General features: G+C 59.0%; 52 protein-coding genes and 4 pseudogenes (1 of these 56 running past the window's edge). 15 read left to right on the forward strand and 41 right to left on the reverse strand.

The genetic code is table 11. The annotated features are described in order from the left end of the window. Nucleotides 1–294: 294 nt before the first annotated feature. Nucleotides 295–705, reverse strand: coding sequence for a helix-turn-helix domain-containing protein (locus QCE79_RS35260; protein WP_309852664.1), 411 nt, complete (start codon nt 703–705; stop codon nt 295–297). A gap of 63 nt (nt 706–768) precedes the next feature. Here QCE79_RS35260 and QCE79_RS35265 point away from each other — a divergent pair, with 63 nt between their 5' ends. After that, nucleotides 769–1404: a cation transporter gene (locus tag QCE79_RS35265; RefSeq protein WP_309852667.1), complete on the forward strand. Its 636-nt coding sequence runs from the start codon at nt 769–771 to the stop codon at nt 1402–1404. 36 nt (nt 1405–1440) lie between these two features. On the opposite strand, the gene gmtX is transcribed toward QCE79_RS35265, so the two are convergent. The 7 genes and pseudogenes from gmtX to arsB all read right to left on the reverse strand — a co-directional run bounded on the left by gmtX (nt 1441) and on the right by arsB (nt 8557). Next, nucleotides 1441–2100, reverse strand: coding sequence for a gamma-mobile-trio protein GmtX (gene gmtX / locus QCE79_RS35270; protein ID WP_309852669.1), 660 nt, complete (start codon nt 2098–2100; stop codon nt 1441–1443). Then, nucleotides 2097–3443 carry a hypothetical protein gene (locus tag QCE79_RS35275; RefSeq protein ID WP_309852672.1) on the reverse strand — a complete coding sequence of 449 codons (1347 nt, stop codon included), beginning with the start codon at nt 3441–3443 and terminating at the stop codon, nt 2097–2099. Before QCE79_RS35275 ends, gmtX begins: the two co-directional genes overlap by 4 nt. Further along, complete coding sequence (locus tag QCE79_RS35280; protein ID WP_309852676.1) at nt 3404–4693, reverse strand: integrase family protein; 1290 nt, start codon at nt 4691–4693, stop codon at nt 3404–3406. The genes QCE79_RS35275 and QCE79_RS35280 overlap by 40 nt, the downstream gene beginning before the upstream one ends. Before the next feature lie 21 nt (nt 4694–4714). After that, complete coding sequence (gmtY, locus tag QCE79_RS35285) at nt 4715–6097, reverse strand: gamma-mobile-trio recombinase GmtY (protein ID WP_309852679.1); 1383 nt, start codon at nt 6095–6097, stop codon at nt 4715–4717. Nucleotides 6098–6267: 170 nt separating this feature from the next. Further along, the gene (locus tag QCE79_RS35290; protein WP_309852682.1) at nt 6268–6645 is read right to left on the reverse strand and encodes a hypothetical protein; all 378 of its coding nucleotides are present in this window, start codon (nt 6643–6645) and stop codon (nt 6268–6270) included. 13 nt (nt 6646–6658) lie between these two features. Then, the gene (gene arsN2 / locus QCE79_RS35295; protein ID WP_309852685.1) at nt 6659–7486 is read right to left on the reverse strand and encodes an arsenic resistance N-acetyltransferase ArsN2; all 828 of its coding nucleotides are present in this window, start codon (nt 7484–7486) and stop codon (nt 6659–6661) included. A gap of 9 nt (nt 7487–7495) precedes the next feature. Then, nucleotides 7496–8557, reverse strand: a pseudogene (arsB, locus tag QCE79_RS35300) (ACR3 family arsenite efflux transporter). A 288-nt stretch (nt 8558–8845) separates the two neighbouring features. Here arsB and imuA point away from each other — a divergent pair. The 7 genes and pseudogenes from imuA (at nt 8846) to QCE79_RS35340 (ending at nt 18781) form a co-directional block, all read left to right on the forward strand. Beyond that, a pseudogene (gene imuA, locus QCE79_RS35310) lies at nt 8846–9544 on the forward strand (translesion DNA synthesis-associated protein ImuA). Further along, the gene (locus tag QCE79_RS35315; protein ID WP_309852688.1) at nt 9468–10922 is read left to right on the forward strand and encodes a DNA polymerase Y family protein; all 1455 of its coding nucleotides are present in this window, start codon (nt 9468–9470) and stop codon (nt 10920–10922) included. The pseudogene imuA and the gene QCE79_RS35315 overlap by 77 nt, the downstream one beginning before the upstream one ends. Before the next feature lie 6 nt (nt 10923–10928). Further along, nucleotides 10929–14069, forward strand: a pseudogene (locus QCE79_RS35320) (error-prone DNA polymerase). A gap of 772 nt (nt 14070–14841) precedes the next feature. Further along, on the forward strand, nt 14842–16419 hold the full coding sequence (gene istA, locus QCE79_RS35325; protein WP_309852691.1) for an IS21 family transposase: 1578 nt from the start codon (nt 14842–14844) through the stop codon (nt 16417–16419). A gap of 2 nt (nt 16420–16421) precedes the next feature. Beyond that, nucleotides 16422–17188, forward strand: a pseudogene (gene istB / locus QCE79_RS35330) (IS21-like element helper ATPase IstB). Between the two features lie 150 nt (nt 17189–17338). Continuing rightward, nucleotides 17339–18178: a CAP domain-containing protein gene (locus QCE79_RS35335; RefSeq protein WP_309852694.1), complete on the forward strand. Its 840-nt coding sequence runs from the start codon at nt 17339–17341 to the stop codon at nt 18176–18178. Between the two features lie 81 nt (nt 18179–18259). Continuing rightward, nucleotides 18260–18781 (forward strand): DUF2726 domain-containing protein, encoded by a 522-nt coding sequence (locus tag QCE79_RS35340; RefSeq protein ID WP_309852696.1) that lies wholly within the window; start codon nt 18260–18262, stop codon nt 18779–18781. Between the two features lie 199 nt (nt 18782–18980). Here QCE79_RS35340 and QCE79_RS35345 read toward each other — a convergent pair whose 3' ends face one another. Continuing rightward, on the reverse strand, nt 18981–19643 hold the full coding sequence (locus QCE79_RS35345; protein ID WP_309852699.1) for an SOS response-associated peptidase family protein: 663 nt from the start codon (nt 19641–19643) through the stop codon (nt 18981–18983). Between the two features lie 110 nt (nt 19644–19753). Between QCE79_RS35345 and QCE79_RS35350 the strand changes: the two genes are divergently transcribed. Both QCE79_RS35350 and QCE79_RS35355 read left to right on the forward strand, forming a co-directional pair. Further along, nucleotides 19754–20701 carry a Ku protein gene (locus QCE79_RS35350; protein WP_309852702.1) on the forward strand — a complete coding sequence of 316 codons (948 nt, stop codon included), beginning with the start codon at nt 19754–19756 and terminating at the stop codon, nt 20699–20701. A gap of 1 nt (nt 20702) precedes the next feature. Further along, nucleotides 20703–21527 (forward strand): tetratricopeptide repeat protein, encoded by an 825-nt coding sequence (locus QCE79_RS35355; RefSeq protein ID WP_309852704.1) that lies wholly within the window; start codon nt 20703–20705, stop codon nt 21525–21527. A 100-nt stretch (nt 21528–21627) separates the two neighbouring features. Here QCE79_RS35355 and QCE79_RS35360 read toward each other — a convergent pair whose 3' ends face one another. The 6 genes from QCE79_RS35360 to QCE79_RS35385 form a co-directional block, all read right to left on the reverse strand. Then, nucleotides 21628–22254, reverse strand: a complete 627-nt coding sequence (locus QCE79_RS35360) for a hypothetical protein (RefSeq protein ID WP_309852706.1) — start codon at nt 22252–22254, stop codon at nt 21628–21630. A gap of 526 nt (nt 22255–22780) precedes the next feature. After that, the gene (locus tag QCE79_RS35365) at nt 22781–23131 is read right to left on the reverse strand and encodes a hypothetical protein (protein ID WP_309852709.1); all 351 of its coding nucleotides are present in this window, start codon (nt 23129–23131) and stop codon (nt 22781–22783) included. Between the two features lie 648 nt (nt 23132–23779). Further along, a complete protein-coding gene (locus QCE79_RS35370; protein ID WP_244832111.1) occupies nt 23780–24145 on the reverse strand; it encodes a type II toxin-antitoxin system VapC family toxin in 366 nt (121 codons plus the stop codon). Beyond that, nucleotides 24139–24357, reverse strand: coding sequence for a ribbon-helix-helix protein, CopG family (locus QCE79_RS35375; protein ID WP_214884913.1), 219 nt, complete (start codon nt 24355–24357; stop codon nt 24139–24141). The genes QCE79_RS35370 and QCE79_RS35375 overlap by 7 nt, the downstream gene beginning before the upstream one ends. A gap of 279 nt (nt 24358–24636) precedes the next feature. After that, nucleotides 24637–26583 (reverse strand): DNA ligase D, encoded by a 1947-nt coding sequence (ligD, locus tag QCE79_RS35380; RefSeq protein WP_309852715.1) that lies wholly within the window; start codon nt 26581–26583, stop codon nt 24637–24639. A gap of 365 nt (nt 26584–26948) precedes the next feature. Next, nucleotides 26949–27164 (reverse strand): hypothetical protein, encoded by a 216-nt coding sequence (locus QCE79_RS35385; RefSeq protein ID WP_309852718.1) that lies wholly within the window; start codon nt 27162–27164, stop codon nt 26949–26951. A 19-nt stretch (nt 27165–27183) separates the two neighbouring features. On the opposite strand from QCE79_RS35385, the gene QCE79_RS35390 reads away from it, so the two are divergent. Further along, nucleotides 27184–27438, forward strand: a complete 255-nt coding sequence (locus QCE79_RS35390) for a hypothetical protein (protein WP_309852721.1) — start codon at nt 27184–27186, stop codon at nt 27436–27438. 33 nt (nt 27439–27471) lie between these two features. On the opposite strand, the gene QCE79_RS35395 is transcribed toward QCE79_RS35390, so the two are convergent. The 9 genes from QCE79_RS35395 to QCE79_RS35435 all read right to left on the reverse strand — a co-directional run bounded on the left by QCE79_RS35395 (nt 27472) and on the right by QCE79_RS35435 (nt 35975). Next, nucleotides 27472–28011 carry a hypothetical protein gene (locus tag QCE79_RS35395; RefSeq protein ID WP_309852724.1) on the reverse strand — a complete coding sequence of 180 codons (540 nt, stop codon included), beginning with the start codon at nt 28009–28011 and terminating at the stop codon, nt 27472–27474. Next, the gene (locus QCE79_RS35400; RefSeq protein ID WP_309852727.1) at nt 28008–28193 is read right to left on the reverse strand and encodes a hypothetical protein; all 186 of its coding nucleotides are present in this window, start codon (nt 28191–28193) and stop codon (nt 28008–28010) included. Before QCE79_RS35400 ends, QCE79_RS35395 begins: the two co-directional genes overlap by 4 nt. Before the next feature lie 92 nt (nt 28194–28285). Continuing rightward, entirely contained in the window at nt 28286–28792 is a 507-nt protein-coding gene (locus tag QCE79_RS35405; protein ID WP_309852730.1) for a hypothetical protein, read from the reverse strand. 189 nt (nt 28793–28981) lie between these two features. Next, the gene (locus QCE79_RS35410) at nt 28982–31303 is read right to left on the reverse strand and encodes an SMC family ATPase (RefSeq protein ID WP_309852733.1); all 2322 of its coding nucleotides are present in this window, start codon (nt 31301–31303) and stop codon (nt 28982–28984) included. Further along, complete coding sequence (locus tag QCE79_RS35415; protein WP_309852736.1) at nt 31291–31830, reverse strand: hypothetical protein; 540 nt, start codon at nt 31828–31830, stop codon at nt 31291–31293. Before QCE79_RS35415 ends, QCE79_RS35410 begins: the two co-directional genes overlap by 13 nt. Before the next feature lie 229 nt (nt 31831–32059). Then, nucleotides 32060–33454: a metallophosphatase family protein gene (locus QCE79_RS35420; RefSeq protein WP_309852739.1), complete on the reverse strand. Its 1395-nt coding sequence runs from the start codon at nt 33452–33454 to the stop codon at nt 32060–32062. 283 nt (nt 33455–33737) lie between these two features. Next, nucleotides 33738–34232 carry an NADAR family protein gene (locus QCE79_RS35425; RefSeq protein ID WP_309852742.1) on the reverse strand — a complete coding sequence of 165 codons (495 nt, stop codon included), beginning with the start codon at nt 34230–34232 and terminating at the stop codon, nt 33738–33740. A 181-nt stretch (nt 34233–34413) separates the two neighbouring features. Then, nucleotides 34414–35709, reverse strand: coding sequence for a hypothetical protein (locus QCE79_RS35430; protein WP_309852744.1), 1296 nt, complete (start codon nt 35707–35709; stop codon nt 34414–34416). Further along, nucleotides 35706–35975 carry a hypothetical protein gene (locus tag QCE79_RS35435; RefSeq protein WP_309852747.1) on the reverse strand — a complete coding sequence of 90 codons (270 nt, stop codon included), beginning with the start codon at nt 35973–35975 and terminating at the stop codon, nt 35706–35708. Before QCE79_RS35435 ends, QCE79_RS35430 begins: the two co-directional genes overlap by 4 nt. A 673-nt stretch (nt 35976–36648) precedes the next feature. Here QCE79_RS35435 and QCE79_RS35440 point away from each other — a divergent pair. The 4 genes from QCE79_RS35440 to QCE79_RS35455 all read left to right on the forward strand — a co-directional run bounded on the left by QCE79_RS35440 (nt 36649) and on the right by QCE79_RS35455 (nt 39058). Next, nucleotides 36649–37248 carry a DUF1845 domain-containing protein gene (locus tag QCE79_RS35440; protein ID WP_309852749.1) on the forward strand — a complete coding sequence of 200 codons (600 nt, stop codon included), beginning with the start codon at nt 36649–36651 and terminating at the stop codon, nt 37246–37248. Between the two features lie 87 nt (nt 37249–37335). After that, nucleotides 37336–38199: a hypothetical protein gene (locus tag QCE79_RS35445; RefSeq protein ID WP_309852752.1), complete on the forward strand. Its 864-nt coding sequence runs from the start codon at nt 37336–37338 to the stop codon at nt 38197–38199. An 11-nt stretch (nt 38200–38210) separates the two neighbouring features. Continuing rightward, nucleotides 38211–38660 carry a polymer-forming cytoskeletal protein gene (locus QCE79_RS35450; RefSeq protein ID WP_309852755.1) on the forward strand — a complete coding sequence of 150 codons (450 nt, stop codon included), beginning with the start codon at nt 38211–38213 and terminating at the stop codon, nt 38658–38660. 17 nt (nt 38661–38677) lie between these two features. Beyond that, nucleotides 38678–39058, forward strand: a complete 381-nt coding sequence (locus QCE79_RS35455) for a hypothetical protein (RefSeq protein ID WP_309852758.1) — start codon at nt 38678–38680, stop codon at nt 39056–39058. Nucleotides 39059–39442: 384 nt separating this feature from the next. Here QCE79_RS35455 and QCE79_RS35460 read toward each other — a convergent pair whose 3' ends face one another. The 17 genes from QCE79_RS35460 to QCE79_RS35540 all read right to left on the reverse strand — a co-directional run. Beyond that, entirely contained in the window at nt 39443–40045 is a 603-nt protein-coding gene (locus QCE79_RS35460) for a hypothetical protein (RefSeq protein WP_309852761.1), read from the reverse strand. Nucleotides 40046–40208: 163 nt separating this feature from the next. Continuing rightward, the gene (locus QCE79_RS35465) at nt 40209–41933 is read right to left on the reverse strand and encodes an ATP-dependent helicase (protein WP_309852764.1); all 1725 of its coding nucleotides are present in this window, start codon (nt 41931–41933) and stop codon (nt 40209–40211) included. Between the two features lie 9 nt (nt 41934–41942). Beyond that, the gene (locus QCE79_RS35470) at nt 41943–42779 is read right to left on the reverse strand and encodes an ATPase (RefSeq protein ID WP_309852837.1); all 837 of its coding nucleotides are present in this window, start codon (nt 42777–42779) and stop codon (nt 41943–41945) included. 412 nt (nt 42780–43191) lie between these two features. Then, complete coding sequence (locus QCE79_RS35475) at nt 43192–43806, reverse strand: DUF4400 domain-containing protein (protein ID WP_309852767.1); 615 nt, start codon at nt 43804–43806, stop codon at nt 43192–43194. Continuing rightward, complete coding sequence (locus QCE79_RS35480) at nt 43799–44056, reverse strand: hypothetical protein (protein WP_309852771.1); 258 nt, start codon at nt 44054–44056, stop codon at nt 43799–43801. Before QCE79_RS35480 ends, QCE79_RS35475 begins: the two co-directional genes overlap by 8 nt. Continuing rightward, complete coding sequence (locus tag QCE79_RS35485; RefSeq protein ID WP_309852774.1) at nt 44010–44528, reverse strand: hypothetical protein; 519 nt, start codon at nt 44526–44528, stop codon at nt 44010–44012. Before QCE79_RS35485 ends, QCE79_RS35480 begins: the two co-directional genes overlap by 47 nt. Nucleotides 44529–44537: 9 nt before the next feature. Next, nucleotides 44538–46409 (reverse strand): conjugative transfer system coupling protein TraD, encoded by a 1872-nt coding sequence (gene traD / locus QCE79_RS35490; RefSeq protein ID WP_309852777.1) that lies wholly within the window; start codon nt 46407–46409, stop codon nt 44538–44540. Continuing rightward, nucleotides 46406–47755 carry a TraI domain-containing protein gene (locus QCE79_RS35495; RefSeq protein ID WP_309852781.1) on the reverse strand — a complete coding sequence of 450 codons (1350 nt, stop codon included), beginning with the start codon at nt 47753–47755 and terminating at the stop codon, nt 46406–46408. Before QCE79_RS35495 ends, traD begins: the two co-directional genes overlap by 4 nt. Continuing rightward, a complete protein-coding gene (locus QCE79_RS35500) occupies nt 47755–48807 on the reverse strand; it encodes a type IV secretion system protein (protein WP_309852784.1) in 1053 nt (350 codons plus the stop codon). The genes QCE79_RS35495 and QCE79_RS35500 overlap by 1 nt, the downstream gene beginning before the upstream one ends. Beyond that, entirely contained in the window at nt 48807–49574 is a 768-nt protein-coding gene (locus QCE79_RS35505; protein WP_309852786.1) for a type VI secretion protein, read from the reverse strand. Before QCE79_RS35505 ends, QCE79_RS35500 begins: the two co-directional genes overlap by 1 nt. A 23-nt stretch (nt 49575–49597) precedes the next feature. Continuing rightward, nucleotides 49598–52060: a type IV secretion system protein VirB4 gene (locus QCE79_RS35510; RefSeq protein WP_309852789.1), complete on the reverse strand. Its 2463-nt coding sequence runs from the start codon at nt 52058–52060 to the stop codon at nt 49598–49600. Between the two features lie 11 nt (nt 52061–52071). Further along, a complete protein-coding gene (locus QCE79_RS35515) occupies nt 52072–52335 on the reverse strand; it encodes a conjugal transfer protein (protein WP_404989488.1) in 264 nt (87 codons plus the stop codon). Between the two features lie 46 nt (nt 52336–52381). Then, complete coding sequence (locus QCE79_RS35520) at nt 52382–52735, reverse strand: hypothetical protein (RefSeq protein ID WP_035967777.1); 354 nt, start codon at nt 52733–52735, stop codon at nt 52382–52384. 12 nt (nt 52736–52747) lie between these two features. Beyond that, the gene (locus tag QCE79_RS35525; RefSeq protein WP_309852795.1) at nt 52748–53797 is read right to left on the reverse strand and encodes an ATPase, T2SS/T4P/T4SS family; all 1050 of its coding nucleotides are present in this window, start codon (nt 53795–53797) and stop codon (nt 52748–52750) included. Nucleotides 53798–54132: 335 nt separating this feature from the next. Then, complete coding sequence (locus tag QCE79_RS35530; protein WP_309852798.1) at nt 54133–55425, reverse strand: DUF2201 family putative metallopeptidase; 1293 nt, start codon at nt 55423–55425, stop codon at nt 54133–54135. A gap of 9 nt (nt 55426–55434) precedes the next feature. Further along, complete coding sequence (locus tag QCE79_RS35535) at nt 55435–56349, reverse strand: hypothetical protein (RefSeq protein ID WP_309852801.1); 915 nt, start codon at nt 56347–56349, stop codon at nt 55435–55437. Nucleotides 56350–56465: 116 nt separating this feature from the next. Then, nucleotides 56466–56846: the 3' portion of an AAA family ATPase gene (locus QCE79_RS35540; protein WP_309852803.1), read on the reverse strand. The gene runs 645 nt beyond the window's last position; 381 of the gene's 1026 nt are visible here — the last part of the coding sequence; its start codon lies off the right edge, out of view; it ends in the stop codon at nt 56466–56468.

Raw genomic sequence — 56846 nt, forward strand, 5'->3', positions numbered from 1 at the left:
GAGATGAAGCTGCGTCATCGTGATGCCTCCAAGTCGCTTGTTTACTAATAGTATTCCTTATTGTAACCACAAGAAGGAGTTCTGCAGAGTCTCCTTAACGAACCTCTTTTGCCATGGCCGCTCTGACCAAGTACGTTGAAGCGATCCATCCCGCGATCTGAACCTATACCCGCGCAGTACATAGTTTGGTCCGAGGCCGTAAAACGTTTTGCGGGTTGGTCTGTGGATAACTCCATTTCGATGTATGCGTACATCGAAATACATCGTAAGCAGTCGTTCAAGGGCTCTCGCCGATCACGAGTTCGTGTCCGCTGCGCCAAGAGTTTTGAGAAGTCGGCAATGCTCCGCCTTCTGACCGTGGCAGTCAGCGACCTGTCGAAGCGCGCGCCGCATTCGCTGTAGATCCCGGATTTTGGCTTCTATAGCCTCAAGGTGACTGCGAGTCATACGGTCCGCATCCGCGCAAGGTTGATTGGGGTGATTCGCGAGCGCGAGGAGTTCGCACATCTCATCGATCGTGAAGCCGAGTTCGCGCCCGCGCCGGACGAACGCAAGTTGCTCAACAGAGGCATCGTCGTACTGTCGATATCCGTTGCTCGTACGATTTGCGGCAGGCAACAGTCCGACTTTTTCGTAGTAGCGGATGGTTTCAATATTGACACCGGAGAGCTGGCTCAGCGTACCTATGGAGTAGGTGTCGGACATAGCTTGACCCTGTAGTAGCTACAGGGTTCAGGATACCTCCTTCAGCATCTACTGGAGAGCGCTATGCCCGGACACTGTTGTGACCACTGCGAGGATGACCGGATTCGGCCAAGCGAAGGCTATCGCAAGCTGCTCTGGATCGCGTTGGCCGTTAATTTCCTAATGTTCGCGGTCGAGGTGTTGTCAGGCTTTCGCGGGAAATCTGTTTCACTGTTGGCGGATTCGCTCGACTTTCTCGGCGACGCAGCCAACTACGGAATCAGTCTGATCGTGCTAGGCATGAGCATGGCCGTTCGCGCACAGGCTTCGCGGCTGAAGGCGGCTTCCATGTTCGCGTTCGGCATTTGGGTGCTGGGCATAGCGTGCTGGCATTTCCACACTGGTGGTTTGCCGAGTGTGACTACGATGAGCGTCGTCGGAGTTTGCGCACTCTTGGCGAACGCTGCGGTAGCGGCGCTTCTCTTTCGGTACCGGGAAGGAGACAGCAACATGCGCAGCATCTGGCTGTGTACCCGTAACGACGTGCTCGGAAACGTCGCAGTCCTGCTTGCGGCCTTCGGCGTATTTGGAACCGGATCTGCGTGGCCCGATCTGATCGTTGCTGCAATCATGTCAACTTTGGCGCTGACCTCGGCAGTGCACATCCTGCGTCAGTCGAGGGCCGAATTGCGCGATGGCACAAACAGACACCCCGCTTAAGGCGTACTAAAAGACATCCTTTCGTTTCTTGTCGCGTCAGGTCCCCAGGATTTTGCGTATCGCGCGTGCGAAGCCGACGTCAAAGACGGTTCGACCATGTTCGTTCAAGATCTCTCCGTGGGTGCCCTCGCGCAATCCTTGGCGTTTCAAGTAGTCGGCCGAGACGACTTTCTCCAGCGCCTCGCGTTCGGACGGCGTGAGCTGTGTGTTGAGGCCACCTCGCGTCGGAAGCACGATGACTGGACCAGGATTGCCGGCACCGACTGGGCGTCGATCCACAACAACCTGCATGTTGGCCTTCAACAGGTTGACCTCGGCCTTCAGCTTGTCTCTCTCCGCGATGACGGCCTGCATGACCGAGCGGATGGCAGGATCATGAATCCGCGTCAGATATTCGTGGCTTGCCAGGAGCTTCGACGACTGCAATATGGCCGGCCCGACATACGCGGCCCAAGCGGATATCAGCTCTCGGTAGTCCACCGACTGCGTCTTGTAGAGGGCACGCCCCTTCAAAATACCTTCAGCCTCAAGCAAGCGACCGATCGTAGGAAACGAAAAATCGCGTGAGCCCGACGCTTGATGCCGACGGCAAATCTCATGCGTCGCTTTGAGTCTGGTTCGCCGATGCGCGCGGCCGCCCTTGGCAAGCAGCGCGTCGAGCACAACGCTCGGATGTTCTAGCGTCGTGTCACTCATCCGCCTGCCTCTTTGATGGATCGAGGTCTGCGCACCGGTGTTCCACTGGCATCCCATTTGGGCAGCAGCGCGGCGAGATCAATGCCGAACCGCTTGCTCAAGCTCTCACCCGCGTCCATCACGTTAATGACCTGCCGCGATCCGAGAACCGGGTTGCTGGGATTCATCTGCTGCGCGAGGCGACGCATAAACGCGTTCCCCGCGCAGAGTTGTTCTCCTTCACTAAGTAGCATGAACATGGGCGCCACGTTGTCGCGGTACAGCACCGCATCGAGCAACTGACTGCGCCGAAATACAGCCTTTCCGGCATCAAGATCCGGATAGAGCTCAACGTTCTCGCAAACACCAGCGAGTTGCAACAGTTCCGATTCGGTTTCTTCGAACGCGATGTGTACATCACTCGCGGTGCCGACGGCCAACAACTGTGTCGCGGTACCGCCGTCCGTTTCGAGCGCAGCTTTGCAGCGCTCAATGAGCCGCCAACAAGCCGCCAGATCCTCAGCGAAGTCGTTAAATCGCTTCAGTGAGCCTTCCCATACCCGTTCCGCTTGTCGATACGCGTCGAGAGAGAGAAATACCTGATCAGAGTCTTCGGCTTCAGCCTTTTCCTTCTTCAGATCGAGTAGCACCGTCTCGCTTACGAGGCATGCGTTGCGTGCTTCGTCGAAGTGGTAAGCGATAGTGTTGAAGTGCGCCGCGAGCGCCGGCAAATAGTGCGGCTCCGTCACGAACCAGCGGCACCGCACGCAGTTACGATTTCCTCCCGGGACGGGGGCGTGCTTCGCGTTGCCGAAATTCGTACCTGGAAAGATCTCCGGTCCTCCGTTGTGGCATCCACCTACGGCTCGATTCTCCGTCGTGTCGCTCGTGTTGCCGCCAACAATACAGACGCCGTGATGCATTGGCATCCAGCCAAGCGGATTTCGTGCCGCCGGATGTTCCGGAATCGCGCTCGCAACGCTGGCCACACTGTTACAGATTGCTGATTCCAGGAGCGCATCATGCGTAGTGTCGAGCAGAAAGTTCTGGATACTCGCGTCTTTGTTCGCCTCCAGGCGTGCCGCCGCATCGAGAAGCACATTGTGAATATGGGTCGGGCCGGGCTTGGTGTAGTACAACGTCATGACCAGACGACTATGGCCGGCAAGCTTCTGCAACACTGGAAACGGCACTTGGCCTTCGAGCGCGAGCGCTGTAATCAACGAGACTCGCAAGCTATGCAGCGGAAATAGCGTTCTCTTCGTTGATTCGGGTGGGAGCAGGCGAATGGCCATGCCATTGTGGTGTGTCTCAGCACGCGCGGCTAGACGCGATTCAAAGGCTTTTGCAGATGAAACCAGCATGTGTTGAGTGCTTGATCCTGAAGCGGGAAGTTGCGCATCCGCGCGGTAGGATACTCTGGCAACCGGAACAGAAAACACGCATCGGGGCAGTCGGCTAACTGAATCTCCGTCTTGACCATGATGTGTCGTCGATCCAGTTCTGCCCACGAGGTGCGACGCAAGATAGGGTTGTACTTCTCTTGCCAGTTACGGAGCTTCTCGAGCCAGTAAAACACGTTCTGATGAACGGCTCCGCCGTGAACCCACGGCAGCAGATACCCTTTACCTGCTCTAGTCTTCGAGATATCAGCCGTCTTGTTTGTGTTGATGTAAAGGACCGTCGACTCGTCGCCCGTGCGATCAACGGTGCGCCGGAACACGCCCTGTTGCAAAGGCCGAGATTCGCTACCTTCAGAAATCTCGCCTCTGTTGAGGCCCCAATGACCTGCCGTGTAGCGCCAAGTATCAGCTTCGCCCGAGTCAAGCACGCGAACCTGGCTGGTCCGCAGCGGCAGGATGAGCTTCACGAGCAATGCGACCCATCGGACGGGGCTCCACATTTGCAGCGCCTGGCCATTACGATAGCCGCGACTGTATTTGCGTACTCGCCAAACGCAATCCGGGTCTTCGTGGTCGATCCGGTCCTCAGAAATATCGAACCAGTCCGGCGCGCCCGCGCCGAAATGCCCGATCTTCGATCCGAGCGCGCTCTGAGCCCACTGCCAATCACAAAAATGAGGCCCGGCTGCCAGCATCTGTCGTAGTTGATCGATATAGCCATACGGAAGCGGGGAATGGACGCTCTCATCGCGCTTTGGCATTCCCTTCTTCGACAAGTGCAAGATCGGGTTGTGGTAGCCCGCAGTAACGACGGGCATGTTGCCTTCACCTATCTCACTGAAATTCCGCATCAACACAAATTGCAGGAAGCCGCGGACAACGTTGTTTGCGCTGATACCCCACGGAGAGTTCGGAACCGCAGAGCGAAAGTCCGGAAGACACGTAGTCCGTAGAAGAAAAACGGTTGGATCCAACGGCAAGCTCTGGCCGACGAGATAACGCTCGAAGAAGTAGGACAGCGCCTGCAGCCGTTGGGGGAGACCGCTCGGCTCGCCCCGCAGCCACTCTACCGCCAACATTTGCCATTCCGCAAGTTGTGGGTAGAGTTCTGTCACCCAGGTCAGGGTTGCGTCCGAGTCACGGCGCAAACTGCACTCGAGCCGTGCTGCCTTCCGGCGGCGCTTGCGTATGAGTGGAGAGGTCGCTTCCATAGGACTCGCTCGAATGCCTGTTCAAGTAAACGGGCCAAACTTCGATAGCGGCACAGCTTGATCGCCTTGAAGTCGCTTTACCGCTGCGTCGAGTGCGTCTCGGATCTCACGCAAGCCCGCTCGTGTGTAGATCTCTTGGCTCTCGATGCACGAGTGATGCATGAAACGGCGGATCAGTGACTTCTCAACGCCTGCGCGCTTCAGACGCTGCCCATAAGCATGCCGGTGCCCGTGGGGTGTTGTGCCGAGCGTCTTTCCAACTTCGAGCCCGATGCGCTTGCACGCGGCCGCGTGAGCCTTGTTGTATTGAGTGAGCGTGTACATTGCGCCGTACGGCTCGCGCTTGAGGTTGATGAAGGCGAATGGATGGTCGCGGTCAAATCGCGCGACCTGCTTCAGATAGCAGTGCCATAGCTCGAGAAACCACTCGCCGTAATGCGGCACGAACCAGTACGCCTGTTTGTAGAAAGGGGCGTCGTGCATGCCGCCCTTCCAGCCGGCGTGACGTCGATCGAGCAAATCCGTGCGCGGCACGAGACCGAAGCGTTGACCGAGGTAATCCGCCCGATTCGACTTGCGCGTGCGTCCCAGCTCGTCGCACCAGTCCGCAGGTGCGGCGCCGTATCGAGGATGGTGAATGAGCACCTTGGCTTGGCGAGGATTCTGTGAATCAGAAAATACGTCCTGTACGTAAACATGAAACGGCTCCGACTCTCGAAAGCCCGCTCCGTGCAGCAGCAACGTGATCAAGATGCCGCGATAGTCGTATTGGCCACCGTGGCGAAAGCCTTTAAATAGCAGCGCTTCGAAGTGGTGTTCGGGAAAGGCAGGTGGCTCGCTTTGAGCGATCTTCGGCAGGCTTCGATATCGAAGCCGATACCCTGAGTATCGTGGGGTCGGGTTCGACGCCCAGATATGTCCGAGGAACGCTTTGCTTCTACGATACTGGTAAGCTTCCTCATCAGTCTGTTGATCGAAGGCGCTACTTGCGTACCGCGGATTGACCATCAATGCTTCAGGACGAATCTCCCCAAGCCAACTGAAGAAGTCGCTCAGGAGGTGGATGATGATGCGCGCCGCGTCGTTCGGCGAGCGAGGTAGCCAGCAGAGTCCGGTCGCGTCCAACCCCGTCTCCCGATCAAACGTACCTGTATAAAGACGCTGCGCGAAATTCTGAAACAAGCGGTGAGCGTCGCGTTCAGACGGATTGACCTGGATGTACTCCAGAAAAAGTCTGATCGAACGTGTGACCTTGCGCATCCATTCGAGACTTCGATCATGGCTGCGGTGAAGAAAGTAGTCGACCAGCGGCTCGAGGACGCCGCTTGCAGTGAGCAAGGCGGGGATCTCGGTGTAGACGTTGGTCTCGTCTGTCAAAACCTTCGCTTTGATGTTGACGAACATCGCGCGGAAATAGCTATACGCTACGCACGATTCAAGTCAGTTCGTTGACCGTGGCGACGTCATCGTCAGGCGTCGACTGTTGCATATGGCTGCTATTCTGACGAAAGCGTCACGGCGACAAGAGAAGCAGCGCGCTTATACGCCCCGGCCGTCGCGAGCGGTCTGAGACTTCATTCGACTTCACTGCCGTCAGTGTCGGCATTCTGTGTGCGGTGTTCATGACTCATCGCAGCGCTTGCGAGCGCCGCAATAGATGCTGGAGTCTTCTCCTTACGTTCGCTATAACGGTCGTTAAGGTACTCCGAGCGGTCGCGCACGAGCAGCGTGAATTTGTAAAGCTCTTCCATCACGTCGACGACTCGATCGTAGTAGCCCGATGGCTTCATGCGACCGTCTTCGGCGAACAAACGGCTATAAGAAGTCGGGCGCAGTGAGCCGTACAGCAACAAGACGCGAGGCGGATGCTGTGATATCGCTCGGGGTTCCAGCTTGCGAAGATCGGGCGTATCAAGATGCGGAAGACTGACGTTCGGGAGTTCAGTGGACATCGTTGGGAATAGGCTACAGGGTAATGGAGCGCGAAAGCAAAGCGGCAGTCGATGGGCACAGCTCAGTTGCCTGGCGCGTTGCGAGAATCGAGGCAGGTACAAGCTCTCGGTTGACGTGCTTAAAGCCGGTCTTCGTGAAGAACGCTTCGGCGTCCGTTGTGAGCAACCATGCGGCACACGCGCTTGAGTCGAATGCCTTGCGCAGCAGCAAAGAAATCAGATTGCGGCCGATGCCTTTGCCACGATAGGGAGGCTCGACCGTCACCGAGCGGACGAGCACATCGCGCCCATATTGCTCGAAGCCGCCATAGCCGCCGCGCGAGCCATCAAGCGTGTCGAATGCGAAGAAACGACGGTTCGGTTCACTCAGGTCGTCGACCGGCAGGTGGGCGCGCACCAGAGCGTCGACAAGATTTGCATCGTCTCCCGCGATCTCTAGTGCGAGGATAAACGGGACGCCTTCCTCCTTGAGGATATTCTTGCCGGGCGATCGCTCAATGAGGTCGAGCACCACATCTGAGGGCCGGCACAACCGTGTACCGCGAGGCGTGACGACGAACGGTCTGTTGATCAGGATCGGATGAGCAAGCATCGCGTCAATCAACTGCGCGGCTGTGAGGGACGAGTCGTCAAGCTTCAAGTCGTGGTACGGCGTTCCCTTGATTCGCAACGCGTCGCGAAGGCCCATGCCGCTATGGGCGATGAGTCGTTCAAGCGTCGCCCGGTCGGGCGGCGTCTTCAAATACTCGATGACCTGCGGATTCAAACCAGCTTCGCGCAGCAGCGCGAGCACGTTGCGCGACGTACCGCATTCAGGGTTGTGATAGATGATTGTGCTCAAGGTCTTCTCTCAGGCGGCCTCGTACCATTGTTGCGAGCGGTTCTCGACGCCAACCACAAGCAGCATGACCGGCACCTCTATCAGCACGCCAACGACCGTTGCGAGCGCTGCACCCGACTGAAACCCGAACAAGCTGATCGCGGTCGCGACCGCCAGTTCGAAGAAATTGCTGGCGCCAATCAGACTCGACGGGCCTGCTACGCAGTGCGCGACACCGAGTTTGCGGTTCAGCAGATAAGCAAGTCCGGAGTTCAGAAATACCTGAATGAGGATCGGAACAGCGAGCATTGCAATGACCAAGGGCTCACTCACGATAGCCTGTCCCTGGAACGCGAAGAGCAACACCAGCGTGGCGAGCAGTGCGCAAATTGAATAAGGACCGAGACGCGACACCGTGCGATTGAAGTGCAATTCGCCCTTCGCGAGCATTACGCGACGAAGCACCTGCGCGACAACGACCGGAATGATGATGTAGAGCCCAACGGACGCGATGAGCGCATCCCACGGAACGGTGATGGCCGACAGTCCAAGCAGCAGCGCCACGATCGGCGCGAACGCGACGATCATGATCGCGTCGTTCATGGCCACTTGAGACAGCGTGAAATACGGGTCGCCCTTGCAAACCTGCGACCAAACAAAGACCATCGCTGTGCAGGGAGCCGCTGCGAGCAAAATGAGCCCGGCAATGTAGCTGTCCAGTTGCGCGGCCGGTAGCCATGCCGCAAAGATGTGGCGCACGAAGATCCAGCCGAGCAGCGCCATTGAAAACGGCTTGACGAGCTAGTTCACGAACAGCGTGACGCCGATCCCGCGCCAGTGGCCCCTGACCTGCGACATGGCGCTGAAGTCGATCTTGATGAGCATGGGAATGATCATCACCCAGATGAGCACGCCGACCGGCAAGTTGACCTGCGCCACTTCCATGCGGCCGACGGCCTGAAACAAGGACGGCAGCCATTGGCCCAACGCGATACCTGCGACGATGCACAGCGCGACCCACACCGTCAGGTATCGCTCGAAGAAGCCGATGGCGGGGCCACTTGCTCGGGAAACAGAACCAGTGCTACTCATTGCAATCCTTGGCGGTGCGTTTTACGTGCTGCTCTGCTTACGATCTGCGGGCGCACAGAAAGCGATTGGGGAAACACGGATCTCACGCGAACGGTCACGCGGCTCTCCGTAGACGGGCGCATGCTCAAGCGTTCGGAACGTCTCCCACGCGATACCCTGAGGGTCCACAGTCCAGGTCTTATCTGACTTTGCGTAGCAGCAGGTCGTCGCCGTTTGATCCGTGACGGGCAGTTCGGCATTCGCAAAACGAGTTCGCATCTCAGCGAGTTCATCATCCGACTCGCAAGTATGTATTCGGACTCGGGGGGAATAACGCTGTGGCTAAGCTCACAGCTCGCGTCCGCACGCACGAACGTCGTACCGTGCGGATTCGATATTCTCGCATCCGAGCTGCTCGGTGGCGGATGGCCGAAAGGTGCGCTTACTGACTTGCTGGTGCAGCAGCCGGGTGTCGGCGAGCTGCGTTTGCTGCTTCCCGCACTACGCGCCATCGCATCGCGACGAATAGCGTTTCTCCAGGCGCCCCATCGTTTCCAACCAGAAGCAGCCGCGTACTGGGGCCTGCCCGAGACATCGCTTCACGTAGTGCGCGCCTCGAAGACGGCCGACGCACTGTGAGCTGCCGAGCAAATTCTTCGATCCGGTACCTACGGTGCGTTGCTGTTTTGGCAGACCCATGTCCGACCCGAGGCCCTACGGCGGTTGCATCTTGCCGCGCAGACAAGCGAGACCATATTTTTCATGATTCGCCCGCTCGCCAGTGCGAGCGATACCTCGGCTGCTCCTTTGCGCATTGCAGTGCGTCCTCACCGCGATGCGGTCGCGCTTCAATTCATCAAGCGCCGTGGACCCGCGCGCGATGAGCAACTCATTGTTGAACTTTCCCACTCGCCCATCCTGTTGAACCGCCATGCAAGTCTGGATTGGCATGTACCTGCCGCACCTCAGCCGCGATGTATTCCAGCCGAACTGGTCACCGATCTCTGACGGAGGCCTGGTCGTGCTCGATCATGATCGCGTTGTCGATTGCGACATAGCCGCGCACGACGCGGGCATGCGCAAAGGCGGCGTACTGACGCTCGCGCCCGACGTCCTCATCTACGATAAAGACGAAGTCCGAGAGCAGCAGGCTGCGGTCGACGTGGCCACCGCCATGATGCAGTTCAGCCCGTTGGTCACGATTGCCCCCGAGCAAACCATTCTGATGGACATGTCCGCCAGTCTGCGACTCTTTCATGGTGCGCGCGCACTACGGCGAGCGCTGCGAGGCTCTCTGCACGCGTTCGGCTTCACGGTGCAGGTGAGCGTTGCGCCGACTGGCCAAGGTGCGTGGCTGCTGGCGCGTTATCGTGGAGGACGACGATTATCCATCCGGTCGTTCCTGCGGCAGCTCCCTTCACTTCCCGCGATGCTGCTGCCAGAAGCCCGTCGATTTGCCGACTGGTTTCAGGGGCTTGGCTGCGCCAGTGTCGCGGATCTCCGGCGCTTACCGCGCGCGGGGCTGAAGAAGCGCTGCGGCGTAGCGTTGCTCGATACCCTTGATCGGGCGGTTGGAGAGGCACCCGAACTGTACGAATGGGCTGAATCACCGCCTACGTTCAACGCTCGAATCGAGCTTCCGGACCGCGTCGAGCATGCCGAAGCCGTCCTTTTCGTGGCCCGCCGGCTGATCGTTCAGTTGACAGGTTGGCTGGCAAGCAAGCAATACGCACTCACGCGGTTTTCGATCAGTCTTGAACATGAGCGCGGCCGCTCCGCGTTGCCCCCCACGACAATTGAAATTGCGCTCGCCGAACCGACCTGGCATGAGGAGCATCTGACGCGTCTTCTCAAGGAAAGATTGGGTCGCATCGAGTTGGCGGCCGCCGTGATCGCGGTGCGGCTGGAAGTCAATAATGTAGAGGCCGCCGCGCGGCCATCGGACTCCTTGTTTCCAGAGCCAGGAGGCACAGCGGCCGACCATAACCGCTTGATGGAATTGCTCGTTGCGCGTCTGGGTGCGGAGAACGTATTACGCGCAGCTCCCATCGCGGATCATCGTCCTGAAGTGATCTCCAACTGGGTGCCGGTTACGAGCGATGCGAAAGGCTGTCCGCTTCCCGGGGATCAACCGCGCCCATCCTGGCTGCTCGAAACACCGGTGCAACTGATGACGCGCCAGCATCGGCCTTTCTACGGCAGCCCGTTGCGGACCGTATCGCCCGGTGAACGTGTCGAGGCAGGATGGTGGAACGGCGCACTGGTCACACGCGATTACTATGTTGCCGAGGCCGACGACCACACGTGTTACTGGATCTACCGTGAGCGCGTCAGCAGTCGTAGCGACGAGGATCCACGATGGTTCCTGCATGGGCTTTTCGGGTGAAGCATCATGGAGCCGTTTCCGTCAACGCTGCCCGGCTACGCCGAGTTGCAGTGCTTCTCCAACTTCACGTTTCTTCGTGGCGCTTCGCACTCGGAGGAGCTCATTCAGCGCGCTGGCCAGCTTGGCTATCTCGCGATCGCCATCACTGACGAATGCTCGCTCGCCGGCATCGTGCGCGCACACGTCGCCGCCAAGGAAGCGGATGTACGGCTTATCGTCGGCGCGCATTTCCAACTGACCAACGCTGACGGAACTGCCGCCCTTGCCTTCACGGCACTCGCCACGAATCGTAACGGCTACGGCAATCTCTCCGAACTCATTACGCTCGCTCGCACCCGCACCGTCAAGGGCACGTACCTTCTTTCGCCTCAAGATCTTGCGCGTCCAGAAGCGCCGTATGCGCATCTTAAAGGGCTGCCTGACTGCCTCATTATCTTGTCACCGGAATATCCGGCCAGAGAACAACGGCTCAGTGCCCAAATGGATTGGCTTGCACAGACGTTCGAGGGACGATGCTGGGCCGCGTTGACCCTTCATGCGCGGGCGATGGATGATATCCACCGCGGCGTCGTCGAACACGTCGCCAACCTTCATGACGTGCCGGTTGTGGCGACCGGTGCCGTCACCATGCACGTGCGCTCGCGAAAGCCCTTGCACGATACGCTGACCGCTGTGCGTCTGAATCGCTCCATCGCCGAGTGCGGGTTCGAGTTGGCTCAGAACGCGGAGCAGCACTTACGCCCACGCCTGCGTCTATCCAATTTGTATCCCGAGCGTGCGCTTGCCGAGACGCTGACAATCGCTAATCGCTGCGCATTCTCGTTGGACGAGCTGCGATACAAATATCCCGACGAACTTGTCCCACCCGGCACCACGCCCACCGCATACCTCCGGCAGGAAACCTATATTGGCGCGCATCGGCGCTTCCCTGCAGGCATTCCACATGGCGTCCAGACGCAGATCGAACATGAACTCGCGCTCGTCGCGGATCTCCGTTACGAGCCTTATTTCCTGACGGTCTACGATCTTGTACGCTTCGCTCGCAACGAAGGAATCTTGTGTCAAGGACGCGGGTCCGCAGCGAACTCAGCGGTCTGCTACTGCCTGGGCGTGACCGAGGTCGATCCCGCGCGAAGCTCGATGCTTTTCGAACGCTTCATCTCGAAGGAGCGTGGTGAGCCGCCTGACATCGACGTGGACTTCGAGCACCAGCGGCGCGAGGAAGTCATCCAGTACATTTATCGCAAATACACGCGCACACGCGCGGCGCTGGCGGCTGCCGTTACGACGTATCGCCCAAAGAGCGCCTTGCGGGACTCGGGCAAAGCGCTAGGCGTGGATCCCGTGATCGTCGACAAGGTGGCCAAGTCGCATCAGTGGTTCGACTCCAGCGCGGACCTCCTGAATCGATTTGTCGAATCAGGGCTGGACGCATCGACGCCGATCATCAAGCAATGGGCCAACCTTGCGGCACAACTGCTCAATTTCCCGCGTCATCTCTCTCAACATAGCGGTGGCTTTGTCATCGCGCGTGGCAAGCTTTCGCGGCTCGTGCCAATCGAAAACGCCGCGATGGTTGATCGCAGTGTCATTCAATGGGACAAGGACGATCTCGAAGCGCTGGGGCTGCTGAAAATGGACGTGCTCGCGCTCGGCATGCTGTCCGCCATACGGCGCACGCTCGATCTGATCGCGAAACAACGGGGAGAGCCCTTCGAGTTGCAAGACATCCCGGCCGAGGATCCTGTGACCTACGAGATGATCTGCCGCGCGGATACGGTGGGCGTCTTTCAAATCGAGTCACGCGCGCAGATGAGCATGTTGCCGCGCCTGCAGCCGCGCGAATTCTATGACCTCGTCATTGAGGTGGCGATCGTGCGACCGGGTCCCGTGCAAGGCGGCATGGTCCACCCTTATCTCAGACGCCGACAAGGCATCGAACCCGTGTCGTTTCCCAGTCCCGAGATTGAGACCGCACTTGCTCGCACGCTAGGTGTACCAATCTTTCAGGAGCAGGTCATGCAAGTCGCGATGCTCGCCGCCGGCTTCACGCCGGGCGAGGCCGATCAATTACGACGTGCGATGGCCGCATGGCGTCGCAAAGGCGGCCTGCAGCAGTACTACGATCGCATCGTCAGCGGCATGCTCGAGCGCGGCTACGATCGTGACTTCGCAGAATCGATTTTCTCGCAGATACAGGGGTTCGGCGAGTACGGGTTTCCTGAAAGCCACGCGGCAAGCTTCGCCCTGCTCGTCTACGCAAGTTGCTGGCTCAAGTGCCATGAACGGGCAGCGTTTCTTTGCGCAATGCTCAACAGTCAACCGATGGGTTTCTATTCTCCCTCGCAATTGGTGCAGGACGCCAAGCGTCACAACGTGCGCGTGCTGCCAATCGACGTCACGATCAGCAACTGGGACTCGGCGCTCAAAGGTGAAGGCTCGATGGCGCCGGTTCGCCTTGGCATGTCGCTAATTCGCGGCATGCGGGACGAGGCGGCTGCGCGCATCGAGGCTGCTCGATCGGTCAAGCCATTTGAGACGGTCAACCTGGCCAACCGCGCCCGGCTCGATCGGCGCGACCTGCAATTGCTGGCTGACTCGAACGCGCTCGCTTCACTCTCTGGAAATCGGCGAGAGGCACTTTGGCAGGCGGTTGCGGCTGTTCCGGACAAAGATCTGTTGCGGGCGACCGCATGAGAGGAAGAAGTGCCCGTATTAGGTGCGCCGACCGAAGCGCAGGACATCGTAGGCGACTACCACGCAACCGGGCTAACGTTAAATCGACATCCGCTTGCGCTGCTGCGCGAAAGGCTCGACGGGAAAAAAATTTTTGCCGCATCAAAACTCGCGACCTACCCAAATGGTCGGCGTGCCAAAGCGTGCGGAATCGTGACCGTACGCCAGCGCCCGGGAACCGCGAAAGGTGTGCTTTTTATCACGCTAGAGGACGAGACTGGCCAGATCAATGTGATCGTCTGGCCTTCGCTGGTCGAGAAATTCAGAAGAGAAGCCCTTGGTGCTTCGCTCCTCGGAGTTTATGGGGTGTGGCAAAAGGAAGGGGAAGTAAAGCATCTCGTCGCGAATAGGCTCATCGACATGACGGCACTATTAGGGCATTTGGCCACGTCGAGCCGGAACTTTCACTGAAGCAAAACTTCGCGGCGAATGAAACCCGCAACAAGGAACCGTTGCCGACCGCAACCTTACGCAAAAATCAACAAGCCACTCTTAGCTGCTGTTCAACCGAAAGCCGTGCGAGCGACCGTTGGGTCTGCTTATGGGCATCTAGGAGCCATATGCCGTTGCGGACATTCGAGCCGCTCGATTCAACGAGCGCACGAGGCCAAGCCTCTTGAGATGCGGAGTCACTAGGCTCCGGACAAAAGAGATGCAAAAAGCTGCATCTTTCGCGTCCACGTTCATCCGAATTCTCTTCACCATTCCATGCTATGCCCCGGTTGCCTAACGTGCGTCTGCGAATCGGGCGCATACGGGCGACAACCACGCCTTGACTCGGCGATGTTCCGGTAACACTGAACGCTCACCCGTCCACCCGCGTGAATGAGGCGTCGTGAGGACAAGAACAATCAGAGCACTTGTCAGGCGTCCATTAACACCAACGAGGTTTGCAGAAAAATGTCGGTTGCAATTCCATCCTTTCGCCTGACGGCGTTGACAGCGCTAGCGGCGGCCGCCACGCTCACCGCATGTGGCGGGAGTTCCGGCTCCTCAGATGCGTCGAGCACGACGGGTCAACCTCAAATCGCCGCCTCCCCTCAAAAGGCCCCGATGGGCGGGCAAATTCCCCCACTTGTGGGCACTTAAAATCCCCCACCTAGAGACACGCGAAGCATGTTGCTAGCGCGGTCTGGCAGGACGTTACCTTGCACCCCTCGAATGAATAAGAGGGGTTGTTGGAGTGAATGTCTTGAAGCCGCATCTGCAAACAACCATCGCCACGCTCGTCGCCGCGGGCAAACGTCAGCGGGAGATTGCCCGGGTTACGGGCGTTGACCGCAAGACGATCCGTAAGTATCAGGAGCAATTCGCGGCGGCGCAGGCAAATTCCCCCACGGTGCCCACCGGCCCCGAGCTGCAAATTCCTCCACCCTGCCCACCGACAAAGGGCAGCCAGCTATCGGCCTGCGAGCGACACCGCGAGTTCATAGAAGCCCATTTGCGGTTGCGGCGCAACGCCATGGCCATCTACCAGGATCTGGTGGACCGGTTTGGGTTCGCCGCCGGATATGACAGCGTCAAGCGGTTCGTGCGGACATTGCGTCATCATGAGCCCGCCCAGTTTGACCGGCTGGACTTCCTGCCCGGCGAGGAAGCGCAGGTTGACTATGGCGAAGGAGCCCCGACCCGGGTGCCGGGCACAACCCGCTACCGCAAGCCGCGGCTATTCGTGATGACGCTTCGTTACTCGCGGCGCTGCTTCCGCCGCGTCGTATGGAAGTCCAGCAAGCAGGTCTGGGCCGAACTGCACGAGCAGGCCTGGCGCCACTTTGGTGGCGTTACGCAATACGTCGTCCTCGACAATCTGAAGGAAGGCGTTGTCAAACCGGACCTGTACGAGCCGGAACTCAATCCGGTGTATGCCGCCATGCTCGCTCACTACGGCGTGGTAGCGGACCCGGCTCGCGTACGAGATCCGAATCGAAAGGGCACTGTCGAGAACGCAATCCAGCATACCCAGGGCACGGCCCTGAAAGGACGCCGGTTTGAATCGATCGAGGAGCAGAACGCCTTCCTCGAGCAATGGGAATCGAACTGGGCGGCCAGAAGAATCCACGGCAGCACTCGTCGCCAGGTCCAGGCGATGTTCGAGGAGGAGCGCCCCCATCTGCGCGCTTTGCCCACGCGCAACTTCGAATACTTCACCGACAAAGTCTACATGGTCTGCGACGACACGTGCGTACGGGTAGACCACAGCAGCTACGCAGCCCAACCGGCTTCCATCGGCAGCCGGGTACTGGTGCGTAAATTTGCCCGTCACCTAGAAGTCCGCAACCTCCAGACACAGGCGTTGCTGCGCACTCACATGCTGGCCGACAGGCCGGGCACGGTGCTGCTACCGCAGCACGAGCGGCCGTTCAATCCCTCCCGCGAAACGCGCCGCATCCTCGCGCAGGCCAAGACCATCGGGCCGTCGGCCGAGCGCCTGTGCCAGCATCTGTTCGACACCGAAGGCCGGGTCGGTCAGCGCAAGCTCTGGGGCATCGTCGGCCTGGTCCGGCGCTATCCCCGCCGCCTGATCGAATCGGCCTGCGAGATCGCCATGAGAGAAGGCGTGCCCAGCTACAAGCACGTCAAGGCGCTGACCGAGCGTCTGCTGGAGCAGGCGCTGGCTGAACTGGACGCGCCCGTCCAGGGCGAACTGCCCTTGACCCAGGAACATCACCTCATCCGGGACGGCGATGACTATGCCGACCTGTTCACTCTCGGCGCTAAGCACAGCGCCGCCATGCCATCAAACCACGGAGATATCTCTTGAGCATGAGCCTTGCCGAAATCGACCGCGCGCTGCGCGAACTTCGCCTGTCGGGTATCAGCGCGACACTCGAAACCCGGGTACTGCAGGCCCAGGCCAGCCAGCAGCCGTTCCTCGAAACCTTCTCCATGATTCTGCAAGACGAGCTCGATCGCCGGCAATCCCGGTTGCTCGAACGACGATACCAGCAGTCCGGGCTGGACGAGCGCAAAACCCTGAGCGACTTCGACTGGTCCTTCAATCGAAAGTACCGCGTCAGGCTTGCTTCGAGTTACACACCCTGAAGTTCGTCACCGACAGCGACAACGCATTGCTGATCGGAAAAACGGGCACTGGCAAAAGCCATGTCGCCAAGGCCATCGCCTATAACGCTACCCTGCAGGGAATGAAGGTGCGCTATGTCGAGTCCGACACGGTGTTCGCCGGCTATGCGGTGGAAACACGGGCCGATCAGGATCGGCTGCTCAAGGCACTCGTTGAGCCCGAACTCCTCGTGCTTGACGATCTGTTCCTCGCTAAACGCATCCCTGATGCCGCAGCCGAACTGCTGCAGACCCTTGTTCACCAACGATACAAGCATCGCCGCAGCATTCTCGTCACATCCAACCGCATCGTCCAGGACTGGGGGCGCTACCTTCGCGACAACACCATGGCCTCAACGATTCTCGACCGGCTACTGCATCGCTCCAAGCTCCTGGAGTTTGAAGGCAAGAGCTATCGCCTGCGTGAAGCTGCCACCAGACTTGCCGTCAATGAGGAACCCGACGCATAATCCGCTCGTCCTGCCTGGGGGAATTTAGCCGCCCACAAGTGGAGGAAATTGACCTGCCCATCGGGGCAAAAGGTGACGTTCTTACCACCATCATTGACTGCCCAAGGAGTTTCAGCCACTGGCGACCCGATTGCAGACGGTGTCGCGTTTATGAATGCAGTTCGGCAAAACGTCGGCTACCCGACAGCGATCGTGGTCGACAACGGACTAACTACATCGTCCCAAAATCACGCTGCTTACCTCGTCGCGAACTCGTCGATGGGTCATTACGAAACCGTCGGCCTGCCCGGATATACAGGTGCGTCTCCGTTCGATCGCATCGCGGCCGTGGGCTTCCCGAACATCGCCTCGGAGGTGACGGTTGCCGGCGATGTGCGTGCATTCGTTAGCTCGTTGACCGCCGTCCAACTGATATTCGACGCTCCCTACCACCGTATGGGAATGCTGGAGGATTACGCGCGCATGGGCATAGGCGGCGTTACCGGCAATACGTGGGGGGCGTTCAACATCAATTTCGGAAACCGCACGACCGACCTGCGCTCGTCGCAGGTTGTTGCCTATCCCTACGCTGGTCAAACAGGTGTTCCCACGAAGTGGTACGCGTATGAGGATCCCGATCCATTCGCGTCAGCGCCGCAGTACACGCAAACGTACACCGGCTATCCAGTGACGATCGAGGGGAAGCTGTTTTCGAAGTTGAGTTCGGTGAACATCACCATAACCGACGGCAGCGGCAACGCTGTGCTATGCCAACTGCAGACGCCCCAAAATGACTCGCACCTAACGTCAGGCGCAATGTGCATTCCATTCACGCCGCTCACTGCCAGCTCGGCCTACACGGTGCACGCAGTCGGCGTACTGACCGACCCATTTGAGGCAGGCACGCCTGCGCATCCGATCGACCTGACATGGTCGTTCACTACAGCACCCAGCAGCGATGGGAAGGCGAAGGCGGCGAATTATGGTGTCCGGCCGCCAGTAGTTCAGTAAGCGCCTTCCGCCGAAGAGCAGAGCTTTCGAATTGTCTAGGAAGTCAGTTTCCTGTCGTTGATCAAATAACCATGTGAGACCATGCAAAGCCATATCCTGCCAGTTGCAGTGATCGTCCTTTTAACCGTAATGATCGTCATCATCGCAACCAAGGCAGTCATTTCGAAACCAAGATATAAAGCAGTTCCATTGCTCACTCCTAACGAGACGGAGTTTTTTGAGCGACTTCGTCGCGCGCTGCCGGAGACCTCCATTTTTCCGCAAGTCGCGATGTCCGCAATCATCCAGCCACGCGCCACCGGCAAACAGAGGGTGGTCGACTTACGCCGGATCTCCCAGAAACGCTTTGACTACGCGGTGTACGACAAGCACCTGACGCTCCTCGCAGTCGTTGAGCTTGACGATCGAACCCACGATTCGGCACGTGACGCGGTGCGTGACGCATACCTCTCTAGCGCTGGCATTCGGACAATCCGGTTCCAGTCTAAAGCGAAGCCCGACTTACAAAAAATCCGCGCAGCGTTCTTCCCCTCTAAGAGTTCGAACCTTTCCACAGTCGGCTCTTCTCTTTTCGCTGAAGCGGGCGAGAAGTCCATTACTTGACTCTGCTGAAACGTTGATACGTTGTAGATGATGCGAGCTAACTCGCGTCGCAATGAAACTTAAAGAGATCGCCCATGGGAAACAACAAGAAGCAACCCGTCGATTCGATCAAGTCACTTATCGACCTCACTCAAGCATCGTTTGCAATCGCATGGAAAGCAGTCCTCCTTCTCGGGGGGCTGATCGTCGTCGCCTACTGTTATTTTGAGAGTATCGTGCCCGAAGGGCTTTCACTCAGTGATGCTTTCTTTCTCGCGTCAGCCGCCTTCTCACTTGTATCGCGATAATCGGTGTTGGCTTCTGCGCCTTCGCAACGGTGTGGGCAATCAAGTTTCTCGTCATCGGCAACAACTTCAGGCTTAGGCACCGCGGCCACCCCCCAGCCCACTCGCTTCATTCTGCATTCGATAACGGATCGACGGTCTTCATGTCGTTCCTCAGCCGGGTCTTTCCATGCACGCCAGAGCCCCGCGATCGCGAGCGGCGATTCGTCCGCCATTCCGATCCGCCAACGAACAGCCTTGCCGGTTTCATAATTCGGCTCGTAGAACCGCCGGCACGGGATCAGAGCAAGCTGCAGTTTGTTCCACGCGGAGCGGAAGCTCGTCTTCTGCCCGACCGACTCAGCTCGCGCGTTCATCGTGTCGAACGCCTTCACGCCTTGCGGGATGAATCTGCGCGGGACAATCCCGAAGCTGGCCGCGTCAGTCGAATTGTCACGGTCAATGCGGCGGAAGATCGGGGCAGCGTAATCTTTGTAGATCTCCGGCTTGTAATCAAAATTCGGCACAGGGAAGAGGCTGAAGACGTCGAAACGGTCCTTCGGCGCCGCCGTCCGAGTCTGACCGGCGACCTCCGTCATGGCACCTATTTTGCACGAATTGCTCATTTGGCCTTGCCGCTGAGCAGGACGCTGCCTCCTAAACGAGGCGCGAACGTGGCCGGCCTAGAAACCTACCGCAAGGGGTTCTTATGGCTGCCCGCTCGATTGCGTCGCTGACGCTCAGTTTTGGCCTTGTATCCGTACCCGTTAAGGTCTATACCGCGACCGAAAGCAAGACAGGGGTCGGCTTCAACCTAATGCACAAGGATTGCGGCACCCGGCTTAAACAGCAATACGTCTGCCCCCACGATGGCAAAGTCGTCGAGCGCGCCGACATGGTCAAGGGCTATGAATTCGAGAAAGAGCGGTACGTGATTTTTGAGAAGTCGGAGCTTGACGCACTTGAGGCCAGCGCGAGCCACACCATCGATATCGTGTCCTTCATGCCCACCGAGGCAATCGACCCCATCTATCTCGACAAACCCTACTATCTCGCCCCCGACAAACGCGGCGGCAAACCGTATCGCCTTCTACAAGAGGCGATGAAAGATAGCGGCACCTGCGCTTTAGCCCGTTGGACGTGGAAGGGGAAGCAGCATATGGTGCAGATTCGCGCCGGCAGCGACGGTTTGATTCTTCAGACCTTGCTTTATGCCGATGGGGTTCGCTCCCAGGCCGATATCGGCATCGACCAACCGGAAATCCAGCCGACGGAGCTGCAGCTTGCCGAGCAGTTGATTGAGCAGTATCGCGGCGACAGCTACGACGCGGCAGCGTACAAGGATGAGGAGAAGGAACGAATCCTTGCGGAGATCGATAAAAAGATTGCGGGCAACAAAATCACCGCCGGGCCAGCCGTCGAGCAGCCCGGCGCGCAGGTCATCGACCTTGTAGAAGCTTTGCGGGCCAGCTTGAAGAAAAAAGCAACCGCGGTACAGCCGGCAGCGGCACCGCGCGCTGTACGAAAGACAGCCCGAGCGGCCGAGCCGGAGCCGGAAGTGGCAAACCAAACCGCGGCCACGAAGCGCCGCTCGGTTCGCCGCGCGTCCAACGAAGTTCAACCCGCACCTGCACGCAAGACCGGCACGAAGAGGTGACATGCCCCTCAATGGCTACCGCCTTCGCGACGTTCAGCGCATGCTGGGCGTTTCTCGAAGCGTCGTAGAGAAGCTTGTTGCGGCCGGCTTTGTTTCGCCAGACGGCGAGCGGCGGGACTGGCGCTTTACGTTCCAGGACATCGTCTTGCTTAGGACCGCACAGGCATTGCGCGTGGCTGGCGTGTCTTCTTTGAAGATCGTTCGCGCGCTTGATCATCTGCGCAAGAGCTGGGGCCACCAGGGAGCGCTTACCGGTGTGCGAATTGCGGCTGTCGGCGACCGTGTCGCCGTGCGGGACGATGCGAGCCGCCAGTGGGATGCCGAGACCGGTCAATTGCTTCTGGATTTCGACGGCCTGCCCGCCACGTCAAACATCGCTTCGCTGCAGGCGCCGTTGGCAAACAGAGTGCGGGAAGCGGCAAGCGACCTCTTCCATCGCGCCCGAGCGCTCGAAGATGAGGACATTGACGCTGCCGAATCTGCATACCGGGAAGCACTTGCGCGTGCCCCGGACTATACCGACGCATCACTGAATCTTGGCGGCATCCTCGTCGACACAGAGCGGTACGACGACGCCATAGCGGTCTACCGCGACGCCCTTCGCCACCGACCGACCGATCCCGTATTGCACTTCAACATCGGCGTTGGATTGGAAGATTCTGGCCGCTTACGGGAAGCATTACAGTCCTACGATCTTTGCATCAAATGCGCGTCAGACTTCGCGGATGCCCACTTTAACGCCGCGCGTATCTATGAGGAGCTTGGCGAGGCGAGGAAGGCGATCCGCCACTTCAATGCTTACTGCAAATCGCAGATGGATGCGTAAAAGCGATCGGGACATGTGTTGTTGCGTGCCAACCGGGACAAGAACGAGACACGAAAAGGCAGACCAAACAAACCCGGCTGGAAGCCCACCCCTCAAGCATTTACGAAGTGTGTACTTGAGCTTTCTTAACAGCGTCAAAGCCGTCCGTAACATCGAACAGCGATCCCGATATTTCTTTGACGAGCCTCGCTTGGCACTCAGGCGTAAGGTGCTCGCGACGGCCAAACTGTTCGACGGCTCCCCGCAGGCTTTCCGCGGCCGTCCCGCCGTCTATGGAGTCGATCTTGCCAGCGTGAAAAACCTTGGCGATACCATGACTGCGCAGAATCCGGGCAAAGTCGCCCAACTGTGACGGAAGGTGCGGCGCAGACTGCTTGCTCGCAAGCTCTCTCTCCAGACGCTCGATTTTCTCGGCCATAGCCTGAACCGCAACTGATTCAGCTTGTGTGCTCACGTTTTTTGTTTCCTTTGGGTTGGATCGCAAGCGAATCGCACGTGCCGCTGCTCGAATCCGTTTTGCCGCGCCATGCGGCGTATCGCACACCGCAGTCCAGTCATGGTGCCGCCACTGGATGACTTCGGCCGCTTCATTCAACGAACGCGCAGCGACCACCTCGCGAACTTCGTCCGCGACTTCATTCCACCATGCCGAACTTTCACCCTCGCTCGCGCGCGGATCGACAGCGTGGCGGTAGATTGTCTTTGCGGCTTCAAGTGCGATCGCCATTGTTATCCTATGTCAAACGAGCCGTCCGATCCAACCGACCGGAACGAGCCAGACCACGAGCGCCGCGATAAGCGCGATGAAGAGAACCCATAAGCCAAGTCGCAACGCAAGGTTCCTTTTCGATCGGCGCTCAGTCATTGACTATCCTAAGAAGTGTCTTCCGAAATTTATTACTTACCTCATGCATCGTTGCGTGCGGACATCACAATCTTCACGTTGTGCGTCATAGTTACCTCGGCTTCGGTGGCGTTGGTTACGCGTTCTGATATGCGATGCAAACCTCTCGCGGCAAACTCGTCACCGCTATGAGAAATTCGACAGCCGATTCATCCGACACGCGGCCTTCACCCGAAGGCGAAACTGTCAGTAGATGCGCATAGGCAAGCCAGTCCGACTCGGCTTGCGCGTCGAGCTTCCCACCATGCCCCAAGAAATTGTGGTATCGGAGATTTGCTGCTTGAAGCTGATCGAGCTGAGTGTCGGACAGGCTGTCGTAGGGTGAGCGCCATCTTCTTTCTTGCGATCGTCATATTTGGTGTTCCTGTTTCTCAATTCGTTCGAGCTGCAGAAGCCCAATCAAAGAATCGACATCCGAGAACCACGCGTCAACCGTTTGGTAGTCCATCGGATCAACGATGAAAACCTTACCGTCGCGTGCTCGCAGGAGAATGTGGTGGGTCTCGTCAGATGCGCCGATAAGGCATACGCCCTTCTCGGCTAGTTTTCGATCATCGGTCTCGTCTTGGATTGCCTCAGCGGTCCAGAGCCTCGGTCCATATCCGTTTTCGACGCCGTGGGGATGCGCGATTAGATATGCTTCGAACTCTGCCGGGACGCCCACACCAAAGGACCGTTTGAACCACTGCGCAAAGCTCATCTGTTTTCCGTGGTATCAGTCCAGCCGCATCGCGACTCTCTTGCTCACTTTCGAAATGGCGATTGGTCAAAGTCAGACCACTTTGGACGGCCAATGCAAACCCGAGGCCGACCGCCAAGACGGAGCCGTGACGCAACAAGGACAGGTTCGCGCTCGTAAGCGTTTCGAGTAGCGGAATAATGTGGCCGTGTGCGTATCCCGCGAACAACAGCAGCGCGAGCGCGGAAACCAGCAACGCCCATGCGCTACGGCGCACGTCACGATTCACGTCTCTGAGCAACCCTTTCATATCTTCGTGCAGGCTCATAGTTTTCCGTTGCTTCAAGTGGCGATAGACCTTGCTTTAACAAGCGCTCGTTTCTGACGAAGTTTGTGTTCGCGAACAAGTTGCGCCGCTATCCAAATGTCACCGATAGAGGGGTTCCGGCTGTTCATTTTGCTTACCAAGGAATCCACATAATCTCGGTCGGCAACTGGATCGAGGTCCGCTCGATCCCCAAGCGATTCGATTATGTCCAACAATCCCCTCGATATCACATGCGCTGCCTTAACTCGTTGCTCTGCCGTACTTCGATCAAATGCGACATGGGCTTCCGCTGTTGACGGTTCTTCGTTTTCCCACGATAGCTTAAACATCATGCGGCTTTTCTAAATCTTGTACGGCACGCGGACACCCGGCTCGTCCGCTGGAAAGTCCTTTGTATTTCGCGAAACGAGCAGCAGCGAGTGAACCTGTGCCGACGCCCACACGATCGCATCGGGAAGACGAATCTTTTTAGCCCGGCGAATGTCGACGGCGCGATTGGTGACGGCACTGTCTACCGCGATGACATCAAATGAATCGAGCCATGCGCGGATCGCGGCGTCTTCTTCTGCGGATGCCCCGACCAGCACCTCCATCCAGGTGATCGCGCTGATCGCGCGATACTCATAGCGGGCGATTTCTTTCTTGGCTGCGCTGACCCCGTTGAGATAGTCAATGAGGATATTCGTATCGAAGAGCGCCTTCACCATTCGGAACGAAGCTCCTGCTGGTACGCAAGGCCATCCGTCTTCCGGCTCTTCCACAGACCGAATACTTCGGTTCCGAGCGCGCGCTTGCGCTGTGAGATATACGCCTCAATGGCATCGCGGATGACGGCTGCGCGTGGCCGCTGTTCTGCCTCCACAATCACCGCGAGGTCGTCAACCTGCGACTCCGGCAGATCAACCAGGATACGACTCATAACCACCTCCATTGCATGATATATACATCGTATATCAATCGAAGATCTTTCGCAAGCGGTGTGTCCGGTTTATCGGCAGAGAAGCGACGGTTATTTAGTCACGCGTTGCGCATCCGACGCCGCGTCCCCCTTCGGTTTCGTAGCTCAGACGGCGGCCGTGACCGGAGCCGTCGGCGTCGCGCGGCGGCGGATAAATTCGGCCGACCCGCTTCAACTGGCTGTTGGCGGTTAAGCCACGGCCCGGTATGATCGTATGCCCCGAAATGTCGCGGTGCACCGTCAGTCGTGCCCAACCGCCCGTCGCATGGCAGCCGTGATACCTTGGCGCGTTCTGAAAAAACCGTCCCAAGGATCCGCCGACAGAGTTTGGACGCGTTGCGCAGCATTCTGGATGGTCCACTGGTCTGCCGCCCTGGCACTCTCGAGCTCTTCCCAGGCGATCGGCATTGATACGCCAAGCCCGGGTCGGGCGCGCGCCGAGTACGCCGCCGCCGTGCTGGCGCCCTTCCCGTTGCGAAGATAGTCAATGAAGATCTTTCCGACTCGATTTTTTGGGCCGAGGACAGCAGAGAATCGCTCGGGCATGAGGCGCGCCATGTAGCGCGCGACGGCGCGCGAAAAGGCTTTTACTTCGTTCCATTGCTGTCGGCGGGTCAGCGGCACGACGATATGAAAGCCCTTGCCACCGCTTGTCTTGATAAAGCTTTTGAGTCCGATCTCATCGAGCAGCACCTTGGACACCTTCGCGGCGTCGACCATCATCTGCCACGGCAGCGCCGGGTCAGGGTCCAGATCAAGGATGAAACGATCAGGATGGTCGAGGTCCGGCTGAACAGCGTTCCAACTATGCAATTCGATGACGTTCATCTGAGCGAGGCCGATCAGTGCTTCATGTTGGTCCACAACAAGCAACGGTGAATGACCGGGATGCATCGAGACCGGCAGTCGCGTGATGCCGGGGATCTTGGAACGCTCCTCGTGCTTCTGGAAGAACATTTCGGATTTGATGCCTTCGGGCGCGCGCACGAGCGATATCGGTCTGTCTTTGAGGTAGGGCAAGGCAAACTCGGCGATCGTATCGTAGTAGCGAACGAGATCGATTTTGGTGACGCGCGTCACGTCGTCAATGACGCGCTCGGCATTCGACACTTTCACGCCGGCGACGATGAGATTCCCGCTGCGGCCGGGAGTGCTGCGGCTCGCGCCTTTGCGTAGGCTCTGACTTTTCGGCTTCTCTATGTCGACTACCGTCTCTTCGGTCACGGTATTGGCGGACTTGTCATCTCGCATGCCATGAAAAACCGGGTGACGAACCTCACCCGCAGGCGTCCATTCAAGGAACGATGCTTCCAGAACGAGCTCGGGCTCGATCCATACGAAGTCGCGATCCTTCTCGCGCTGCGGCGGGTTATAGAATGGCGGATCTTGCCGAACCAGCACGCGCGCTCTCTCTTCGAGCTCGGCTAGTGGGCGCGGTTTCAACTCTGCCTTCACGGTCCCGGCGAAACGCAAGCTACCGTCTCGCTCGTGCACTCCGATCATAAGCGACCGTATGCCAGCTTTAGCACCGGCGAGACGCGTATAGCCGCCCACGACGAATTCCTGCCTGCTCAGGCATTTGAGCTTGATCCAAGCCGTCGAGCGACCGGAGCGATAAGGCGCATCGGCGCGCTTGCCGATAATCCCCTCGAGCCGCATTTGGCACGCCGATGCGAGCAAGGATTGCGGATCCTCATTGAACGACTCGCTGAAGCGGACGCGCTCGCTCGGGGTCCGGGCGATCAGTTCGCCCAGCAATTGCCTGCGCTGCGCGAGTGGTAATGCCCGTAGGTCACGCCCGTTCAGAAACGGAATGTCGAAAGCGAAGAATGTAAGTTGTGCCGTGCTGCGGCGGTCGAACGCATTTTGAAGCGCGTTGAAGTCTGGAACGCCGCTTTCGGTGAGTACGACGACTTCGCCGTCAAGCCACGCATTATCGACTGGTATCGCCTCGATCGCGTTCGCAAGCGCGGGCATCTTGTTCGTCCAATCGTGCCCGCCTCGCGTAATAAGCTTTACGCGCCCGCTATCGAGCCTGCACATCAGACGATAGCCATCAAACTTGATCTCATAGGACCATACGCCATTCGTAGGCGGACGACTTGCGAGCGTCGCTAGTTGCGGGGCGATCGACTCGGGAAGTACGGCACTGGATGGTGCACGGGAGGGCACGGATAGTTTCGCCATTCGTTGGGCGAGATCGTCTCAGAACCCTACGCCTACGCCGACACCACCTCAGCCTCCGCCTCCGAACCTGCCGCCTCCTACGCCCACGCCGATGCTGGGACCGGGCGCATAGTAGCCGGGGCCGTATGCAGGATCCTCGTAACCATAAGGGGGCGCGGACACGCATCCGGAGAACGCCGCCACAAGCGTCACACTAAAAAAAGTCTGAGCATGATCTTCTCCCGTGTTGCACGTTCCAGCAAAAACTAATCCCAGATTGGAAACTGGAGTGAGCTGTCGGAAGCGCTTTCAGTCCTCTCACACACCGTTGGTGGCGCGATACTATGGCCGAGACGGTAAGTCAAAACCCGCCGGTGCATGCTCGGTTAGAAGTTTTCATCGAGCCAGGCTTTGGCCCACCCGATCGCACGCAGATGTGCGGCGCTCGCAGTGTCAAAATAGCCGATGTCGGAAAAATTAAAAATTTGCCCATCCGCCTGATCCTCAGACGGCTGCCGCTCAACCGAGCACCGCGAATGCCGATAGTGGCCAGTCTGCTCCGGCTGGGATTCGATGGTCCATTCTTGATACTCAACTTTCATATGATGCTCAGAGACAGCCATGGTTTCGATTTTTAAAGAGAGGACGCGAGACGGCGAAATCGCTCGCGCGTTAAATCTTGCGCTTCATGCTTTTAGCGTCCACTCCCGCGCCGAGGTGACGATGGAAGGTGAACGTATCGTGCTGGATTTTACGCGGGAGACTGCTGCCCTGATGCACGCCCTCCGATTGCTTGGCGTGCAGCCCGGTGAGATTCTGCCAGCGCCCAACTTCGACGAATTCGATCTCGGAAAGAAAAACGTCCCGGGGTTTTAGCCCGGGACGTGTTCGAAAGTAGATGGGCGGTTGCTACGCCGCTTCTGCAAAGAGATTGAGTTGCCTCGCGTCATAGCCTAGCAACTGGTCGTGGACGGTATCGCTGATCGCATGAGCAACAAGATGCGCGTCGAGGTCAGCGGGCGTCATGTTCAGACGCTGCGCGAGCCGCGAGAAGTACTGCCCGCGCTTTGCCATCTCCTGATACCGCTGGGCCATGCCAGTCGGCAACTTCACGATGCCCTCGTTCAGCCAAAAATGCGCTGAGTCGATTGCGTCGCGATGCTGCGTGTCCAGCATGAACGCAGTGTGGTAGGTGCAGGTGACGAACAAGCATGCTGCTTGCGCATCGACGTCGAACTGCGAAGTCTCCTCGAAATACACCGTCTGCTCGCTGCCGGTCGTCCGCGCATAACCGACGAGCGGTTGCCGGTGCATGGCGATCCGTTCTTCGATTTCCGGATCGTCATCGGCAGATCCATCAACGCCGTAGTAGTCAGCGTAGGCCATAAAGGCTTGCGCATAGCCGGTCTTCTGACCACTGGCGTATTGCTCCAGCCACGGCGGCGTCATTGGCGGACCCCGTTTTGGGGTTGCACTCTGCCGCCGATGATCAGGAAGACCTTCGTATCGACGTTCCGAACCCACGGGCGAACTTCACCCGCGTGCGTCGCGGTGCCGGCGATGTAGCCAATCGCCGCTTCGAGGTTGGGAAACTGCTCGGGCGATGCGCCCAGCTTGGCTGCTTCAAACATAAAAACACTCCACACAAAAAATGCGGAGCGACCCCAGCGGGTCGCTTGCCCGCAGGGGTTGAGAAACGAGATTGGAGGGCGATTTGTGCCGCTTACTCGACCAGCTTGACGCTTTGCCACCAGCGACCGCCCGAAGGCAGGTCTCTGACGAAATCGAAGTTCTCCGCTTCGTCGCGCGTGAGCTCGATCAGCCCGCCCTTCAACATGGCCGCCTGGAGATAGACGACGTTCGCGAGGGCGAGCGCGCCATGCTGTTCGGCGATGCCGGTCAGCGTTTCGACCGCATCCAGCAGTTCTGCATTGAACTGCTTCGCGTCAGCAGCGAGGCGCAGCGACACGTCAGCGTCGGCGATCGCGGCCACCACCGCATCGCATTGGGCTTGCGAGTCGTCGGGTCCGTACTGGTCGGGCTTGATCCAGCTTCGGACCACCATGTCATTGAGTACATCGTCGACTAAATCGGTGCAGGAATAGGCCATGGAAGGCTCCAGTGAAGAAGTGAAAAGAATTGGGCCGCCGTCAGATGCGACGCAGACGGCCTGTATCGAATGCAGACGCGCCACGCAGGAACGGCGGGCGCGGCTGCTGCGTTTGCGCATTCGCGGGTGCCGCGTGCTGCGCGGGCGGCTGGTGAGCGGCCGCGTTTGACGGAGACGGACTACCGGCTGCCGCGAGCAACAGCATGAGAAGGTTTGCCATAGGAATAGCGCCGGAAGGCGCAAGAGAAGGGTCGGAAAAACGAGAAGCGCCCCTTGTGGGGGCGACTCCCCACAAGGGTTGATAAGAAATCAGGCGGCAAGCGCCTGTACGTCGATGACTGCGTCGGCCTCTGCCACAAGATCGGGCGTCTGCGAGATGAAAAACTCCCGCTGATACCCGCCCTGTCGAAGGACTTCGCGTTTCATGCGCATGAACTGCACTTTGCGCTGCGGATCGAGCGGGCCGTCTGACTCGTCGCTGAACAATGTCTGATACGGCTGTCCCGTGTTCTGTGCGAGGTAAAGCGCAATGCCGCGCGTGAGGCACTCGTTGATCCAGACTTTCTGGCCGCCCGACATCACCGATACCGACTTGCTGCTGTCGGCCTCAGCGTCGTGGACGATGATCTCGAACCCCTCGCGCAACTCGCCACTGGCAAGCGCTCGTTGCGTACGGATCTCAACGGTGAAGCGCATCCCATAACACGCAAGCAAAAGCTCATTGACCATCTGCGTGAGCGCGGGACCCGCGTCGTCGATCGTGAGTGCTACCACGCCGTCGTTGCCGAGGCCCTTTGCCAACAGCTTCCACTTAGCGATTTCGTCCGAGAGGCGATCCGCGCGTGACTGCTTCGCGGAAAACTTCTCCAACTCCACCGCAAGCGCTTCGCCTTCAGCCTGAAGCACGCTTTGCGAGCGAATCAGAGCTTCGATCCGGCCCTCGAGCGCCGCCAAGACTTCACGGTTCGCGCCCAGGTCGCGATCGAGCGTTGCAATCGCGGCCGTCACATCGACGGCTGCGAGTCGCGTCGCCTCATCAGCGATGCGAGCAAGTTCAGCGGTCGCACGGGCCTTTTCAGACTCGAACTTGGCTGTCCTCGCAGCTCCCTCTTCTGCAATCGAGCGGGACTCCGCTTGCGCGGCTTCCAGTCCCGATGTGGCGGCGTCCAGAAGTGGCTTGCTCGCAGCAAGTTCAGTTGCGACCTGCAGCGCGCGTCGAAGTTTGCTTACCTCATCGGTAATGGCCAACATCTCCACGCGCTTTGCCGCCAATTTAGCAGGCACCGTAGCCAACTCATCGGCTTGCTTCAACTTCGCACGATACTTCTCACGAAGATCAGTCACGGAGACCGCGTAGGTCGCGGCCTGCTCCTTCGCATGCAGCGCTTGCGACAGCAACGGGCAGCTCGCGTGCATTGAGTGACCCACGCACGGAACCTGTTCCACCACCGCCGCTTGCTTATTCAGAACATCGAGGTGCGTCTTCTTCGCGCGCCCGTCGCTCTGCAACGTCGCCAGCGACACATTCAAACCACTGAGCGTCGCGTGGTTCACTTCAAGCTCAGCGATCTCGCGTTGCAACGGCGAGAACTTGGCTTCCTCCCGAGCAATGCCGAGTTCAGCTTCTTCGCGCTTGGCGGCAGCACCGAGAATCGCATCTCGACGAGCAAGCGTGGACTGATGCGTGACGATTGTCCGATTCAGCGCTGTGATGCGTTGCAGATGTCGAGCGAAAGCAGCTCGCTCGTCTTCAGCAGCAGCTCCCATCGCCTTCGTCACTTCTTCTCGCCGCACACCCAGTTCACGCAGACGCGCTTCAACCGACGCGGACTCGCTTTGCTTCGCAGCAAGCGTGGCGCGCTCTTGAGTGAGCTTGCCCGCGCGTGAAAGACCGTCCTCACGTTGCGCGCGCGCCATAGACAAAGCTGCGCTTTGCGCGGCAATGGCTTGCTCACCCTCGGCTTTGCGCTGTCGCTTACCGGCAAGGGCCACAAGCTCCGACTGGACGCCATTAAGCGACTTAGCGAGCAGCTTGACCACGTCGCCTGCTTTCGCCGACAACGCTTTCAGATGCTCGATGCCGAGCAACTCTGCCAGAAGCGTCTTGATCTCGCCTGCACCGTAAGTTGCAAGCGGGCGACGGTTTTGTGCCGAGAACACGCTGGTAAAAAACGTTTCGAGCGAACCGTTGATCGCCTCGACACAGCGGTTATATGACTCCGCCTTGCCGTCCGACACCGTGCCGTCAGGAAGGGACACCGGACGCCACGTGCCGTCGACGCCTCGATAGGCAAGGTAGTACTCCGCTTTACCTGTCTTGCCGGGCTTTCGGAACGTGAACGAGGAACGATAGCGAATGCCATCGTGTTCCCATTCGAGTTCCTTCAGCGCACTGGTGCCACAGATGTGATCCCAGTACGAGAAGGCGTCGACCGACAGCTTCGAGGCCCGTGAGGGCATGATGGGGTACGGGTGCAAGTTGTCCATGAGCGTCGTCTTCCCTGCCCCATTAGGGCCGGTCAACGCGATCAGGCCATCAGGCAACGACTCCAGATCAAGCGTGATGCTGTCTCGCTTCATGCCGTCGCGAATGCCGACGAATCCTTCGAGTGTGAGTTTCAGAGGCCGCATGACAATCCCTCCGAATCTGACATAGACGCAGACAGCGATGCCATCTGGGAATAGAACGCATCGTCGTCCTCGTTGGGAAACGGCGCGTGAACATCCGTCGCCACGACCGCACGCTCAGGTACACGCAGCGTCCCATCGAGTGCAGACGCCACGTGCTCGCAGGCTCTGCTGAACTCGCGGCGCGCATTCGTCAGCAGCTCTGACCAGCCGCTATAGCCGGTCAGGCTGCGGATTTCCGCCGCAGACCACTGACTCGCATAACCTTCCTGATACGACCAGAGGAGATGCTGCATTTGCACTGTCGGGGTGATAGCAACTTCGGCGGCCCCAGGTGTGGTGGCCAGCAACAGCAACGTCTGACCAAACTGAGCCACGACAGCGCCGCGATGTTCGCCGAACGGCTGATGCTGGATCGCAGCGGTAAAGCCGGCCAAATCGACCAACGACTTTTGAAGATCACGCGATGAGCAGCCGCCCAACTCGAAAGCGCAGACCCAGTTGAGGCCAGCAGGATAAAGACCAAACATAATGCACTCCGTTATGGTGGGCGGGAATGCGGCCCCGGTAGGGAACGCTCCCCGCCAGGGTGAAAGAAGAAATGAACTGCTAGAGAAAGGTCCTGCCACTACGAATCGATGCGTCAAAGACGCGGCGAAACCTGTGTTTCGATAGCGACGTTGATAGTCGGCTATCGGAACACGGCTTGCGTGTTCAAGCAAAGGAGCCGTTACTGGCCTCCCCTGCATGCGCGGCTACCTACGCCCCAAACAAATCATCGTTGAGCCACGAAAGGTGATCTGTCTCAGCCGACTCGACGATTTCCACCGTCGCATCTGGCATGGGCAGTGCATCGTCGCAAAGATCGCCATCCGGAGCTGCGTGGGCCGTCACCGGTGCAGGCTCGGATAAGCTCGACACAGCGTCAGCGTAGCTCAGTCGCGCCAGCACGCCAGCGGCGATTGCCTCTGCGTCCCCCGTTTCCAGCAACTGCAGTCGGTCAAGCAAGGGCGCCGGATCAACGTCAGCGTGCTCGCACCAACGCTCAAGCTTTCGGTCAATCGACGTTTCTAGGCTGATGCCTTGGGCGCGTGACCGGACGACGGGAAGAATGCGAGCTTCGACCTTCAGATCGGCCGCGTTGCCGAACAGCGCCGCGATCGCGTCGCGGTCCACTGACTCTTTGTGCTCTTCGTCGACCTGCCAACGAATTCGCACAAACTTGTCGGTCGCATCGAGCGCGATTGCCGTCAGGCGTTGCATGTCGGGCGGTCCGTCAAAGTCGACGCAGATCGTCTGCCAGGACGGCGTCACGATCAGATTGGCTTGCGCCCTTCCCACCTCGACATTCCACATGAGAAAGCCCTTGTCGCCTTCCTCACCGTAGTGGAAACGCCCAATCGAACCGGGATACGCCACAACGCGCCCTGCTCGCTCCCACTGCTGTGCTTTATGGATGTGCCCAAGCATGAACGCATCGCATTCGGCCTCGAACAGACTGCCAAGCGAGAACTCATGATCGAACCCCGCCATCGTCACGCCGTGCTCAGTCGTACAACCGTTGACCGTGCCGTGTGAAACCCCAACAGTCCGGATGCCTGCGGCACGAAGCTGCTGGTTGACGCGACCCGCAGCGGCCAGATAGTCGCCCAGCACGGCTTCAAGACCCGTCCCGGCTTCCTTAGCACCAACGGCGGCCGCAAGTTGTCCCTTGTTGACCGTGGGCAAACAAGTGAACACGACATCGGCGCCTATCGCGAGGACCTCGCGCAGCTCCTCGTCTGAATACACCGGGCCGCTCGATGCATAGAACCGCCCTTCATGAAGGCTCACCTGCTGCACGCGTTCCGCCACATAGATCTGATGCGTTGTAGCCATCAGTTCGAAATTGCGTAGCGTGCCCGGCGGTTCATGCGAGAACGTGCCCTGCAGCATTAAGACCGGCATGCTGCCGCTCAGCCCATTGATGCGCCGAGCAAGGCGATTCAACGAAGGCGCATGGGCGTCGAGGCGATGGTCCGTCGCGTCGCCCGAAATCACCGCAACATCGGCGTGCGCGAGAACGGCGTGGTCGATGGAAAAGCCAAAGCAGCGATCCGACTCTTCGACGTTTCCCGGCGCATAGTGCAAGTCAGAAAAATGAGCGATTTTCACGTCGCCTCCACAATAAAAAATGCCGCCCCGTTTCCGGAAAGCAGCTCAATTGAGCCAACGCCAAACCTCGACGTAGCGATTGATTCAAAACACCGTAATGCATCCATCCCCTTCGCCCCATTCAATCGTGAGCTTGGAGGGAACGGGCTCAATGTAGGAGGTGCTTTTACACCCCCGGCATTCAACCACGATACGCAGCGTGCGATCTGCAGTGAAGACCTTGAAAGCGTCAGCTCCGCACCCGCCACAGCGCATCTGCTTCTGATCAATCAACATGGTTATGTCACTCGTGCAATTGAACGGACAGCGTGTCCCGGACCTTCATCAGCGCTTTGCCGAGAAGGTTCTGGCCTCGCCACTTCGATCTGTCCATGATGTCCGGATGGTGTTCGCCCAAGCCAACGCCCCAGATTGTGTCGTAGGGGCTCGCTTCGACAAGCTCGGTCGGCGCCGTTGCGAGCAACAGCGTTCGCAAACCCGTATGCTGCGCGAACTTCTCGCGGCATCCAACATAGACGATGGACTCGCGCTTTGCCTTCCACACGTCGAGATCGAAGCCTTTGACCTTGCGGCCAAGTGCTTTCTGTTCCTTCGGCAGATGCGTGGCGAGCACTGCTTGCGCGATGTCCTCGTCACCGAGCAGCTTGGCTTTGGAAAACATCATAAATTGCTCTACCGAGCGGAAAGCGACATCGTGATAAGTGAAACGGCACGGATGCCAATTGCTGAATGCATCCTCCGCGCCAAAGAACAGCGTGAAGTTGCCAACTCGACGCATCGGAGACTCCTTCGCGTGATCAAGTAGATGGGCCGCCGAAGCGGACGAATTCGATGCGCATAAGCGGCGCGGTCGAAAACATTTGAGCAAGCGGTTCTTGCTGAAATGCTCTCATGCGCGAGCGAGAAAGGTTAAGGGGCGGAAGAAAGGATGCCAGCCCCCATAAGGGGACTGGCCAAGGTTAAACGTAAGCAGCTTGTGCTACCGCGTCTTGAATCTCGACGTCGAGCGAAGCGGGATCGTTGAGCGCGACTTTGAGACGCGCATTCATCGCATCCACATCGGCAATGCGTTCGATCCAGCCGCGACCGTACGTCTGGTGCGCGTATTTGCGAAAGCCGTTTTGTCGCTCCGGCTGATTCAGACCCAGACGATGCAGCAGGTCCGTCATCCGGTGCCGCTTTTCGTCCAGCGTCTCGTTCGGATCAGAGTCGTCTGCGTTGTCAACTGATCGTGCGCGATCACCCGTTGCTTGCCCGTCCGATGGAAGCGCTTGATCGACGATCGATTGCATCGTGCCATCCGATTCGATAAGCGCCACCGCACGACTGGCGGCGTCAAATGCCGGCTGGGCCTCCTCTGCGCCATCCAGCAACGCGCCGAGGTCAATGTCGGCATCGAGCACTGTCAACATCTGCTTCTGACGAACGGGCTGGCCGTTGTCGTCAATCCGCGTGATGTCGAACTCCTTCTTCGAGAGCCAGAAGCGTGTACCGGTGAGCCTGCCGCGCGCGAGCGCCACGGTTTGCATCGCCGAATAGGCCTTCTGCAACACGTAGATGGAGTTGGTTGGCAGCTCTATCAGACCGAGCCCCTTCACGTCGGGCACAGCGAACAGGAAGTTCGCGGTCAGATTGCATTTGCGGTCCTGATATTGCGGACAGACGTGAGGGTCGCAAACACCGTCGGGAATGTCGTCATCCTGCCGATGCACAACGAGGCGTCCACCAAAAGATCGACGCGTGCGTTGAGCACGTGCGTCACGTTCGACCGGCGCGTACGTCTTGCAGTAGCGCTTGCCGTCGCGATCGTACTCCGAGAAGTACTGCCGTCCCGTGGTCGTGTATGCCGCCATTTGATTGGGCACGTTGCGCAGCCAATCGTCAAACGCGAACATGACCGGGAAGCGATACAACTTCAAACCCTGTCCGCGATCCTCGCCATACAGCCGCAGGATCTCGTCGGCCGTGTCCGGGTTCGAGAAGTCCGAACGTCTGCAAACGAAGTACGGCACATTCTTCGGCACTAGCGCGTTACGAAGCTTCAACGTCGTTTCGATCAGCTTGCCGATTGCTTCGAAAGAGTCGCCGGCTGCTACCCGCTCGTTGTAGAGCATGACCGCGCGCTCGTCTTGCTGATGCGTGCGCGTGAGCACTTTGATACCGGGTCGAATCTTGCCGATCGTGGGCGGCCGAATCGCTCGCTCTTCGACCAGACTGCGCGGCGCGTGATCGAGCATCTGAACAGCAGCGTTCATGACGGTTTCCTTGCGAGAAAGAAGATAGCGTTTGTCCGCAGGGTTTCGGCCTGAGATTGCATCTCTCGGGCCACAGCACTGCCGCGACGTTCGCCGACATGGGAAATAAATACAGAGCGCTCGGCGTCGCTGAACATCGCGACTCGGGCAACTTCGCAGCGCTCACGCCAGACGGAAGACATGGTGTCTGCCTGATCGCGTTCGTTGTCGATTTGTTGCTTGATAGCCTCAGCTATACGTTGATTGAGGCGGTTGGGCAAAAGCATGAACACCTCCGATGAGAAAGGTCCGTTCGCAGCACGCGAAGGACGAAAAAAAAGCCCGCTCCCGTGAGGGGGCGAGCTTCTTGAGATCGATAGAGGGACCTACGCGCCACGTCCCTTCTGGGGACGTGGCGTGCAGGGAGCGGCCGGCAAAAACTGGGGTCGCTCGGTCAGAGAACGTAAAGTCGTTCTCGCGCGGCATGGTCACGCCGCGCAACAGCCCTTTTTCGGAATTTCTTCCGCCGCAGGATTCACGGATCAGCCAACTTCGATCGTTCTACCAGAACAGGCGCTGGAGAGAGACCACCCGAGAACTCCGGGTTCGAACGATGTACCGGCGCAAATGAATGCAGGCCAAGGTACGAGTATCACGGCTGAAAACGGGGAGTGTGTAGCGAGCACACTCAGCACAAGGAAGATTTCCACACCGGTAGCTATCCGGTCGGAGCATGCCAGACGCACATGGCGGGCACGGCTTGGGAGAAAAAAGACGGACTCCGGGCTGGAGTCGAGGTCGATGCGTCGGTGACGCGGGGAATGAAGTTGAGTATCCGGGTTATTGGCACCTGTGTACGGCGGAAAGCTCACGAAATTCGTATAGCTTTCGCCTGCAAGACACTTGTCTAAACAATGAAAATTCTATGTGAGAGAGAACACAGACACACTGAGAACGATTATGGCTGTCATCGACATGGAAGTGCCAGACGAAGAACCGAAACGCTCCGCCCCACTCGGCGACGATAGCCCCGGCGAGAGCGGGCTTCGCCCTCTTAAACGGCTCACCAGTGACAGCCGTCTCGATCGAATCAATGGCGATACCCTCGCGCAGACGGAATTGCCCTATCACTCGCTCTTCGCACGCGATTTCTTACGCGGCAATTTCAATTTTGCCGCCGCGAAAATGACGGTCGCTCGTGGCGGCAAGTTGATCGCTATCGAAGCGGAATTTCGCATTGCCGAGGCATGGTTCAAGAAAGCGATCGCCTGGGCAGACGCCTTGCCCAAACGCCAGACCATCGTGTATCCGGAAATGGTGACGCTGCAAATCAAGCATGCGATGTCGGGACGGCTCGTGCGCCTGCTCACCATCTATGACCAGCTCTTCCTGAAAACAACAGCAAGTCTGCTTGCCCGCGCGATCAGCGCAGAGAGCCGACAAAGTACGTTGGACGCTGGCGAGGCGCGCATCAAGAAAATTGCCTACCTGTGCATTCCCGACAACGACCAATTTGCACCCGAAGGCGTCCTGCTGCCGGGCTCAAACAACAAACACTGAACGCTTTCTGCAGTGTAGCGCTGGCGACTCGATATCGCTTTGCGCCGGCGACGCTCGACTTGATACAAGGGAAAGGGACTTTAACCTATGGACCTACGCGACATTCAACGACTGCATGCGCAGTTCGCACCAGACGCGATGACGATCGATCTACCTCGGCAAATCGCTGCGCTTCCGTCGCCGGTGGCTGTCTCGGCCGACGACAAGGCACCCACAATCAAACTGCGGCTACCGCAGGCCGCGCCTGTCGTTCGCCGAAGCGTCGTCGCACTGGCTATTGCTGCCGTCACGGGTATGGCCGGAATGGGAGCGGCTTCGTTGTTCAAGTCGCTTGGCACAACCTCCGCACACCAATCGAGGTCCCCGACGATTACTCGCGGACAATCTGATTCAGTCAAGGCCGAAACGCTGGCACAGCCCGCAGGTGCATCGGCCAACCGGCCGATCGATGCAGAGCCGCCTCATCCGGTCGCAATGACGCCGGTGCTTACGGGAAAGGACATCGCTGCTCTAGCGCCCGTCGGCCTTACTGCGGATCAATTTAAGAGCTCGCTGAGCAATACAGGCGGTTCAGCAACCAGCGCGGCGATCGCCAAGCCGAGCGCTGCTCTGGCGAACGACGATCAACGGGCGGCGGCCTCGCCGATCCATCAATCCCGTCGTGATGCCGCTGTGGAGCATGTGGATTCACTCAACAAATCGGCGACATCATCGATCGCCACCCCGTCGGCGACTCCGGCGCCTGCTGCCGTGCCCGTACAGTCCGTGCCACAAACCTCAGCGGATGACCACCCGTCATCCTCCAACACGGCACAACCCCGCTCGCACAGCTACCGTCGACACGTATCCCGTCCGCGCGACGATGTAAGTGACGGCGACGCTGCAACGGCATCCGCCAAGAAGAGTACGCCTGCAAGTCGTGCCAGCACGAACGAAGTGCAAATGTTCTAGGAATCGACACCATGAAAACCGAATTCAATATCACGCTTATCGCGCGCGGCTGCGCCATCACTGGCGACATGGTCGTGGATCACGGCATCTCGTGCTTCGGCCTCCTCGACGGCGGCATCATCTCGACGCAGGGCCTCCTGCACGTCGGCGAGGGCGGACTCGTCAAAGGCATGGCCCAAGGCGAGCATGTCCGCATCGACGGGCGCGTCGATGGAGACGTGCACGCGCGTGGCTCGCTGGAAATCAACGGGCAGGTATCAGGCGACATCTTCTATTGCGGCACGATCCGGCTTGGGCCGCGCGCGGCGCTCAACGGCACGCTCAAACGCGTGGCGCGCATGCTGACCATAGAGGCCGAGACTGGCTCGGACAGCGCGCTATCCGCACCTTCTAAGAACGAGTCGTCAATCAACGAGCGCAACGATTCCAACGTAACCGATATCTCGCGCGCGATCGCGTGAGTCCGTCAAGGCTGATTATGCAACCTAGAAAACTCACCTCGCGTTTCGCGCTTGTGCTTGCCCTCTCGTCGCCGCTTCTTGTCAGCATCGCTGGCGTTCAAATCTGCACAAGTAGTGACGCGCTCACGGCTGCCCTATTCCATACGAAGGATCTTGAGCGCCTTTCCGATCTTCGGGCTGATCTGGTAGTCGTCCCGTCCGCTTCGCAATCCATGTTGCTTGCCAGACACGGCTTTCATTCGACCGCCGAGCTTGACGCTCGATTCAACGAGACACAGAGCGAGGTGCGCGAGTTCGCCGAAGGTGTTAAACGATCGACCTTCATGATGCTCGCCACCGTCCTCGCTGCATTACTTTCAACCTGTGCTACCAGCTTGGCGCTGACGCGCCGCAACTAAGAGACCGTCAAGCATGAACACATCTGGAGACGGCGGCGCAGGGCCCTCCCCCGAACGCGCTGAATCGGACGTGACTAATAACTCACGCGCAATGGCTTGGAAGACTAAAAACGTCTGTTGATTTGCCGATAACGGGTTGACAATATTGCGGAATCGACCGTGAAGCCCATTGAACCAATTTTTGATTTTCCCGCCGTTACGTGGGACGCGGCCGCGCAAGAGGCGGCATTTGAGGGACGCTGCTTTTGCATGCTCGATACAGGAAGACTCGTCAATAGCCACGCGATGCCCATCGACACGCCACACTGGAACCGACCAGCTTACCGGTCTGCCGCGCTCTACGAGCGGGCATTGCAGCCGAAAGCTTAAGCGGCACGCTCGGATTCAAAACGGCCGTGGTGAGTTGGCGAGTCCGGTCACCATACACTGCCGCCTGTATGGTATTGCGAAGGTACGGCCAAGATACTGTGCGAGATCGTCAGGCAGATGGCCTTCATGATCGGTATCTTCAACCTCGCCCGCGATCCGCTTCAGGATGTCCGCCGCGCGTATGCCCAGCCGCATCATGAGCTGTTGCGACCACAACATCACCGCGTCGAACTCTCCACTCACGACAAACATCACGAGGACCGGCGGCGGTGCCTGCCTCCTGTTAGGCAACGCGTGAAGGTCTGCCCAACTGGCGCGTACATTCAGCTCGCCCGGACCGTCGGCCAATGCCAGCAGTTCGATCGCAAAATCTTCGCATTCGGGGCTCCCTGTCATCCGACCGGTCATTCTTGATTGAACGGTTACCTGGTCGATGGCGTCGTTGGGCACGCGGACGATTACGTTTTCGCCGCACTGGTTCAAGGCAGCGAGCGTCTCCGCGATACCACGGGTGTCTACTGCGTCGAAATCGACGTGTGGAGGCGTCATGGTGCCCCGTTGCACGCCCGAAAAATCGGGTGCCAACCAAAGACCAAGAACCTGGTGGAATGTCGACATGACGCGGTCCTCCAACGGGCGGAAGTGCCAGTCAACGGTATAGACGATATTTTGGGATGTTGCTGAGCGTTTTGGGGTCAAGATGCGCTCTCACCCAGCCGCCGCACGTTCAGGCGCTTACGCTTCTCGAAATTATGTGCATGGCAAGATGCGCGCGCGTTGGTCAGGCAGCGGCGGCAACCGAGGCCAACTGAGCTTCTGCGACAAAACGGGATTCAAAGTTTTTTGACGTACCCGAAATCATCAAGGACTCTCGCGCACGCGTCATGGCCACGTAGAACAAGCGTCGTTCTTCTGGCTCGGTAGACTTTGGATCCGGCACGACTGTCTCCTCGCTGCGCGCAATCCAGACGTGGTCCCACTCCAAACCCTTCGAACTGTGCATCGTCGTCAGGATAAGCGCGCCCGGTGTTGGCTCATTGTTGACCTGACGGAGAAAAAGCAGCCGCTCCGCAAAACTGCCCGAAAGTCGCGATAGGACGTCGTTGGTTGCCCCAATCGCGCGGATGGCGGAATCTTTCTTTGCGTATTTCAACATCCACTCGGACACGCCAGAGAGTGTCAAGGAGTGGAACTTGCGATCGCATAGGCTCTGCCATTCGGCAAGCCGCTTCATAAATTCACGGTAGTTCGTCGCGACGTCTTCTGGCAGCCCGAGCGCCACCAACTCGGCACGCCCTTTCTGCGCCAGCTCGGCGCCCATGTCCGTGTGCAATGCGCGCAGTTGCTGCGCGGTGAGGCCCAAGTGGGCCAGCACGGCATCGAGGCCCGTATCCTTCACTCGCTCAACGATCTCGAGCAGGTTGCACATCAGTGCGCCTTCGGGTCGGCTCAGCACCGACGCGCCCGAGGCGCGGTAATACTTGATGCCGTGAGACCGGCACGCCGCTTCCAACGGATCGAGGATGCGATTTGTACGCGCGAGGATCGCGCAAGACTGTCCTTTCGCAACAAGCGGCCCGAGCACTTCCACAGCGGCCACCGCTTCCTCGTATTCGTCTGGATGACGTGAGCTCAACACGTTCCCGCCCGCGCCTTTCTCCGAGCGAAGCATTTTGGCGATGCGGTCGACGTTATTGCGAATGACCCGATCCGCCGCCGAAAGAATCTCCGCGCGGCATCGATAGTTACTGCCAAGCACAACCGGCTTGGCATCGAACGCCCGAATAAACGACTCCATGCCGCGATAGCCAAGCGCCTCGCGAAACGCATAGATACTCTGATCATCATCCCCGACCACCGTGACGATCGACCCTGCCTTTGCGTGCAGCTCGATCCAGCGGTACTGAAGCGGATCGGTGTCCTGGAACTCATCGACGAGCAGATAGGTGAACGCGTAAGGCAGGATCGTGCCGTTTTCCATGCCCTCCACCGCAAGCCTGAGCATGTCCTGGAAATCGATCTTGCCGTTGCGGGCCAGCGCGTCCTGATACGCTCGATACAACTCTCCGTCATCGGAGTTCGGGTCGCACCGGCCAAAGTTGGTTTTGATCTTCTCGATCGTTGGGATGACGTCCTCGGCCTTGCCCTCGCGTCCAAGTTCCTGCATGACGCGGATCAGCAAGCCAAGACGGTCGCCATCCGAGGCGATATCCAACGGCCGCGCGCCAGGACGCTTCAATTGCTTGAACGCAAGCGAGTGGAAGGTGCCGGCGATCAGCCGCTTCTTAACGGCGTCGCCGGCGGCGGCGAGGATGCGCTCGCGTAGTTCAAGCGCTGCGTCCTTGGAGAACGTGACGGCGCCAACCATCGAGGCGCTCTCTTGCAGCAAGAGGGCTGCTTTTGTGGCGATCGTTTTTGTCTTACCCGCGCCCGGGCAGGCGATCGCCACACAATGCTGGCGCAACTGGGCGACTTCCCGTTGCTGGGGATTGAGTTCGTCCAGCATCGCGCCTCCTTAGTTACCGCGCACCGTGGTCATCAACTTCAGATGCGTCATGTAACCGCGAATGCCGAGCGGGTTGAAGCGCTTGAGGAAGTTGACGGCTTCGTCATCGACGTCGGACTGATCACGGATGCCGTTCCAGACCATGAAGTCGAAGTGATCCATCGCCCGATCAAACTTCATGATCGCGCTGAGCACGCGCATCGAGAAGCGCGAGTAAGCCTCTACCTCGATGTCCATCGCTGGCATCGGAATCGTCGGCTCGAACACGAATTCCTTGTTCGCGCGAAGCTCGGCTTCCTTTTGCTGACGAAAGCCTTCGGATACGCGCAGTTGCTCGTCGACATAGCTCTCGATGCCGCCCAGCAGCTTTTCGAGCGCGCCATTCACGACTTCCTTGTCGCTCTCACCGAATGTCGACCGGCCAAAGCGTTGCATGTTGATGCTCATGCGGTTGATGTACGGCCACCACTGTTCGAACAGCGGTTTCAAGCGCGTATGGTTCAAGCGCACGCGTGCCGTCACGACTGCCGCCCCCGAAAGCTGACGGTCCAACAGCTGCCGACCGATCTCACGGCGCCGCTTGATGATGGCAATACGCTCAGCGGCGGGCAGGTCGCGGAACAGTTTGCGCGTTTTCGCGACCTCCGCCCGCTTCATCTGTGCATCATCGGTCGAAATCACGCCTTCCTTCTGGAGACGGTCCGCGTCCGCCTCCATTTGCGTGAGCTCACGCTCGAGCTCGCCATCGTCCGCACCATCGGTCGTGAGCGCAGCTTCGCCGGTACCGTGTTCCAGCGCGAGCAGCGCGACCTTTTCTTCATTGCCGGGTTCGACAACAGTGCTCATTACGCCTCTCCTATCGGACGCATCGGTCCGGTTTCGTCGTTGGGATTCAGGCGCGTGATCGCGCCGCCTATGCTTACATTGTTGCGGGCTGGAGGGCTCAACAACGTCTGAAACAAAGGCTATTTCGAGCGCCTTTCGGGATAAGGGAATAACGCTGAGGCCAAGGCACACGTAGGCCACCGCAGCGCTTGCTGACGGTGGCGATGCGTGGAAGGGGCCTGCGGAGCTCTGCGCGCAAAATTGGCGCATGGGAAGAGACTGCTGTCGGTGAGACGAAAGGCATGAGGCGTGCCTCGCTGGCGTTCGTAGTGTGCCAACGTCGAAGCCGCCAGGAATTATCATGATAATGCTGGATTCGTGGAAAGAGGCACGAAAACGCATCTCTTTCCCCGCCCCGCGCATCCAACGATTTCTATCTGAACGACTGGAAAGACTCAGCCGCTTTCCACAGGAGCGCGCCCAGCATCGCGGCAACGGCGACCCAATAACCGGGCAGCACAGGAATCGGCACCACCAGCACGCCAAAGAGGGTTCCGGTCACAAGCAGCAGACCGTGGCCAGCAAGGTGGAATGACAGTGGGCTCACGAACCCGGCTGCCGACGCTTTGATCTTTCGCCGAGCAGTCCCATCGATGAACATTCCAAACGCAAACAGCAGCGTTCCGACGATCCACATCTTCATGACCATCGCGCGTAACGTCATACGGTAGACAAGCAACCAGAAGTTCTCTGTCCACGTGTGAGCGAAGCTTGAAAATCCGCCATCGTTCATGCCGCCGACATTGCCGGAAGCGCTCAGTGTGCGATGCAACAGCCCACTGTCTACAAACGCGTGGCGGAAAGCCTCGTTGGCATGCCGTACGGCTTCGTCGGCCCGCTCTTGCCCGACGGAGGCGACCAGCGAGCGAGACTCAGCTTCGGGTACCTCGAAGAGGCTGCGCTCGGGAATAGCGGGCATTACTGCAATTGACAACACAGGGACGAGCAAAAACCAAATCTTCAGGTGCGATCCAAAGCGGCTAGCCATGCAGCACCTTCACGAGCGCAAGCAACGGAACGGCCACGATTGCGAGAAGCCCGCCCCAAAACAGCATTGGCCGTGTCTCCGCGATCGTCGCGAGTGCATAGCAGCGGGCGCCCGCGCCGTAGGTAAATTCTTCGGGCACCCCAGCGTGGACCTCACCGTCAAAAGCCCCGGCCATGTCACAGGCGCGCTGAGCCGTACGGAAATCAACTCCCGACAGCTTCGCTATGATCGTAACGGTGAGCGACATCATATTCCTCGAAGTAACGGCGGAAGGTCTCGCCATGCAGAACCCGTGCGGCGAGCTGAAACGCGGCGGTCCGCTCAGTGATCTCGTCCGGACAACGTTCCTCAACCATCTCCAGGTGGTGCTCGACGTGGCGAGCCTCGAAAGCTGAAATCGCTTCGACCATCGGGCACCACACCGAGACTTTGTCGCCGTGGCGTGCCACGTAACGACGGGCGTAAAGTGTCAGCGCCTTCTCGAACAAGCCTTGCATGAAGGCGATATGCGGATCGCCCTTGCGCTTCGCGCGTTTGTAGCCGTCGAGCGCTGACTCGATCATTTCAGCGGCCAAGGGCCCCTTGTCTCCCATAAACCGCTCACCGACGAAATCGGCCACTCGCGAGCACGCGAGCTCGAGATCAGGTGCGACATTGAAGACCTGAATGAGCCTATGCGAAAGCTTGTGGTCGCGAACGATGTTTTTGTATGCAGCGGACATAGTGTTTAATTAGCCTTCGATGATGGGAATTCGACCCTGATACACGGCACCCCCTGAGATGCGCATGAAGTACTGCAAATTCGGCAAGCTATGAAGCAGCTTCACAGGAATCAGCGGCACCTTCTCCAGTTGGATCGAGCGCGACTGCGAGCCACTGAATTCCAGTGCATGGGCCTCGGTCGTGGTGTTGGTGCTGTTCGAGATGTTGATCACTCGAATCGCTGTCTCGCCCACCTTGTCCGAGAACCACTTGGCGGTATCGCTATCTTCCAATCGTAAACAGACCTGGTTGTTCAAATTCCCCAAAACCTGCAGCATTTTCGCCGCGTTTCCGAGTTTCGCTTCGAGGTCGGCACGTGCCTGGAAGGCAACAAAGGCTTTGAATCCTGCGCCACGTCCCTTGTTCAAGATCTGAATCACCTGCTCGTTGATAGCCTCGGCGATCTCGTCGATGATCAGCACGACGTCTGGCTTCACCGCGTAGAAGTTGTAAATCGCGCCGCACACGGCAGCCACATCAGACAGCGCCATCGAGGCGATCGCCTTCTGCACGATGTTGTTCGACAGCGAATCGAGGCCCATGTAGAGGACCGCCTTCTGCTTGATGATCTTGTCGATGTCCCAAATTTCCCGCTCATCCTCGAAATCGTCGGCCTTTGGCGCAAGCATTAAGCCGGTCTCGCCGGTGGCCAGCATTTGGAGCAGCGGCAAGGCGGACGCAATGATGCGCATGTAGTGTTCGCGATCATGTGTGTGTGTCGCAATCAGGCCGTCGATGGTTTCGTGGCCCCGATCGTGCGCAGCGAACCGCTCGAGATAGAGCTTGGCCATGCCGTCGGCGAGCGACACATCGTTGCGGCGCTGCGCGTCCTTGACCGTCGACGCGACTGTGAGCTCTTCCCAGTTCGTCAGGCCGTTCTCAACGAAGAAGCGACGAAGGCACCGCTCCATCAGCGTGCCGATGCCAGACTGCGCGTATTTCAGGATCGAGCGCAGGTTCGGCTTATCGCCCACGTAGAGTTCGCCCTTGACCGCACGGTCGATGAACAGAAACGCGAAATCGCGGAACGGGCCCTCTTCCATCAATTGGGCAATGCGAGAGGGAATTTCCGAAGGCTGGGACCAGTTCTCAAGCGGGTTGAGGCGGATCGACTCGTTCGGCTTGGCCTGATTGAAATACAAAAACTTCCGGCCGGCGCGCGCACATTCCTTTTCAACGCGCTTTTTCCACTCGTCATCGTTCTTGGGATCGACGATGATGAGCACGTCATTCGGGTTGTGAATGACCTGGGTCGAGATGACTTCGTAGGTGCGGGTCTTACCTGCACCTGTGGTCCCGCCCACTAGCGTGTGACCGCCCATCGCCTTGTAGTGGAACGGCACACGGACTTTCTTCGGTTCCATGCCGTGAATCCACGACGAGCCCTGGGGCATGCGATCGCGCACGCTATCCTGAGGACCAAAAAGTCCCTCGATGCGCGCCTCGACACGTCGGCCGATTTCCGATTTCGACAGCCATTTCGGCAACGACGGAATGTCTGTGACGGGCATGCGAAGAATCTCGTGCGCGATCTGGGTATGCTTCTGCGTCCACTCGAAACCTGTCCCCAGATACATCGAATCCGCTTGCTTCTTCATAAGCTGCTGCGTCGCAAGCAGCTTATCGATATGGATCTTGCTGAGCCACTTCGTGGAGATCGCCATGCGAAAGCTCAAGGCTTTCCAGACCTGAAAGCCTCGAATCAGCAGTATGAGAGCGCCTACGAGCGCGAATGCCCAGCCGTAGGGCATGCCCGACAGCAGGATGCCGATGATCAGTAGGGGCCAAAGGAGGAAAGGCCGGAATTCGTAGATCGGACGAAAATGATTGACGTACTTCATGCGGCCGGGCGCTCCGAGATCAGTCTGCCCGCGCGCTCGACGATGCAGATATCGTTTCCGTGGGCACGCAGGAGCAGACTGCGCTTCTTGAGTTGCTCCACCAGCGTGTCGCTGGTCATACCGTATGCACCGACCAGACGTTTTTGCACCGCCAAGCCCTTCTCTTCCCAGACCACCTTTGCCTTGCCGGAGGCCACGTCGCCGGCGAGCGCCTTGAAGAATTCCTTCATCATCGCTGAGCCGGGACCGAGGATCTCATTTAACTCGTCATCCGTTGGACCGCTCTTGGATGCGTTGCGGCGCGTTTGGGTACGCGCCGCTGCAGGATCCACAGCCGCGGGCCGCTGCGGCGTTGCTTCGATGTTCGCAGCGGGTTGACCGGCGGCGGCCGCCAGCGCGTCGAGCAATGGCTTCGAAAGTTGGGGCCCGGCAGTTGGCGCTGCCTGTGCCTGCTCGGAGTCGACACGCATGCCGGTGTCCTGCGATGGGACCTGCCCCGACTCCGGGGCCACTGGCGCGACCGCGGCCGAGTGGGCCGGGGCGGCACCGTGAGGAGGTTCGCCGGCCGCTGGCTGCGCCTGCGACGCGACGAACTGCGGCTCGAGCGCCAGCGCAACATTGACCGCCGAAGGTACGTCGAATTTCACAGGGGCAAACACCGCGCGTTGCGCCTTCCGCTCGAAGTCCACGGCGACATCCATCGCCTGTCGCACGACTTTATGCACCAACGCTTCGAACCCTTGAGGACTGCGTTCGGGATTGATGGCATTGAACAGGTCAGAATGCACAGCCGTATCAAGGCCCGCAAGCAATTCCGGCGTGATGACCGTCTGGGCGAGCAGCGCCGTACGCATACGCTCGCCCCTAAGCGGCGCCACACGCCGCACCACGGCGTAAGGCTTCGTGCCGATCCACGCGCCAAACGCACCATGCGCAGCGGGGTTCCACTTCTCCTGGTCCGCCTGCCTGACGAACTCGAAGTGGCGGAACGGCTCGTCCAGCAGTGAACAAGCAGCCGCCAAGAACACCGCGTAGTTGTACTGCGGCTCGAGCTTGCGTCGCTTATCCGAAGTCAGGTCGGCGGCAAACTTTTGGCCGCCCGCCAGCCGCATTGCGTAAAACGTCGATTCGATAGTCGCGCGGAACGCTCCGCCCGGCTCGCAATGCAACTCAGGCGTGAGTGGCATCGACGAGAACCACATCGCAGTACGGCGAAGCACCGATAGCCACCTACGGGCGAACTCCGCCTCGGTACTTTCGTTGGCGCATTGCCGCACCAGTTCGATCCGCTTCAGATGGGTCGCGAAAAGCTCTTCGGCCGCGATTGGTTCGTGCATCGCGCCCATCACAGACCTCCCTTGAGGAGCTTGAGCGGGCCAGTTCCGGTCGCGGTCGCACCTCCGCCGAAGATCGTCGCAAGCTTCGGGATTTCAAACGACAGCAAAAGCACGAAAATCGAAAGGTCGATGACGTAAGCGCCATTCATAGTGGTCGTGCCGCCGACCTGCGTTGCTTTCGTTATTGCCGATGAGATCGACTCCCCGACAAGCTTGACCAAGATTGAGACGACGACGACATACATGCCGGCGCTAATCATCCAGTCGAGCCACTTCTTGAAGTAGCTGCGCGTGTACGACGAAAAGCCCAGTGCTATGGCGATAGGCCCCAGCACAATGCCCACTGCCGCCTGGACTTGGCCAATCGCCGTGAAAAAGACGAAAACGATGGAGGCAAGGCACATGGCAGCTGCTGCTATCACCAAGCCGATGACGTCCGCAAGCGACCCGCCGAGGTCCATTAACCCGAAGATCGAAAACTTGCTTTTCACCGCGTCGAACATGACGCCTGCCAGCTTCGCCATGGCGGCGCCCACCGATCCGTTCTCGCCCCCGCTTATATGCGCCGCCAACTGCTCAAACCAGGTCCAGAAGCCCGAGGCCGACGTGCTATAGCCAAGGTAGAGCGCGACAAAAATGCCGAGGGTCGCCAGTTCCTCAAACAGGTCGACCCAAGCCGAAATCGGGTGATTCGTCCCCGCGAACCGTACGCCCATCAGTACCAGCGAGATCACCCCGAGGCCCCATGCGAACTTGTTGGCTTCGTCCATGACGTTGGCACTCGCCGAGACGGCTGTGGCGACGACGTTGCCGAGCAAAACATGGATTTGGTTCGCCGCGCTCGCCGCGCCGTTCGCAAAGTCGCCGTCTTTGCTCGCGACCGCATTTCCTTTTGCGGAGCCGGTGGAGCCCGACGTTCCAGATGGAGTAGCAGTCGTCGCTATGTTCGTCGTGCTCGTTGTCTGACCAAGCGCCATTGTCGACGTGCCCACGACGCCCACAAACGCTACGATGAAAGAAAGAAGCAGAGCGCGTACTCGCTGCATAACTCTACGGTTCATCACTGCCCCAACTTTGTTGCCGAGCCGATCGATGCATCAAACGCGGCTCGTTCGCGGTCCTGCTTGGCCTTCAAGGCGGCCTGCGCGTTGTTGTTCACTTGTTGCTCTGCGACCGTTGCCGAGTCCTTCACGGCATCGCTACGCTGTTTCGCTGCCATCAACGAGAGCAGATCGCTGTTCTGGCTGGAGATGATGTCCAGCATGTGCGTGGTCAGCTGCGCGGTTGCCTCCATCGTCGGCGACATGTTCAGTTGGTCCTGGATCTGCTGACGGCGCTGCGCAAGCGTGCTCACATGCGACATCACATCATTGCCCTGTTGAAAGAGCTGCTTGGCCGTCTTGTCGTTGCTTTGCAGCAGCGTGTTTTGGTCCGCGAACCACTGATCGGGTGTTTTGCCCGATTGCGTAATCAGCGACTGGACCTTCGTTGCGTACTCCGCGTTGCTTTGCAGCCCGCCATAGAGGTCTTTGAGCGCGTCCGTATACTTCGAGAGGCTCGTGATGTCGCTGCTGATGCTGTTGAACTGCGCCAGCATCGCCGCAGGGTTTAGGTTGGTCGCCTGCTTAAGTTGATTGAGCATCATCTGGTACTGATAGACGAGGTTCGAGTCCTGATAAACCTCACCCTTGACGGCGGCAGCCGCCGTCATCGTGTTCTGGATGAAGTTCGATGCGTCGAACACCGGCATATTCGCATTGGCTTGCTGAACAAGGCTGAGTGTCAACACGCCGGTGGCTGCGATGCAGCGAAGCAGTTTTTTCATCATGGCGGTACCTTCTAGGTGAAGCGTTAAGCGTTGACGAGTACGTCGCGCACGTACTCCTCCTGCCACTGGGGGCTTCCGGATTTGACGTGCTTATCAAGAAGCGCCTGAGCCCGGCCGTCCGAGCGGAGGTAGGCAAGCGCTTCTTTCGGAAATTGGGCCTGCAGTATCCGGCTCTGTTTGGCCGTCACCCATAGGTAGTCGCGGTTCGGTACCGCGTCAGAGATCATCTTGATCTGATGCGGTGTGAGACCGAACACGTCGCGGTACAGGCCCTGGTTATTGATCGCGTCGCTGTTCGGCAGATAGATCAGGTTCGGGATGTTCTCTTTGAGAATCTCGAAGTTGGGCACCCGCGCGAGCTGTCCGAGCGATTGTGTCGCCATGAGTAGCGCCGCATTGAGCTTTCGGATCGTCACCGCCCAGATTTCAAGTCGCGCGTAGAACTTCGGGTAGGTGAAGAAGAAGCCGGCTTCTTCGATTTCGATCACCGTGTAGCGCTTGCCGTCGAGGATCTGCGCGATGCGATAGAACGCGTAGTCCATGAACAAGGCAGCGGCGACCGGGTAGTTCTGGAACAGGTCGCCCATCTCGATAGACAAGTCATCGGAGATCGCAAACCCGTCTTCGGCATGGTCGAAGAACTTGCCGTTCTTGTTGCCTTCGGTCCAGACCTGAAGCCGCTCGCGCAAGTCTGCCGAAAGAAGCGTGATGAGGCTCGACAGGCGCCACTTCTCAGCGGGGAAGCCCAACGCCAGCGTCTTGATCCGGTCGTAGATTTCCGTCTGTTGCTGTGGCGTGCAGTTGTAGTCCTCGTCTTCGATGGCAAGCTGTACCCAATCCGCAACGTAGGACCAGTGCCTTTCTTCGCCGAGCAGCGACAGCGGGTTGACGAACGTTGCCGCCTCGAAGCGTCCAGTCGCGTCGATGAACCGTCCACCGCCAAGAAGCGTTGGGATGCGGGTCGACCGGTCCTTGTCAAAGCGGATGCGGCGTGCGTCGTGGCGGCCGGTCTGCGTCATCAGGTAATTGAGGAACACAGACTTGCCCGCGCCAATGGGACCGACCACGAGGGTGTGTGCCTTGCCGCCCGGGTGATGCAAGTCGAAATACTGCAGGGTGCGATGGCGCGTTGGCAGGCAAGTGAGCGGACCGGTTTTTGTGCCGGATTGCTGTGTCAGCCACTCATTGACTTTCGAGCCCTCGCCCACGCTGCACAGCGGCGCGATATCGGACACGGCCGGTGTCTCGACGAATTGAAGGCGTCTTTGCTGATCCCAGCGGCCCGGCAGCGTCGCGCTCCACGAGGCGAAGAGGTTGGTCTTTTCCAAGATTACGCCGAAACCAGCGTTGCCGATAACGCCCACCACCTGACGGGTCGCGTCGTCGCACTCTTCCGGCGTGCTGCCGTAGACAACCACCGAGATGTTCGCGAAACCGTATTGCTGGCCTTCCGCGTCGAGCTTCGCGAGCGCGTCGCCGGCTTCCTTGGCAAGAATCTCGCGGCCTTCGTCGTTCTTCTGCTCTTCCTTCGTTGCCCACTGCTTGAGGATCGCAACCGGATTGAACGCCGCGACCTTGTAGAAGCCCCGAATCTTCTTGATATACGAGCTCGCGCGCGAGGTATCGAGAAAGCGGAACATCACACAGACATCCAGTTCCGCATCGACCTGAGAGAGCACGTCGAGCGCCGCCTCCTGGAATCCCATCCATTCCTTGATGCCAATGATGCGGGCGTACACCTTGCCGTGCGCAGATTCGAACATCAATTCGCTTGCGCCGATCGTCACTTCTGTCTCGGTCAGATGCGTGTCCAGCATCGTGACGGGGTACCGCACCCGGCGCTTGGGCGTTGAGGGGTTCGCTCGCTGGTGCAGAAACGACAGCACATTTTGAAGCTGGAGTCGCCTCATTTTGAGGCGCGTGACGCCGCCGGTGAAGCCGTCAATCACCGCCTCAAACCGCTTGATCTCGTTCCGAATCTTGGTGAGGTCGAACGCGAAGGCACTACGCGCAAGGACCGTGTCTTTCGCGGCTTCGAACATGGAAACGGCCAGGTTCTTGCCACCCACCGTCATGTGATAGCTGATCTTGTCAAAGATCCGCGAGATGCCAGTCTCCGGCGTGAAAGCGAGCGCGAGCGAGTGTGAATTCTTGAAGTACTTGCCGCTTCCGATGATCGCCTGATTGATGGCGTCAACGCGCGCGTCAGCCTCGGACGCGAACTTGCCATCGATGCCGCCGCGTACGCGACGGTGCGACATCCGCCACCACGCGGTCACGCGATGGTCGAAGTTACGGCACGCATGGTCGAGGTTATCCCGCGCCGCCGTAATGTCGCCGGGATTCGGCGAGTCCGCGTCGATGCCTTCAAACTCGAACACCGTGAGCAGCGACCCGTCCTTGTTGAGCACGAGTTCGGGCGTGACCATCGTCGCCCACGGTGCGATCTCCTGCACCGCGCGCTTGGTGAACATCATTTTCAGCATGGTTCCGCGCCTCAACATGGGAGATCCTGATCGAAACCGTAAGGACGCTTGAAGCGCGCACTGAAGCGGCGGCTCGGCCCCGGCTCATAAACGTCGGGGTAGCGGTTGTAGACGAGCATCACGACACGCCACCACGGGTCAGTCGAGCTCTTCCAGCGCAGGAAGACATGCACCAGCACGCCGACGACAAGAAACGCAGGACTCCAACTCGTGTAGCAGAGCAACGCGGTCATCGTCCCGTTGAAGATGGCGAGCCCCCGGTCTGCCCCGCCCATCTGGCGCGGCAGCGAAAGGCCCCGACTAACCTTGTGTTGGCGCATATCAGCAGGCGTTGGCCATGTGGAAGTGGCTCTGCATGATCGGAACGGCCACCGATGCGATACCGAGGCCGACGAGCACCACCGAGAAGGTCTTCGCGATGTTGCTTTCCGAATTGGCCACCGCGACGCCGCCCAGCGTGATGAGCACGATGCCGATGCCGTAGAGATACGGGCCGCTGATCAGGTTGCTGATCGTGCAGATAATGTCGGTCAAACCCGTCAGATTCGAAAAATCGCCCGCAGCCATTGCCGCAACTGACACGACGCTCAAAAGAGCGCCGACCAGCATGGACTTGCCCGGACGCAGACGTTTTGCCACCGTCGCGGCTCTGTTGAGTACCTTCTTGCCCTTCATTTGATGCTCCCGTTAAAAAACGCGTTGTAGGTCGTAATCGTTGTTTTTGAATCCCCTGATTTCGAGGATCTCGGAGACATGCCGCATCTCGCCGGTGCGCTTGAAATGCACGACGTAGTTGAAGCAGTCAGCGATGTTTTTGCGCATGTCTTCCAGCTCCCACCGCGATCCGGTCGGGATGCCCAGCATGGCGAGCGATTCGAGGCGGCTCAGCGCCGTGCGCCCGTTGTTTGCGTGGATGGATGCGAGGCCGCCATCGTGGCCGGTGTTGAGTGCCTGCAGCAGGTCGTAGGCTTCGCCGCCCCGGACTTCACCCACGATGATGCGGTCGGGGCGAAAGCGCAGGCACAGCGCGACCAGCAGCTGCGTCGTCACGTTGGTGTCGGCATTCGAGAGCAACCGAACCCGATTGGGCACGTGCAGCTTCAGTTCCATCGTGTCCTCGATGGAAATCACCCGCTGGTCGGACGGGATCTGTTCGATCAGCGCGTTGAGGAACGTCGTCTTACCGGCGGACGTGCCACCGGCGACGAGCACGTTCTTGCGCGACTGGACGAGCGCAACGAGCGCACGCATGAGCGCTTCGTCCTGAGCGCCCTCTTCAAAATGAATCGCTTCCGCGTACTCCGGCCGAGCGTTCGCTGCCGAGAACGCTCCCATGCTCACGTAATCGGCAAGCGTGAGCTTTGACTCGCGATGTTTCCGGATGCTCAGCGCATGCCCGTCGATCGACGTCGGGCTCATGACCGCCGCGATACGTAGATTCTTGTGGCCCGCGTTGATGATCCCTTTATCGCTTCCCGCTTTCGCCGACTTTTCAACAGACGAGGCGAGCGAATGGATCGCGCCTTCGAGCTGCTCGGGGCGCAGGTCGATGTTTTCCCGCGTCATCACACCGCGCCGTTCCACCCAAACGTTGCGGTAATCGTTGATCATGATTTCCGCGAGGTCGGGGGCGTCGAGCAGCTCGCGCAGCGGCGAAAGCGCATGGAAGAACATGCGCACGGCCTCTGCTTCGAGCGGGCGCAGCTTTAAGAGTTGATTGTCGGCAGATTCGGACATGCGATGCTTTGTGAGCGATCTAACATGTCGAGTATTGTTGTGGTTGCGCTGTGCCTGCGGATTTGGAAAGAGAACTCAAATCGAGCGGCTTTCAGCACTAGCTGGAGAGCGCGTTTCGGGCACTGCGCGCACGTTTAAACAACGGTGCGCTAGGAATTATCATGATAATTCTGGTTAGGGGAAAAGAGATATGAAAACGTATCTCTTTCTTCGAATAAGCCGATCCTATCGATGTTACCGGTCTGGGGTTGTCGCGCCCACAAGAGGCGTAAACGAAAAAAGCCCCGCGCGTGGCGGGGCTTCGTTCTTCATCAGATGTTCGGGCCAAGCCCGGGTTAGCAAATCACTTCCATCGTTTCGCCAAACGGCGCTTTACGGGCGCGCGGCAAGGGCGTGGTCGATGCCCAGAGGACGGGGTAATGCGGCGCGACCGTTGGAAAGCGCCCGTCCATATCTGTCAGATAGACCAGAAAGGCGGGATTCAAACCATCTTGCGCCACGCGACTGAACGGGTCAATGAACGCTGTCCCACCTCCGCCGCGCACCGGTTTGATCTCCGGCGAGTCGCCCCGCTCGAAAATCTGCACCTGCGTCACGCGCGTATCGCAATCCATCACGATCAGCCGCGCCGGTTTCAACGAATGGAACACAGCGAGGATCTCCGCGTCGAACTGCGCCTGCGTTTCATCGAACACTGAACCGCTCGAATCGCGCACGAAAACCGCATCGCCAATCGCCGGTGTATGCAACGCGGGCAGATAGAACCCGAGATGCAGATACCGCCGGTTGGGCGTCGCGAAGCTGTAGTCTGACGGCGACGACTGCTGCGCAAAACGATGCAACACCGCCCGCCAGTCGACGACCGGCCGCACCGCTTCGCCTGCCATCGCCTGCAGATCGCCCGGAAGCTTCCCGCGCATCGCGGCCGCTTTCGCGGCTTGCGTTACGGCAACCTTCCACTCCGCTTCCTTCACCGGCTTGTCCGGACCTTTGAAGGGCCGCACTTCACCGAACGAGCCAGGTGGTGCAGCTTGATCGCCGGGCGACTGCCCCGGCGCAGCGCCGTCCTGGCCACCGGGCTTAGACGCTTGCCTGGCATCTGGCTGCGGCAGCCCGTTTGGACCGGGCTGCAGCTGTTGGCTCTGCGGCGGCTGTTGCTGCGGCGGCTGCTTGGGCGGCGATTTCTGCTGCTTTTCCTTCGCCTCCTGCGTCAGCAAACCGTAGATCTCTTCCGCCGACTTGCCCGTGTACCGCGCATCGACGAGTGCCCCTTTCGGCAGAACCATGCCCGATGACAGCACGATCGGATTGATCGCGTAGTCACAGGCATCGTTCCATCGATCGGGGTCGCGTGCGCCCTGCCGCCAGCAATGGCCGTTGGCCACGTGCAGGACTTCGTGCGCAACCACGCCGCGCACTTCGAGGTCACTGAGTGACTCCAGATATGTCGGGTTGTAGCCTAACGTCTCGCCATCCACCCAGAACGTTTTAGCGGACGGATCCTCGCGGACATTCAGACGGAGCGCGAGCGCCCCGAAGAACGGCTGCGAGAGCACGAGCTCGGTTCGCTGCCGGGCAATGCGCGGATGGACCGCGCTACTGCCCAGCACAACATCGTTGCGGTCCATGACGCCCCCTTATGCGACGAGACGCAACTGCAGCGAACGGTCCGATTCGACTTCCATCGGTTCCGGCTGCATGCCCATGAACGCGGCCATCAACCCTTCAATCTCCTGTGCCTTGCTGGCCACCTGAGAACGAAGCACGCGCGAATCCTTCAACTCCGCGCCCGTGTGAACCGCCAGATGCGCCTTGGCCTGCTCGAGGATGTGCGTCAGTTGCGGGTCGTTCGAGAAGTTGAGCTTCGGCAGCAGCGCGCATAGGTCTTGTACGTTGTTGGCGACGTCCAGTCGGACATTGCCGGTCGCGTACAAGCGATTGGCCATCTGCGAAACCGCTTCGTAGAGACGCCGCACCAGGTCCTCGTTTGCCGTGGCGATCGAGGCCAGAACGTGCTGGTCGAGTTCGCTCTTGAGCGTGGTGAGCACGTTCGCCGGCAACTCAACACCGAACTGGCTGGCATCCGGGAACGGCAGCACGGCCATCTTCACGCCGAACTTGGTGGACAGCTCAGCGAGCGTCGGATAGTCCGCCTCGTTGAACAGCCCATTCAGTTCCTGACGCGCGGCTTCCTTCAGGTTCAGGTAATCGGTCAGGAACACGGAAACCGCCAGGTCGAACTCGTCTTTCAACGAGCGCATCTTTTCGGCGAATTCCATGTAGACCATCGTCGGCAGCAGGCGCACGCCCAACTGATCGTACTTCAGGGTGTGGTCGTAGAAGTACGAGCGAATGCGTCCAGCCAGCGTCACGACTTCGGCGAAGCTTGGAGCATGCTCCGGCAGCAGGCGTTTGTTGAATCTGCCGATGCCCTTCGCGTGGTGCTTGTTCTCGACCTCCTCGGTCACCTTGCCGTCGTAACGGCGTGCGACCCAGGTGGAAATCGTCACCGAGCACAGCATGACCTTCGATTGGATAAAAGTGATGTCCATGAAAAAACTCCGTATAGAAAGGGGAATGGTTGAAACAAAGAGAAAGGCCCTGCGCGTCCGAAGACACGACAGGGCCGAGAGGTAAAGCAGAGAAAAAAGTGAAACTGAGAACCGGCTTACTCCCCGCGGATGATCTTGCCGATCTCGCCACCTTGCGCTGTGATGAACGCGTACGAGTTCTGTATCTGCGGTGAGCGCTGGACAGAATCTCTCACCAGCAGCGCCGCGAACTCGCGGTGCCCTTCACCGATCAGACGCTCGGTGTAGCGCACGACGCGATCGAAGTTGTTTTCGTTCGCGCGTGCCGCAAGCGCTGCCGCGATCGCGTACAACGCCGAAGGCGTCGTCGGGATCATGGCCGTGTCGGGCGCGAGAAGAATCGCGTCCGGATTCGGCAACTCGCGGAAGATTTGGAGGAACGCGACCAGTTCCGTCGCGGCGCCCTCTCCCACCGAACCGGCGTAGGAGATGTGCTCCAGATGCTTGGGGACTACATC

It is taken from the genome of Caballeronia sp. LZ003, assembly GCF_031451465.1.
In the GTDB taxonomy this organism is placed as follows: Bacteria; Pseudomonadota; Gammaproteobacteria; order Burkholderiales; family Burkholderiaceae; genus Caballeronia.

What these genes read in the sequence shown, in the direction of transcription:
- QCE79_RS35260 (WP_309852664.1), bottom strand. Translation starts at nt 705, where the DNA reads ATGTCCGACACCTACTCCATAGGTACGCTGAGCCAGCTCTCCGGTGTC.
- QCE79_RS35265 (WP_309852667.1), top strand. Translation starts at nt 769, where the DNA reads ATGCCCGGACACTGTTGTGACCACTGCGAGGATGACCGGATTCGGCCA.
- gmtX (WP_309852669.1), bottom strand. Translation starts at nt 2,100, where the DNA reads ATGAGTGACACGACGCTAGAACATCCGAGCGTTGTGCTCGACGCGCTG.
- QCE79_RS35275 (WP_309852672.1), bottom strand. Translation starts at nt 3,443, where the DNA reads ATGCTGGTTTCATCTGCAAAAGCCTTTGAATCGCGTCTAGCCGCGCGT.
- QCE79_RS35280 (WP_309852676.1), bottom strand. Translation starts at nt 4,693, where the DNA reads ATGGAAGCGACCTCTCCACTCATACGCAAGCGCCGCCGGAAGGCAGCA.
- gmtY (WP_309852679.1), bottom strand. Translation starts at nt 6,097, where the DNA reads ATGTTCGTCAACATCAAAGCGAAGGTTTTGACAGACGAGACCAACGTC.
- QCE79_RS35290 (WP_309852682.1), bottom strand. Translation starts at nt 6,645, where the DNA reads ATGTCCACTGAACTCCCGAACGTCAGTCTTCCGCATCTTGATACGCCC.
- QCE79_RS35315 (WP_309852688.1), top strand. Translation starts at nt 9,468, where the DNA reads ATGCAAGTCTGGATTGGCATGTACCTGCCGCACCTCAGCCGCGATGTA.
- QCE79_RS35335 (WP_309852694.1), top strand. Translation starts at nt 17,339, where the DNA reads ATGAATGCAGTTCGGCAAAACGTCGGCTACCCGACAGCGATCGTGGTC.
- QCE79_RS35340 (WP_309852696.1), top strand. Translation starts at nt 18,260, where the DNA reads ATGCAAAGCCATATCCTGCCAGTTGCAGTGATCGTCCTTTTAACCGTA.
- QCE79_RS35345 (WP_309852699.1), bottom strand. Translation starts at nt 19,643, where the DNA reads ATGACGGAGGTCGCCGGTCAGACTCGGACGGCGGCGCCGAAGGACCGT.
- QCE79_RS35350 (WP_309852702.1), top strand. Translation starts at nt 19,754, where the DNA reads ATGGCTGCCCGCTCGATTGCGTCGCTGACGCTCAGTTTTGGCCTTGTA.
- QCE79_RS35355 (WP_309852704.1), top strand. Translation starts at nt 20,703, where the DNA reads ATGCCCCTCAATGGCTACCGCCTTCGCGACGTTCAGCGCATGCTGGGC.
- QCE79_RS35360 (WP_309852706.1), bottom strand. Translation starts at nt 22,254, where the DNA reads ATGGCGATCGCACTTGAAGCCGCAAAGACAATCTACCGCCACGCTGTC.
- QCE79_RS35365 (WP_309852709.1), bottom strand. Translation starts at nt 23,131, where the DNA reads ATGAGCTTTGCGCAGTGGTTCAAACGGTCCTTTGGTGTGGGCGTCCCG.
- QCE79_RS35370 (WP_244832111.1), bottom strand. Translation starts at nt 24,145, where the DNA reads ATGGTGAAGGCGCTCTTCGATACGAATATCCTCATTGACTATCTCAAC.
- QCE79_RS35375 (WP_214884913.1), bottom strand. Translation starts at nt 24,357, where the DNA reads ATGAGTCGTATCCTGGTTGATCTGCCGGAGTCGCAGGTTGACGACCTC.
- ligD (WP_309852715.1), bottom strand. Translation starts at nt 26,583, where the DNA reads ATGGCGAAACTATCCGTGCCCTCCCGTGCACCATCCAGTGCCGTACTT.
- QCE79_RS35385 (WP_309852718.1), bottom strand. Translation starts at nt 27,164, where the DNA reads ATGAAAGTTGAGTATCAAGAATGGACCATCGAATCCCAGCCGGAGCAG.
- QCE79_RS35390 (WP_309852721.1), top strand. Translation starts at nt 27,184, where the DNA reads ATGGTTTCGATTTTTAAAGAGAGGACGCGAGACGGCGAAATCGCTCGC.
- QCE79_RS35395 (WP_309852724.1), bottom strand. Translation starts at nt 28,011, where the DNA reads ATGACGCCGCCGTGGCTGGAGCAATACGCCAGTGGTCAGAAGACCGGC.
- QCE79_RS35400 (WP_309852727.1), bottom strand. Translation starts at nt 28,193, where the DNA reads ATGTTTGAAGCAGCCAAGCTGGGCGCATCGCCCGAGCAGTTTCCCAAC.
- QCE79_RS35405 (WP_309852730.1), bottom strand. Translation starts at nt 28,792, where the DNA reads ATGCGCAAACGCAGCAGCCGCGCCCGCCGTTCCTGCGTGGCGCGTCTG.
- QCE79_RS35410 (WP_309852733.1), bottom strand. Translation starts at nt 31,303, where the DNA reads ATGCGGCCTCTGAAACTCACACTCGAAGGATTCGTCGGCATTCGCGAC.
- QCE79_RS35415 (WP_309852736.1), bottom strand. Translation starts at nt 31,830, where the DNA reads ATGTTTGGTCTTTATCCTGCTGGCCTCAACTGGGTCTGCGCTTTCGAG.
- QCE79_RS35425 (WP_309852742.1), bottom strand. Translation starts at nt 34,232, where the DNA reads ATGCGTCGAGTTGGCAACTTCACGCTGTTCTTTGGCGCGGAGGATGCA.
- QCE79_RS35430 (WP_309852744.1), bottom strand. Translation starts at nt 35,709, where the DNA reads ATGAACGCTGCTGTTCAGATGCTCGATCACGCGCCGCGCAGTCTGGTC.
- QCE79_RS35435 (WP_309852747.1), bottom strand. Translation starts at nt 35,975, where the DNA reads ATGCTTTTGCCCAACCGCCTCAATCAACGTATAGCTGAGGCTATCAAG.
- QCE79_RS35440 (WP_309852749.1), top strand. Translation starts at nt 36,649, where the DNA reads ATGGCTGTCATCGACATGGAAGTGCCAGACGAAGAACCGAAACGCTCC.
- QCE79_RS35445 (WP_309852752.1), top strand. Translation starts at nt 37,336, where the DNA reads ATGGACCTACGCGACATTCAACGACTGCATGCGCAGTTCGCACCAGAC.
- QCE79_RS35450 (WP_309852755.1), top strand. Translation starts at nt 38,211, where the DNA reads ATGAAAACCGAATTCAATATCACGCTTATCGCGCGCGGCTGCGCCATC.
- QCE79_RS35455 (WP_309852758.1), top strand. Translation starts at nt 38,678, where the DNA reads ATGCAACCTAGAAAACTCACCTCGCGTTTCGCGCTTGTGCTTGCCCTC.
- QCE79_RS35460 (WP_309852761.1), bottom strand. Translation starts at nt 40,045, where the DNA reads ATGTCGACATTCCACCAGGTTCTTGGTCTTTGGTTGGCACCCGATTTT.
- QCE79_RS35465 (WP_309852764.1), bottom strand. Translation starts at nt 41,933, where the DNA reads ATGCTGGACGAACTCAATCCCCAGCAACGGGAAGTCGCCCAGTTGCGC.
- QCE79_RS35470 (WP_309852837.1), bottom strand. Translation starts at nt 42,779, where the DNA reads ATGAGCACTGTTGTCGAACCCGGCAATGAAGAAAAGGTCGCGCTGCTC.
- QCE79_RS35475 (WP_309852767.1), bottom strand. Translation starts at nt 43,806, where the DNA reads ATGGCTAGCCGCTTTGGATCGCACCTGAAGATTTGGTTTTTGCTCGTC.
- QCE79_RS35480 (WP_309852771.1), bottom strand. Translation starts at nt 44,056, where the DNA reads ATGATGTCGCTCACCGTTACGATCATAGCGAAGCTGTCGGGAGTTGAT.
- QCE79_RS35485 (WP_309852774.1), bottom strand. Translation starts at nt 44,528, where the DNA reads ATGTCCGCTGCATACAAAAACATCGTTCGCGACCACAAGCTTTCGCAT.
- traD (WP_309852777.1), bottom strand. Translation starts at nt 46,409, where the DNA reads ATGAAGTACGTCAATCATTTTCGTCCGATCTACGAATTCCGGCCTTTC.
- QCE79_RS35495 (WP_309852781.1), bottom strand. Translation starts at nt 47,755, where the DNA reads ATGGGCGCGATGCACGAACCAATCGCGGCCGAAGAGCTTTTCGCGACC.
- QCE79_RS35500 (WP_309852784.1), bottom strand. Translation starts at nt 48,807, where the DNA reads ATGAACCGTAGAGTTATGCAGCGAGTACGCGCTCTGCTTCTTTCTTTC.
- QCE79_RS35505 (WP_309852786.1), bottom strand. Translation starts at nt 49,574, where the DNA reads ATGATGAAAAAACTGCTTCGCTGCATCGCAGCCACCGGCGTGTTGACA.
- QCE79_RS35510 (WP_309852789.1), bottom strand. Translation starts at nt 52,060, where the DNA reads ATGCTGAAAATGATGTTCACCAAGCGCGCGGTGCAGGAGATCGCACCG.
- QCE79_RS35515 (WP_404989488.1), bottom strand. Translation starts at nt 52,335, where the DNA reads ATGGGCGGGGCAGACCGGGGGCTCGCCATCTTCAACGGGACGATGACC.
- QCE79_RS35520 (WP_035967777.1), bottom strand. Translation starts at nt 52,735, where the DNA reads ATGAAGGGCAAGAAGGTACTCAACAGAGCCGCGACGGTGGCAAAACGT.
- QCE79_RS35525 (WP_309852795.1), bottom strand. Translation starts at nt 53,797, where the DNA reads ATGTCCGAATCTGCCGACAATCAACTCTTAAAGCTGCGCCCGCTCGAA.
- QCE79_RS35530 (WP_309852798.1), bottom strand. Translation starts at nt 55,425, where the DNA reads ATGGACCGCAACGATGTTGTGCTGGGCAGTAGCGCGGTCCATCCGCGC.
- QCE79_RS35535 (WP_309852801.1), bottom strand. Translation starts at nt 56,349, where the DNA reads ATGGACATCACTTTTATCCAATCGAAGGTCATGCTGTGCTCGGTGACG.